The sequence below is a fragment of the Natrialbaceae archaeon AArc-T1-2 genome (genome assembly GCF_030273315.1).
In the GTDB taxonomy this organism is placed as follows: domain Archaea; phylum Halobacteriota; class Halobacteria; order Halobacteriales; family Natrialbaceae; genus Tc-Br11-E2g1.
Map to the genome: position 1 here is coordinate 115,344 of NZ_CP127175.1, position 56,303 is coordinate 171,646.

At 56.5% G+C, this 56,303-nt stretch carries 56 protein-coding genes and 8 pseudogenes (2 of these 64 cut by a window edge); 24 read left to right on the top strand and 40 right to left on the bottom strand.

Features of this window, described 5'->3' with window-relative positions:
• Both QQ977_RS16480 and hisD read left to right on the top strand, forming a co-directional pair.
• Positions 1 to 944 carry the 3' portion of an MFS transporter gene (locus QQ977_RS16480; RefSeq protein WP_285928790.1) on the top strand. 235 nt of this gene lie to the left of the window's left edge, so the window shows 944 of its 1,179 coding nt (coding positions 236-1,179); its start codon lies beyond the left edge, outside the window; the stop codon is at positions 942 to 944.
• Positions 945 to 1,067: 123 nt separating this feature from the next.
• Positions 1,068 to 2,342: a histidinol dehydrogenase gene (gene hisD / locus QQ977_RS16485; RefSeq protein WP_285928791.1), complete on the top strand. Its 1,275-nt coding sequence runs from the start codon at positions 1,068 to 1,070 to the stop codon at positions 2,340 to 2,342.
• 217 nt (positions 2,343 to 2,559) lie between these two features.
• On the opposite strand, the pseudogene QQ977_RS16490 reads toward hisD, so the two are convergent.
• Together QQ977_RS16490 and QQ977_RS16495 are read right to left on the bottom strand one after the other, a co-directional pair.
• Positions 2,560 to 2,898: pseudogene (locus QQ977_RS16490) on the bottom strand (IS4 family transposase); the annotation flags it as partial.
• 967 nt (positions 2,899 to 3,865) lie between these two features.
• Positions 3,866 to 3,982, bottom strand: a pseudogene (locus QQ977_RS16495) (IS6 family transposase); the annotation flags it as partial.
• 335 nt (positions 3,983 to 4,317) lie between these two features.
• On the opposite strand from QQ977_RS16495, the gene QQ977_RS16500 reads away from it, so the two are divergent.
• The 3 genes from QQ977_RS16500 (at position 4,318) to QQ977_RS16510 (ending at position 7,947) form a co-directional block, all read left to right on the top strand.
• The gene (locus QQ977_RS16500; RefSeq protein WP_285928792.1) at positions 4,318 to 6,405 is read left to right on the top strand and encodes an AMP-binding protein; all 2,088 of its coding nucleotides are present in this window, start codon (positions 4,318 to 4,320) and stop codon (positions 6,403 to 6,405) included.
• A 79-nt stretch (positions 6,406 to 6,484) separates the two neighbouring features.
• Positions 6,485 to 7,570, top strand: coding sequence for an amidohydrolase family protein (locus QQ977_RS16505; RefSeq protein WP_285928793.1), 1,086 nt, complete (start codon positions 6,485 to 6,487; stop codon positions 7,568 to 7,570).
• A gap of 14 nt (positions 7,571 to 7,584) precedes the next feature.
• A complete protein-coding gene (locus QQ977_RS16510; RefSeq protein ID WP_285928794.1) occupies positions 7,585 to 7,947 on the top strand; it encodes a Rieske (2Fe-2S) protein in 363 nt (120 codons plus the stop codon).
• Positions 7,948 to 8,014: 67 nt separating this feature from the next.
• Here the strand turns inward: QQ977_RS16510 and QQ977_RS16515 are convergent, their stop codons facing one another.
• The gene (locus tag QQ977_RS16515; RefSeq protein ID WP_285928960.1) at positions 8,015 to 8,152 is read right to left on the bottom strand and encodes a hypothetical protein; all 138 of its coding nucleotides are present in this window, start codon (positions 8,150 to 8,152) and stop codon (positions 8,015 to 8,017) included.
• Between QQ977_RS16515 and QQ977_RS16520 the strand changes: the two are divergent.
• Positions 8,108 to 8,678, top strand: a pseudogene (locus QQ977_RS16520) (ISH3 family transposase); the annotation flags it as partial. The gene QQ977_RS16515 and the pseudogene QQ977_RS16520 overlap by 45 nt on opposite strands.
• A 286-nt stretch (positions 8,679 to 8,964) precedes the next feature.
• Here the strand turns inward: QQ977_RS16520 and QQ977_RS16525 are convergent.
• Entirely contained in the window at positions 8,965 to 9,255 is a 291-nt protein-coding gene (locus QQ977_RS16525; RefSeq protein ID WP_345783367.1) for a transposase, read from the bottom strand.
• 70 nt (positions 9,256 to 9,325) lie between these two features.
• Complete coding sequence (locus QQ977_RS16530; RefSeq protein WP_285926176.1) at positions 9,326 to 10,150, bottom strand: IS5 family transposase; 825 nt, start codon at positions 10,148 to 10,150, stop codon at positions 9,326 to 9,328.
• A gap of 113 nt (positions 10,151 to 10,263) precedes the next feature.
• On the opposite strand from QQ977_RS16530, the gene QQ977_RS16535 reads away from it, so the two are divergent.
• Entirely contained in the window at positions 10,264 to 11,433 is a 1,170-nt protein-coding gene (locus QQ977_RS16535; RefSeq protein ID WP_285928795.1) for an ISH3 family transposase, read from the top strand.
• 146 nt (positions 11,434 to 11,579) lie between these two features.
• Here the strand turns inward: QQ977_RS16535 and QQ977_RS17365 are convergent, their stop codons facing one another.
• A complete protein-coding gene (locus tag QQ977_RS17365; protein ID WP_430540857.1) occupies positions 11,580 to 11,999 on the bottom strand; it encodes a hypothetical protein in 420 nt (139 codons plus the stop codon).
• A gap of 110 nt (positions 12,000 to 12,109) precedes the next feature.
• On the opposite strand from QQ977_RS17365, the gene QQ977_RS16545 reads away from it, so the two are divergent.
• The gene (locus tag QQ977_RS16545) at positions 12,110 to 13,108 is read left to right on the top strand and encodes a TAXI family TRAP transporter solute-binding subunit (RefSeq protein WP_285928954.1); all 999 of its coding nucleotides are present in this window, start codon (positions 12,110 to 12,112) and stop codon (positions 13,106 to 13,108) included.
• Between the two features lies 1 nt (position 13,109).
• Complete coding sequence (locus QQ977_RS16550) at positions 13,110 to 15,107, top strand: TRAP transporter permease (RefSeq protein WP_285928796.1); 1,998 nt, start codon at positions 13,110 to 13,112, stop codon at positions 15,105 to 15,107.
• Between the two features lie 243 nt (positions 15,108 to 15,350).
• On the opposite strand, the gene QQ977_RS16560 is transcribed toward QQ977_RS16550, so the two are convergent.
• Positions 15,351 to 16,124: an IclR family transcriptional regulator gene (locus QQ977_RS16560; RefSeq protein WP_285928797.1), complete on the bottom strand. Its 774-nt coding sequence runs from the start codon at positions 16,122 to 16,124 to the stop codon at positions 15,351 to 15,353.
• A 142-nt stretch (positions 16,125 to 16,266) separates the two neighbouring features.
• Positions 16,267 to 17,091, bottom strand: a complete 825-nt coding sequence (locus QQ977_RS16565) for an IS5 family transposase (protein ID WP_285926176.1) — start codon at positions 17,089 to 17,091, stop codon at positions 16,267 to 16,269.
• Positions 17,092 to 17,190: 99 nt separating this feature from the next.
• Between QQ977_RS16565 and QQ977_RS16570 the strand changes: the two are divergent.
• Positions 17,191 to 17,334: pseudogene (locus tag QQ977_RS16570) on the top strand (IS630 family transposase); the annotation flags it as partial.
• 103 nt (positions 17,335 to 17,437) lie between these two features.
• On the opposite strand, the pseudogene QQ977_RS16575 reads toward QQ977_RS16570, so the two are convergent.
• A pseudogene (locus QQ977_RS16575) lies at positions 17,438 to 17,626 on the bottom strand (ISH6 family transposase); the annotation flags it as partial.
• Between the two features lie 46 nt (positions 17,627 to 17,672).
• Between QQ977_RS16575 and QQ977_RS16580 the strand changes: the two are divergent.
• Positions 17,673 to 18,665, top strand: coding sequence for a transposase (locus QQ977_RS16580; protein ID WP_285928798.1), 993 nt, complete (start codon positions 17,673 to 17,675; stop codon positions 18,663 to 18,665).
• Between the two features lie 20 nt (positions 18,666 to 18,685).
• Here the strand turns inward: QQ977_RS16580 and QQ977_RS16585 are convergent.
• Together QQ977_RS16585 and QQ977_RS16590 are read right to left on the bottom strand one after the other, a co-directional pair.
• Positions 18,686 to 18,940: pseudogene (locus tag QQ977_RS16585) on the bottom strand (ISH6 family transposase); the annotation flags it as partial.
• Between the two features lie 51 nt (positions 18,941 to 18,991).
• Positions 18,992 to 19,594, bottom strand: a complete 603-nt coding sequence (locus QQ977_RS16590) for a hypothetical protein (protein ID WP_285928799.1) — start codon at positions 19,592 to 19,594, stop codon at positions 18,992 to 18,994.
• A 272-nt stretch (positions 19,595 to 19,866) separates the two neighbouring features.
• Here QQ977_RS16590 and QQ977_RS16595 point away from each other — a divergent pair, with 272 nt between their 5' ends.
• From QQ977_RS16595 to QQ977_RS16610, 4 genes are all read left to right on the top strand, one after another.
• The gene (locus tag QQ977_RS16595) at positions 19,867 to 20,811 is read left to right on the top strand and encodes a hypothetical protein (RefSeq protein WP_285928800.1); all 945 of its coding nucleotides are present in this window, start codon (positions 19,867 to 19,869) and stop codon (positions 20,809 to 20,811) included.
• A 2-nt stretch (positions 20,812 to 20,813) separates the two neighbouring features.
• Positions 20,814 to 21,119 carry a hypothetical protein gene (locus tag QQ977_RS16600; RefSeq protein ID WP_008446351.1) on the top strand — a complete coding sequence of 102 codons (306 nt, stop codon included), beginning with the start codon at positions 20,814 to 20,816 and terminating at the stop codon, positions 21,117 to 21,119.
• Positions 21,120 to 21,121: 2 nt separating this feature from the next.
• Positions 21,122 to 23,287: a type B DNA-directed DNA polymerase gene (locus QQ977_RS16605; RefSeq protein WP_285928801.1), complete on the top strand. Its 2,166-nt coding sequence runs from the start codon at positions 21,122 to 21,124 to the stop codon at positions 23,285 to 23,287.
• 1,185 nt (positions 23,288 to 24,472) lie between these two features.
• Positions 24,473 to 25,750 carry a Cdc6/Cdc18 family protein gene (locus tag QQ977_RS16610; RefSeq protein ID WP_049987539.1) on the top strand — a complete coding sequence of 426 codons (1,278 nt, stop codon included), beginning with the start codon at positions 24,473 to 24,475 and terminating at the stop codon, positions 25,748 to 25,750.
• 186 nt (positions 25,751 to 25,936) lie between these two features.
• Here the strand turns inward: QQ977_RS16610 and QQ977_RS16615 are convergent, their stop codons facing one another.
• Positions 25,937 to 26,260, bottom strand: coding sequence for a hypothetical protein (locus tag QQ977_RS16615; RefSeq protein ID WP_285928802.1), 324 nt, complete (start codon positions 26,258 to 26,260; stop codon positions 25,937 to 25,939).
• 138 nt (positions 26,261 to 26,398) lie between these two features.
• On the opposite strand from QQ977_RS16615, the gene QQ977_RS16620 reads away from it, so the two are divergent.
• Entirely contained in the window at positions 26,399 to 27,325 is a 927-nt protein-coding gene (locus QQ977_RS16620; RefSeq protein ID WP_285928803.1) for a helix-turn-helix transcriptional regulator, read from the top strand.
• 12 nt (positions 27,326 to 27,337) lie between these two features.
• Here QQ977_RS16620 and QQ977_RS16625 read toward each other — a convergent pair whose 3' ends face one another.
• The gene (locus QQ977_RS16625; RefSeq protein ID WP_285928804.1) at positions 27,338 to 28,567 is read right to left on the bottom strand and encodes an RNA-guided endonuclease InsQ/TnpB family protein; all 1,230 of its coding nucleotides are present in this window, start codon (positions 28,565 to 28,567) and stop codon (positions 27,338 to 27,340) included.
• Between the two features lie 138 nt (positions 28,568 to 28,705).
• Between QQ977_RS16625 and QQ977_RS16630 the strand changes: the two genes are divergently transcribed.
• On the top strand, positions 28,706 to 29,509 hold the full coding sequence (locus tag QQ977_RS16630) for a DUF6036 family nucleotidyltransferase (RefSeq protein ID WP_285928805.1): 804 nt from the start codon (positions 28,706 to 28,708) through the stop codon (positions 29,507 to 29,509).
• 11 nt (positions 29,510 to 29,520) lie between these two features.
• Here the strand turns inward: QQ977_RS16630 and QQ977_RS16635 are convergent, their stop codons facing one another.
• The 5 genes from QQ977_RS16635 to QQ977_RS16655 form a co-directional block, all read right to left on the bottom strand.
• Positions 29,521 to 30,336, bottom strand: coding sequence for a hypothetical protein (locus tag QQ977_RS16635; RefSeq protein WP_285928806.1), 816 nt, complete (start codon positions 30,334 to 30,336; stop codon positions 29,521 to 29,523).
• 89 nt (positions 30,337 to 30,425) lie between these two features.
• On the bottom strand, positions 30,426 to 31,373 hold the full coding sequence (locus QQ977_RS16640) for an ArdC-like ssDNA-binding domain-containing protein (protein ID WP_285928807.1): 948 nt from the start codon (positions 31,371 to 31,373) through the stop codon (positions 30,426 to 30,428).
• A gap of 88 nt (positions 31,374 to 31,461) precedes the next feature.
• Positions 31,462 to 31,809, bottom strand: a complete 348-nt coding sequence (locus QQ977_RS16645) for a hypothetical protein (protein ID WP_285928808.1) — start codon at positions 31,807 to 31,809, stop codon at positions 31,462 to 31,464.
• A 71-nt stretch (positions 31,810 to 31,880) separates the two neighbouring features.
• Entirely contained in the window at positions 31,881 to 32,882 is a 1,002-nt protein-coding gene (locus QQ977_RS16650) for a DUF6610 family protein (protein WP_285928809.1), read from the bottom strand.
• Between the two features lie 122 nt (positions 32,883 to 33,004).
• Complete coding sequence (locus QQ977_RS16655) at positions 33,005 to 33,226, bottom strand: hypothetical protein (RefSeq protein ID WP_285928810.1); 222 nt, start codon at positions 33,224 to 33,226, stop codon at positions 33,005 to 33,007.
• Positions 33,227 to 33,294: 68 nt separating this feature from the next.
• Between QQ977_RS16655 and QQ977_RS16660 the strand changes: the two genes are divergently transcribed.
• Positions 33,295 to 34,295, top strand: a protein-coding gene (locus QQ977_RS16660) for an IS630 family transposase (protein WP_285926427.1) whose coding sequence is annotated in 2 segments (ribosomal slippage) — positions 33,295 to 33,787 and positions 33,787 to 34,295 — 1,002 coding nt in all. Because the reading frame shifts where the segments join, the coding sequence is not laid out codon by codon here.
• Positions 34,296 to 34,349: 54 nt separating this feature from the next.
• Here QQ977_RS16660 and QQ977_RS16665 read toward each other — a convergent pair.
• The 3 genes from QQ977_RS16665 to QQ977_RS16675 all read right to left on the bottom strand — a co-directional run bounded on the left by QQ977_RS16665 (position 34,350) and on the right by QQ977_RS16675 (position 36,454).
• Positions 34,350 to 35,510 carry a hypothetical protein gene (locus QQ977_RS16665; protein ID WP_285928812.1) on the bottom strand — a complete coding sequence of 387 codons (1,161 nt, stop codon included), beginning with the start codon at positions 35,508 to 35,510 and terminating at the stop codon, positions 34,350 to 34,352.
• A gap of 129 nt (positions 35,511 to 35,639) precedes the next feature.
• The gene (locus QQ977_RS16670; protein WP_255518340.1) at positions 35,640 to 35,768 is read right to left on the bottom strand and encodes a hypothetical protein; all 129 of its coding nucleotides are present in this window, start codon (positions 35,766 to 35,768) and stop codon (positions 35,640 to 35,642) included.
• Complete coding sequence (locus QQ977_RS16675; RefSeq protein WP_285928813.1) at positions 35,768 to 36,454, bottom strand: DUF6166 domain-containing protein; 687 nt, start codon at positions 36,452 to 36,454, stop codon at positions 35,768 to 35,770. The genes QQ977_RS16670 and QQ977_RS16675 overlap by 1 nt, the downstream gene beginning before the upstream one ends.
• 117 nt (positions 36,455 to 36,571) lie before the next feature.
• On the opposite strand from QQ977_RS16675, the gene QQ977_RS16680 reads away from it, so the two are divergent.
• Positions 36,572 to 37,936, top strand: coding sequence for a restriction endonuclease (locus QQ977_RS16680; RefSeq protein WP_285928814.1), 1,365 nt, complete (start codon positions 36,572 to 36,574; stop codon positions 37,934 to 37,936).
• A 13-nt stretch (positions 37,937 to 37,949) separates the two neighbouring features.
• Here QQ977_RS16680 and QQ977_RS16685 read toward each other — a convergent pair whose 3' ends face one another.
• Complete coding sequence (locus QQ977_RS16685; protein WP_285928815.1) at positions 37,950 to 38,522, bottom strand: hypothetical protein; 573 nt, start codon at positions 38,520 to 38,522, stop codon at positions 37,950 to 37,952.
• A 350-nt stretch (positions 38,523 to 38,872) separates the two neighbouring features.
• Between QQ977_RS16685 and QQ977_RS16690 the strand changes: the two genes are divergently transcribed.
• The gene (locus QQ977_RS16690) at positions 38,873 to 40,831 is read left to right on the top strand and encodes a hypothetical protein (protein ID WP_285928816.1); all 1,959 of its coding nucleotides are present in this window, start codon (positions 38,873 to 38,875) and stop codon (positions 40,829 to 40,831) included.
• A 79-nt stretch (positions 40,832 to 40,910) separates the two neighbouring features.
• On the opposite strand, the gene QQ977_RS16695 is transcribed toward QQ977_RS16690, so the two are convergent.
• From QQ977_RS16695 to QQ977_RS16705, 3 genes are all read right to left on the bottom strand, one after another.
• Positions 40,911 to 41,306 (bottom strand): DUF7567 family protein, encoded by a 396-nt coding sequence (locus QQ977_RS16695; protein ID WP_285928817.1) that lies wholly within the window; start codon positions 41,304 to 41,306, stop codon positions 40,911 to 40,913.
• Positions 41,307 to 41,383: 77 nt separating this feature from the next.
• Positions 41,384 to 41,749, bottom strand: coding sequence for a DUF7568 family protein (locus tag QQ977_RS16700; RefSeq protein WP_285928819.1), 366 nt, complete (start codon positions 41,747 to 41,749; stop codon positions 41,384 to 41,386).
• A 3-nt stretch (positions 41,750 to 41,752) separates the two neighbouring features.
• Entirely contained in the window at positions 41,753 to 42,244 is a 492-nt protein-coding gene (locus tag QQ977_RS16705) for a hypothetical protein (protein WP_285928955.1), read from the bottom strand.
• 345 nt (positions 42,245 to 42,589) lie between these two features.
• Between QQ977_RS16705 and QQ977_RS16710 the strand changes: the two genes are divergently transcribed.
• Positions 42,590 to 42,775 carry a hypothetical protein gene (locus QQ977_RS16710; RefSeq protein ID WP_285928821.1) on the top strand — a complete coding sequence of 62 codons (186 nt, stop codon included), beginning with the start codon at positions 42,590 to 42,592 and terminating at the stop codon, positions 42,773 to 42,775.
• Between the two features lie 168 nt (positions 42,776 to 42,943).
• Here QQ977_RS16710 and QQ977_RS16715 read toward each other — a convergent pair whose 3' ends face one another.
• The 4 genes from QQ977_RS16715 to QQ977_RS16730 all read right to left on the bottom strand — a co-directional run bounded on the left by QQ977_RS16715 (position 42,944) and on the right by QQ977_RS16730 (position 45,881).
• Positions 42,944 to 43,360, bottom strand: coding sequence for an SHOCT domain-containing protein (locus tag QQ977_RS16715; RefSeq protein WP_285928823.1), 417 nt, complete (start codon positions 43,358 to 43,360; stop codon positions 42,944 to 42,946).
• 345 nt (positions 43,361 to 43,705) lie between these two features.
• Positions 43,706 to 44,968 (bottom strand): RNA-guided endonuclease InsQ/TnpB family protein, encoded by a 1,263-nt coding sequence (locus QQ977_RS16720; RefSeq protein ID WP_285928824.1) that lies wholly within the window; start codon positions 44,966 to 44,968, stop codon positions 43,706 to 43,708.
• On the bottom strand, positions 44,965 to 45,162 hold the full coding sequence (locus QQ977_RS16725; RefSeq protein ID WP_285928825.1) for a hypothetical protein: 198 nt from the start codon (positions 45,160 to 45,162) through the stop codon (positions 44,965 to 44,967). Before QQ977_RS16725 ends, QQ977_RS16720 begins: the two co-directional genes overlap by 4 nt.
• 302 nt (positions 45,163 to 45,464) lie before the next feature.
• Complete coding sequence (locus tag QQ977_RS16730) at positions 45,465 to 45,881, bottom strand: hypothetical protein (RefSeq protein WP_285928826.1); 417 nt, start codon at positions 45,879 to 45,881, stop codon at positions 45,465 to 45,467.
• A gap of 245 nt (positions 45,882 to 46,126) precedes the next feature.
• Here QQ977_RS16730 and QQ977_RS16735 point away from each other — a divergent pair, with 245 nt between their 5' ends.
• Positions 46,127 to 47,287, top strand: coding sequence for a Fic family protein (locus tag QQ977_RS16735; RefSeq protein WP_285928827.1), 1,161 nt, complete (start codon positions 46,127 to 46,129; stop codon positions 47,285 to 47,287).
• Here QQ977_RS16735 and QQ977_RS16740 read toward each other — a convergent pair.
• The 5 genes from QQ977_RS16740 to QQ977_RS16760 form a co-directional block, all read right to left on the bottom strand.
• The gene (locus QQ977_RS16740) at positions 47,284 to 47,934 is read right to left on the bottom strand and encodes a DUF6735 family protein (RefSeq protein WP_285928828.1); all 651 of its coding nucleotides are present in this window, start codon (positions 47,932 to 47,934) and stop codon (positions 47,284 to 47,286) included. The two genes, QQ977_RS16735 and QQ977_RS16740, sit on opposite strands and share 4 nt — an antisense overlap.
• Positions 47,935 to 48,001: 67 nt before the next feature.
• Positions 48,002 to 48,382: a hypothetical protein gene (locus QQ977_RS16745; RefSeq protein ID WP_285928829.1), complete on the bottom strand. Its 381-nt coding sequence runs from the start codon at positions 48,380 to 48,382 to the stop codon at positions 48,002 to 48,004.
• 49 nt (positions 48,383 to 48,431) lie between these two features.
• Complete coding sequence (locus tag QQ977_RS16750) at positions 48,432 to 48,626, bottom strand: hypothetical protein (protein WP_285928830.1); 195 nt, start codon at positions 48,624 to 48,626, stop codon at positions 48,432 to 48,434.
• 137 nt (positions 48,627 to 48,763) lie between these two features.
• Positions 48,764 to 49,639, bottom strand: coding sequence for a hypothetical protein (locus tag QQ977_RS16755; protein WP_285928832.1), 876 nt, complete (start codon positions 49,637 to 49,639; stop codon positions 48,764 to 48,766).
• Positions 49,640 to 49,732: 93 nt separating this feature from the next.
• Entirely contained in the window at positions 49,733 to 50,665 is a 933-nt protein-coding gene (locus QQ977_RS16760; RefSeq protein ID WP_285928833.1) for a transcription initiation factor IIB, read from the bottom strand.
• Positions 50,666 to 50,912: 247 nt separating this feature from the next.
• Between QQ977_RS16760 and QQ977_RS16765 the strand changes: the two genes are divergently transcribed.
• On the top strand, positions 50,913 to 51,344 hold the full coding sequence (locus QQ977_RS16765; protein ID WP_285928835.1) for a group I intron-associated PD-(D/E)XK endonuclease: 432 nt from the start codon (positions 50,913 to 50,915) through the stop codon (positions 51,342 to 51,344).
• 132 nt (positions 51,345 to 51,476) lie between these two features.
• Here the strand turns inward: QQ977_RS16765 and QQ977_RS16770 are convergent, their stop codons facing one another.
• The 6 genes and pseudogenes from QQ977_RS16770 to QQ977_RS16795 form a co-directional block, all read right to left on the bottom strand.
• Positions 51,477 to 52,373, bottom strand: a complete 897-nt coding sequence (locus QQ977_RS16770) for a DNA-binding protein (protein ID WP_285928836.1) — start codon at positions 52,371 to 52,373, stop codon at positions 51,477 to 51,479.
• A 575-nt stretch (positions 52,374 to 52,948) separates the two neighbouring features.
• Entirely contained in the window at positions 52,949 to 53,458 is a 510-nt protein-coding gene (locus QQ977_RS16775) for a hypothetical protein (protein ID WP_285928837.1), read from the bottom strand.
• Positions 53,455 to 54,054 (bottom strand): DUF7437 domain-containing protein, encoded by a 600-nt coding sequence (locus tag QQ977_RS16780; RefSeq protein WP_285928839.1) that lies wholly within the window; start codon positions 54,052 to 54,054, stop codon positions 53,455 to 53,457. Before QQ977_RS16780 ends, QQ977_RS16775 begins: the two co-directional genes overlap by 4 nt.
• Positions 54,055 to 54,103: 49 nt before the next feature.
• Positions 54,104 to 54,439 carry a DUF7558 family protein gene (locus QQ977_RS16785; protein ID WP_285928840.1) on the bottom strand — a complete coding sequence of 112 codons (336 nt, stop codon included), beginning with the start codon at positions 54,437 to 54,439 and terminating at the stop codon, positions 54,104 to 54,106.
• 16 nt (positions 54,440 to 54,455) lie between these two features.
• A pseudogene (locus QQ977_RS16790) lies at positions 54,456 to 54,711 on the bottom strand (hypothetical protein); the annotation flags it as partial.
• A 159-nt stretch (positions 54,712 to 54,870) separates the two neighbouring features.
• Positions 54,871 to 55,027, bottom strand: a pseudogene (locus tag QQ977_RS16795) (GTP cyclohydrolase MptA); the annotation flags it as partial.
• Positions 55,028 to 55,387: 360 nt separating this feature from the next.
• Between QQ977_RS16795 and QQ977_RS16800 the strand changes: the two are divergent.
• Positions 55,388 to 56,303: the 5' portion of a ComEC/Rec2 family competence protein gene (locus tag QQ977_RS16800; RefSeq protein ID WP_285928841.1), read on the top strand. 215 nt of this gene lie beyond the right edge of the window; the window shows 916 of its 1,131 coding nt (coding positions 1-916); its start codon is at positions 55,388 to 55,390; its stop codon lies beyond the right edge, outside the window.

Consider the following 56,303-nt stretch of genomic DNA (forward strand, 5'->3'; position numbering starts at 1 on the left):
GAATGGGAAACCAACTCTGGATTTTAGGTTTTGGTCTCTTTATGCTGGGATGTGGCTACTCAACAATCCCGCCGGGTACAAATAAAGGTGTTTTCGACTGGTTCCCGGCAGAAGATCTTGGTATCGGGCTTGGGATTAAACAAACTGGAGTCATGATTGGTGGCGCAATCAGCGCCGCGTTACTACCTATTCTTGCTGTACAGTTCGATTGGAATGTTGCTTTTACTGCCATTAGCATCGTTTCTTTTGTCAGCCTCATGTTTCTTATTGTCTACTCCCGTCCAGAAGGGTCCATCACCAACCAATACGACTCGGATACGACAGCTATTAAATCACTCCAGAATCAGTTTCGTGGGATTATTGAGCTATATTCCCAGACAAAGCTTTCACCATTATTATTTACTGGATTTTTATTTGGTGCAAGTCAGTTTACATTAATGGCATATGCGGTTTTATATATGACTGAGCAAATTAACATAGGTCCAGCCATTTCCGGTTTGATATATACAAGTATGCAACTATCTGGCGTATTTTCCCGAGTGGTTTTTGGCTACTTATCTGATAATTTTTTTAATGGTGAAAGATATCAACTATTAATATTTATTGGAATATCAGGGTTTGTTTCTTATCTTGTTCTCATCTCTTTACCACCCACTACACCACTATCTATCATAGCCGTTGTCGCTATCTTTCTTGGAGCGTTTTCGCTAGGGTATAATGGCATATACCTAACAATAGCAAATGAAGTCGTTGGTCCTGAACATACAGGGTTCTCTACAAGCATAGCAGTAACCGCTTTAATGTTTGGTGGACTTGTTATCCCGCCCATCTTTGGATTATTAGCTGACTGGTCCGATGCATACACTATACCGATGGCTATGGTGGCTATACTGACATTATTGGCTGGCATATTCTCATCTTCTATTAAACGTATGGGTGATTGATGTATTCTTATGAGAGTGTGTTAAAATATAGTCATAGGAACTGAAGGATTTGTTCATGTGTTCATGCAGGAAGATAGCCTCCGGATCCCCGAGCTTTATCTAGGTATGCGTCCATGTTAGGACATGGCGATAGACGTCAAATACCTCAAGGAAACTTCAGAGCAGGCTATGAATATCAGCGAGGACGTTACCGACTCGGTTAAGGACATTCTCGGTTCGGTACGAGCCGACGGTGATGACGCCATCCGAGAGTTTACCCGTCGGTTTGATGGTGTCGAGCGAGAAACACTTCAAGTGTCCCCTGAGGAGATTGAGTTAGCTGAGGAGTTTCTCGAGGCGGGCGAACGGGCAGCTATCGATGCCACGATCGAGAACGTTAGAGAGTTCCACGAGGAGCAGTTCAAACATGTGGAAGGGTTCGAGAAAGAGTTCTGCCAAGGCACCCACTTGGGCATGCGAGTCGTGCCGATTGAGCGGGCAGGCGTATATATTCCCGGCGGAGAACATCCGTTAGTTGCGACCCCTGCGATGACGATCGTCCCGGCGACGGTTGTGGGCGTTGATCACATTATCGCCTGCGTGCCGCCCCAAGATAATGGAACGGTCACACCAGCGCAGCTGTACGCAATGGATCAGGCCGGCGTCGACGAAATTTATTGTATCGGCGGAGCCCAAGCGATCGGAGCGATGGCCTATGGAACCGAATCAGTTCCGGCAGTGGATATCGTCACTGGTCCAGGGAATATCTTTACAACTGAGGCCAAGCGGCAGGTCTTCGGGACCGTCGGCATTGATTTCCTCGCCGGTCCAACGGAAGTGCTGATCATCACTGACGAGACGGTAGATCCGACTCTAGTCGCGACCGATATCCTCGCACAAGCCGAACACGACAAGAACTCCCGCCCCACTCTGATCACAACCTCGGGTTCCCACGCCGAAGCAGTTATAGCAGAGATCAACGCCCAGTTACCAGACCTGCAAACCGAAGAGATTGCCCGCGAGTGCTGGGAAACAAATGGCGAAGTTGCAGTCGTTCCCGACCGAGAGACAGCAGTCGAGTTAGCTAACGAGTATGCGATGGAACATCTCCAGCTGATGGTCGAAAATCCCCGTGAACTCGTTGAGGATCTGCACAACTACGGCTCGCTTTTCATCGGCGATCACGCGCCAGTTGTCTTCGGAGACAAAGCTGTCGGGACAAACCACTGTCTACCGACGCTAGGAGTTGCCCGCTACTCTAGCGGTATCTGGGTCGGGACCTACTTGAAAACCCCAACTCACCAAGAGCTAACCGCAGAAGCGGCAGCCAATCTCGCCGACCATACTAGCAAGATCTGTGAAATCGAGGGAACTCACGCTCACCAGCTTTCTGCAAAGGCGCGTCGCAGAGATGACTAATAGATCTGTTCCGTTTCGGGTTGATAAAGTCACCAAGTAAACGACTCAACAAAATTCGTCGACGGCTAACGCATACTTGAGCAGTCCATCCTTCTCAGGAAGATCAGTCGGTGGGAGGGTATCAACCTATAGTCAACTTCCCGACAAGACGAGAATTGGATAAGTCGGGGAGTGCCGCCGCTCACAGCGGCTGCGCTCCAGCCGCCGTGAGACGAATTCATCCGTAGGTTCGTAGCGATGTGTTCCAGCGTGTCCGAACCGTTCGGATTGCTTCCGGCACGCCCCCTGCAGTGGGTGGCGTGCCGGAAGCATTCAATTAACACGTACCCGATCAACGTACAGAAATCTCGAAGAGAACACCATTCAACGACTGAGAGTGAAAGTCATCGACACTCATGTACTGTTTGAATTCTCGGAAAAGGATCTCGATTATCGGGCGAAGCGTGTAGGTACTCAGTACACTGACGACAACGTCGCCAGCGTACACTACTTCCTCGCCATCGACATCTTCGAAGACGATGCCGCGGAATTGTTCGTCAGTCTCGGCAAGCCTGATCATTCATCACGGAGTCAACCTGGAGAAGTTCGAGCCAGCCATGTACGCCATGGTTTGTTTCGCACGCGCATACAGCCCGTAAGACAACTAGCCAGATCATACGATATCTCGTCCCATGATATGATACAGCGTCAATTTCAGTTTATTCCTCAGACAGTAATAGATGGGTTCATTCATTTTATAATATAACCTTCTTTAGTATACTGGCTGTTGATTACAAACCTATGTTTGTAATCCATAGCACTAGAAGATCACAGGCATATGTCTGTTATTCATAAAAGGGAGATGCTACTGACCAAAGGACCATCCAGAGTTATTCACAAAGATACACTCTTGCATCCCACGATATAGGACAAAGAACGTAAAGTCGCTAACCGTGGGGAACTAAAGTTTCTGCGGACTCGATTGGTTCGTCGGTCATTGTCCGTGACGAGGTACTTGGTTAGATTCTCCTCGTCGTCTTCAGTCTGTTTCATGCCAAGGACAACGTCACGTCTTCGTCCAGATATGGTAGAGTTTGTTGTCAATCCACTCCGGTTGTGTCGATGCGCTCAGCAAATGTATCGACGCGCATCGCCTTCCAGTGTAAGTAACCTGCCGGTTGTTCGAAAGCAAGCCACTCCAATTCTTGCTGGAGGGTTCGATATCATTGGGAGATCGGAATTGGGGGCAAACCACGAGTCAAAAGGTAGGCATCTGCAGACCTACCTATCCTTCTTCGATTTCAAAGATGATATCACGAGCAGGTCATACTTTGTGTCGTGTTTTTCATCGTCTTCGCCTCAACGACCAATTCCTTAGTATCTTAATCAATTCACAGTTTATATATTCTATACATCTAGAATAAAATGAGTATGCCTAATTTATTCGTTCCATATTGTAGGACGCTCTTATGAAACACATTATCGGGAACTGTTTAGTTCAGCACCGCCTCGGCGGGAGTTCGGCCATCGAGCGTCTGGTTCAGTCAATCGTGGTTGTAGTGGTGCCTGAACCGTCTCAGCCAGCGGGGAGCGCTGGCTGGACTGCCTCGCCAGAAAGAGTGGAAGCGGTCGATCCGCATTGGAACAATCTGAAACCACTTGGTTCGTTCGACTCTTGTGCATCAGTGATGCGTCTCATACCGTATCAACTGCACGTCACTATGTTCCTTGATACGGCTCGACTCTGTATTTGATGTCTTTCGGGTTGTCAGTGCTTCATATGTGCGAATGGACAGAGTGACTGCCACGATCCTTTCTCTCAGCAGGTGGTCATACCAGTCGAGCATGACCCCTTGTCATTCAAGGCATGGAGCGCTTGTCAATCTCTCTTCAAAGTACTCTCTGTTAATGTTCATTCCGATATTTATAAGTCGAAGGTGACTAGTACTCTGCAGTGAGATAACTCATGAATGAGCATAACCTAGATGCTAACAAGATGGTCCATAAACCGGACCAAGAGTTCATCGAGTCGACGAACGTCTACGCGTTCATGCAGGAGTACGGCATCGACGACTACGACGAACTCATCGAGCGCACCACGACGGAGGTCGACGGCGTCGACGAAAGCGGCGTTGACTGGTTCTGGGACGAGCTAGTCGACTACCTCGGGATCGAGTTCGACGAGGAGTACGACGAGGTCAGAGACGACAGCGAGAGCGAGACACGAAGCGTCTCAGAGGGTGCGAGCGATGAACCCGCGAGCCGCGGGGGGCCACAGTTCACCGACTGGTATCCCGGTGGGAAGATAAACATCGCCCACAACGTCCTGGATCGCCACGCCGACCTCGAGGCGGAGACCCGAAACAGGGTCGCCTGCATCTGGGAGGGCGAAGACGGCGAGGTTCGGGAGGTAACCTACCACGACCTGCATCGCCAGTCGAACAAGGTAGCAAACGCCTTAGAAGAGCGGGGCGTCGAGACGGGCGATACGGTTGCACTCTACATGCCGATGGTGCCCGAGGTCGTCTCGATCCTCTATGGCTGTTTCAAAGTCGGTGCAATCGTGGTACCAATCTTCTCGGGTTTCGGCGTCGAGGCTGCCGCGACGCGGATCGAAGACAGTGAGCCCGCCGTCTTGTTCACCGGCGACGGCTTCTACCGCCGGGGAGACCACGTCCTGTTGAAGGAGTCGGCAGACGAGGCTATCGACGAGGCGGGCCACGTCGAACACACGATCGTCGTCGATCGCCTCGGTGCCAGCGACGACGACGTCGACCTCGAGATTCCCTGGACCGACCGCGACGAGTGGTGGGCCGAGGCCGTCGAGCGCCAGGACGACGCCTACGAAACGGCGTCCCTGCCCTCGGACCAGGAGTCGATGTTGCTGTACTCCTCGGGGACGACCGGCAAGCCGAAGGGGATCGTCCACACCCACGCCGGCGCATTGATGCAGTGTGCCAAGGAGGTGTACTTCGGCTTCGATCTGAAACCCTCGGACCGCTTTTTCTGGGTGTCGGACATCGGCTGGATGATGGGGCCGTGGACGCTCATCGGCACCCACACCTTCGGCGGGACGGCGTTCATGTACGAGGGCGCGCCCGACCATCCCGAACCCGACCGATTCTGGGAGATGATCGACCGCCACGCGATCACCCAGTTCGGCATCTCGCCGACCGCCATTCGGGCGCTTCGCAAACACGGCACGCGTCAGACTACGTCTGACGAGCCATCCGGCTCCGGAGAAGCCGGAGACGACGAGTGGGTCGAGGGCCACGACCTCTCCTCGCTACGCCTGCTCGGCTCGACCGGCGAACCCTGGGATCCCGAGTCCTGGCAGTGGTTCTACGAGAACGTCGGCAACGAGGAGACACCGATCATCAACATCTCTGGCGGCACCGAGATCTGTGGCTGTTTCCTCATGCCGATGCCGATCCAGCCGCTGAAACCCTGCACCCTCGGCGGCCCCGGACTCGGAATGGACGTCGACATCGTCGACTCCTCGGGCGAGTCCATCGCCGACACGAACGAACGGGGCTTTCTCGTCGCGCGTGACTCCTGTCCGTCGATGACCAAGTCGCTGTGGTCCGGCGACGAACGCTACCTGGAAGAGTACTGGTCCTCCTGGGAGAATCTCTGGGACCACGGCGACTGGGCACAGAAAGACGAGGACGGATTCTGGTTCCTCCACGGCCGGGCCGACGACGCCCTCAACGTGGCAGGTCGGAAGGTCGGCCCCGCCGAGATCGAAGGCGTGCTCATCGACCACGACGCGGTCAACCAGGCCGCCGCCGTCGGCGTTCCCGACGAGACGACGGGCACTGCCGTCGTCGCCTACGTCATCTTAGAGGAGAGCGAGGAACCGTCCGAGGAGCTCCGCGAGGAACTGCGCGCCCAGGTCGGCGAGGAACACGGCAAGCCGTTTCGCCCCCGCGAGCTCCTCTTCGTCGACGAGTTTCCGAAAACGCAATCCGGCAAAGTCATTCGCCGGGCGATCGAAGCCGCCTACACCGGCGAAGACCTGGGAGATCTCTCGAGTCTCGAAAACCCCGACGCCCTGGCGGCACTGAATGATACATGTAGCTAGGGTAAAATCCGATGGGTATTAGTAAGATAAAAATAAAAAGATAAAATAAAGACTAGCAAATAGAGTCAACCGACGAAACATGTCGCAAAATACCAGCGGGAAGAGTGTACTAGAAGATACAACTATCGTGGATGCAGACGTTCATCTCACACGTGGAATATCCGCGGAAGAGATGGCAGAGTTCCTTGATGAACCGTATAAGAGTCGGGTCATTAGCGAGTACTGTTACCCGGCTACAAGTGGGTCTGTGTGGGACCCATATATGGGAGAAAAAATAGAGGAAAGGGCATTAGACTCTCCTGAAACAATTCAGCAAGAACTCGTTGAGGACTTTGGTATTGATTACCCGATCCTCAACCCTATGATGGCTATCCGCAAAATTCCAAACACAGAAACTGCAATTGAATTAATGAGGGCAAGGAATGATGTAATGATTGATAAGTTTTTAGATCCTAGTGATTTTCTCGGGCTTTGTACCGTTACTACGCATGATCCCCATGCAGCAGCTGAAGAAATTGATAGAATGGCAAATGAGGATCAAATCATTGGTGTTTTTATCATTAATTCTGCAAATTATCCACCACTAGGTGATCCGAAATATGACGTAGTGTATGAAGCAGCGGAGAACCATGGGATGCATGTTGCGTATCATGGTGCTGCTGCAGGAGGATTCAACATTGATTTCCCTAGACAAAATCAGGAATTTGAGCAGTTCCTCTCGGTTCATTCACTGGCCCATCTTTGGCAATCAACCATGACACTAACTAGCCTAATTGTACAAGGTGTCCCAGAAAAATTCCCCGACTTGAATTTCAATTTCCTTGAGGCAGGACTTTCTTGGGTGCCATACATGATGTGGCGGCTTAATAAGGAGTACGCTATGAGGCGAAGCGAAGCGCCACTACTCCGAAAAAGCCCTGAAGAATATATAAAAGATCAGTTTTATTTCTCAAGCCAGCCGCTTGGGGAACCAAATAACCCAGGAGATATGAAGGAAATGATTGACCTCATCGGATTAGATTCAGTTATGTTCGCTTCTGATTATCCGCATTGGGACTTTGACCATCCAGACGAACTAGATAAGCACCTTCGCATGTTCTCTAAAGAAGAACGTGAGCAAGTATTGTCTGAAACGCCTGCAAAAGCATTTGGAATCGATATTTAACCTAGGGTGATAAAATGGATGAATATGTAGTTGCAAAAGAAAAAGAGCTACAAGACGGTGAACGGATTATCGTACAAGTTGAAGGTCGGGAGATTGGCATCTTCAACATTGACGGTGAATATGTAGCGTACACAAATTGGTGTGTGCACCAAGGTGGGCCATGTACTGAAGGGAGTATCACAGGAACAAAGAGGGCAGATTACGATCCAGATGAACGCGAAGTGTCTCTCAATTGGAGTGATGATGATATCCTCAATTGTCCTTGGCACGGTTGGGAATACGACATAAAAACTGGTGAATGTCTTTCCAGAAAAAAGGTGCGGCTCCCTGAGCATGAGATAAATATTCGAGATGGTGAAATTGTACTGTCATTGTAGATTCAGTACTTCACAAAGCCGCTTACTTAGTTAGGACGTCTGCTTGCTGTGAATGTGCCTAGCAGCATCAAGCAGACAGTAAAATCCAAAGGGCCAACTCCTTGATTTTCTCGTCACCGTTCTCTCCGAGGTCAAGCGTAAACGCGCCGGTGAGAACGGTGAAATCAACCCAGAGAGCATTTTCGAAGTCGTCGTTGAGCTCCACCTGCGGCCCTACTACGGTGACGAAGACGAGACTGATGGCCTCTACTACACGAGGCCAAAGCAGGACCGACTGCGTTCCATGCTTACGTCACACTCTACACCCGCGTGAAAAACAAACACCTTGGCGGTGCGCCGTCTCACCGACGGCGACACCGCCAGCGATATCCTCGCCGAGTTCCTTGAGCTGCCAACAACTTCGACTTCGATGTTAAAACGGTCTGTCTCGACAGCGGATTCTACGGCGGCAAGTATCTCGCGTTGCTTCGGCACACAATTTCGCGTACATCGTTCCGACGATTAAGTGGGGCAGCAAGATCAAGAACGAACTCGGTGCCGGCTGGAGTCGTAAGACCACTCACGGTTTCACGACGTCCTACGGCGAGCACAAGTGGACCATCGACTTTCCAGTTATGATCAACTGTACCTACAAGAACGATCGATACGGTGAGCACAGGGTGGCGCGTCAACGGCGTAGCCGTGACGCACCGTTCATCCATGAACCTCGACAGGCTCGATCCCATTACAGCGGTGGTGCAGAACAGTTCTAATAGCGTGATCGTTGAGCAGCGACATCGTTTCCTCGATGGTGATTGGCGAGCGCAACGGCAACCCTGAGGCAAAAGATGAGGAAGACGTGCGATTTGACTCTGACTCGGCCTCAGACCCGTGAGGCTCCGAGGTCGAGGTCCTTGCAGACGCCGATTGCCGTTTCAACACGTGATCGCTGTGAATACGTTTCGTCGAGCTGACGCTGTCAAAGACGGACTGTATCACTATGCTCTTTGATTCGATCTTCAACCCGGTATTCGATATCTAGCGGATCATCAGTACTCCGTGGATTGTATGGTGCCAGTTCAGCATGTCAAACTCTGAGTCTCCAACCATCCATCGTGGAGTTTCAACGGCGAGCGCGTCACGCGTGACGCGCATCGCCGTCTCCTGATCGACCTTCTTCCCGGGCGTGAACGCTGCTGCAATCGGAATGTTGTTTGCTGCGGTCACTACACAGCACCCATAGCCGTAATAGAAGTCATCGTCAGTGTGATCGTAGTTCCACTGAGCGTCTTCATCACGCTGACTAACCGGAATATCAGTTCCATCGATTCGAAAGAGTTTGCCGAGCGGGACTCAGTACTTCACAAAGCTGCTTTGTTGAATAGCTGCTGAACGATGGTTAGAGTGGCTCACAGAGCTTTTCTATGTTGATGATGGCGAACATGAGGACAATTTCACGGAACTGTCGATACCAGCCCAGCGCTCGCACGGCATCGCCGAGCGAGCGCTTCGTTGTCGAGTACGACGTTTCGGCCATCCAGCGCTGAGCGTAGCCTTTTGTCCGGATAAGCGTGTTGTTCCCTGTCGTGAGTGGTTTCGATCCACGCTGTAAGATCAGTGGTTCGACACCGAGGGCGTAGAACTCGTATTTGGTGTGCCAGTTGTGGAAGGCTTTGTCAGCAGCGACGGAAAGCAGGTCGTCCGCGTTCCGGCGGACGACCTGCGGCCCTGTCTTCGTATCGTGTTTCCACCGGGCTGAGATATGAACGTCAAGAACTGCAAGAGACTCTACATCGGTTAATGTGGTCACTTTCAGCGTCTGCACGCTATTCCCGGATCGCTGACGGTAATACGATGATGCAGCGTGTCGGTCGAAGAACGTACTGTCGAGAGCGACGTGTCCAGACTGCGGGTGTTGCTGCGCTGAAACGCGCAGCAACGCCCGCCACACCCACATTTTCAGCCGATCGAACGACTTGTAGATCGTGCTGTAATCCGGCAACTCGTCCTGATCGAGGCCAAGTACGTCACGAACCTCAGACATGTACTTCAGCCGGTTCGGCGTTTCACGGTAGCTATGGCCCTCTTCGAGCCGAAAACAGTGCAAAACGACATGTACCCAGCGGGCGAACCCGCCGCTGGCGGGCTCGCCCGCGTGCTTCCCCAACGCTTGTTTGGCTAGGTCTCGACACTGCTCAACGAAGTCGAGGATATCGATTTCCATACCAACCTCGATTTCCTCGACTTCATCCTTCTAACCCGTGATATCAGCTGATTAGATCGCTCTTCAACAGAGCACACAAAGCCGCTTAGTTAGAACGTCTGCTTGCTGTGAATGTGCCTAGCAAACAGCAGCAAGCAGACAGTGAAATCCACGAGGACCAGCTCCTTAACTTTCTCGTCAACGTTCTCACCGGCGCATTTACCCTGAACCTCGGAGAGAACGCTGAAATCGACCCAGAGGACATTTTCGAGGTCCTCGTCGGCGCGACCGCCGACGGGACCTCGATCTCTTCACTCTGCGAGAAGAGCGAAGACGCCCCCTCGGCGAACGACGTTCTCTATCACCTACGCACCAAGTTCGACCTCGAAACTGTCGAATCAACTGGGAACACGCTTCTCCAGCAAGATGTCCTCGAAACGCTCCCCCAGCAGGTGGAGGTCGTCGCGGACCTCCACCTGCGGCCCTACTACGGTGATGAAGACGAGACTGACGGCCTCTACTACAGCGAGGCCAAAGCAGGAACGACTGCGTTCCACGCTTACGCCACACTCTACGCCCGCGTGAACAACAAACGCTACACCTTGGCGGTGCGCCGTCTCACCGACGGCGACACCGCCAGCGACATCCTCGCTGAGTTTCTCGGACTAGTCAGCAACTTCGACTTCGACGTCAAAGCGGTCTATCTTGACAGCGGCTTCTACGATGGAAAGTGTCTCACGTTACTCCAAGCCCACAATTTCGCGTACATCGTTCCGGTGATCAAGTGGGGCAGCAAGATCAAGAACGAACTCAGCACCGGTTGGAGTCGTGAGATCACTCACGATCTCACGACGTCCTACGGCGAGAACGAGTGGACCGTCGAGTTTCCAGTGATGATCGACTGTACCTACAAGAACGGTCGATACGGTGAGCACGGGGTGGCGCGTCACGGCTACGCCGTCGACGCGCCGTTCGTCGATGAACCTCGACAGGCCCGATCCCACTACAGCAAACGGTTCGGGATCGAAGCGAGCTACCGGCTCTCCGAGTCAACGATCATCTCGACGACCACGCAAGATCCAACGAGACGGCTGTTGTTCGTCGTTCTCAGCCTCTTGATACAGAACGTCTGGCGGTACTTGCACTGGGAATATGTGGCGACGCCTCGCCGAGGCGGGCGTCGCCTCTGGTGGTGGCCCTTCGAAGAATTCGTCGACATGGTGACTCGGGCAGCGTGGACGGCCCTCGCGGTGCGTCGGGCCGTCCCCTCGAATCGGCCACCGGATGATCGCTTCCACCGGTAACCGGTAACCGAGGACGCCCTATCGACCAGTGGCAACACCGTCGCGTCGGCGGCTGATCGCCGCCGACTGCGACAGTCCCTCGTCTCTTGTCGTCGGGTAGATCTACAGAGAACAGAGCCAGCTCTGATTCGTCGGCAAATCACGCTTCAGCGCCAGTTAGGTGAGGCTGATTTGTGAGGTACTGGGACTTGCTCGGCAAGCTCGTGGACTAACTCAATGAACACCTCTTCTGCAACGAGTGCGAAGTCAGTGATGAACCGATCCAGCGTCCACCGAGACGGCGGTTGCTCGAATCCACACTGTCGCCAGACATCTTCATTCCGTAGCTCTCGCTCCATTGGTCGAAGTCCGTAGATATCGCGGTAGAAGCAATGAAGGACGCCTTTCAGTAATTCTGGGGGCTCGTGTATCCGTGTTCGCCCCCTCGAATCGGGGGCGAACACGGGGTAGTCCGTGAGAAACGAGAGATCAAGCGGCTCAAGAAGTGCTGTTGTCTCTGTCTCCAGAGCTTTGAAAACCTGTGCGACCGTATCGTTATCCGGTAGGGCGGTTTTGCTGCTGGACACATCAAACTCGTCCTACCACTTCCTTGTGGAGACTTCTGCACCACCGCCTCAGTCAAAGAATTCCAAAAGATTTATCTTATGAGGAGTATGATCAGTGCAATGTGGTAATAATGGACACAAGAAGTAACCGTAGAGCCTTTATAGCTGCAACTGGAGCAATAGGAACTAAAGCCCTTGCTGGCTGCCTAGGCAGTGATGGAGATGGTGTTATCGGGATCGGCACTTCAGAAGGGGGGGCAAACCAAGAAACAACGAACGCACTTCAGCGAGGACTTAATGAATATGGTGAAGTAGCCCAAATTTCTGCACTAGAAACCCCTGGGAGCGCAGCGAATTTGCGTTTGTTTGACGAGGGTGAATCAGATGGTGGCGTGTCTAGTGTAATGGATTATAGGGCAGCACAGAATGAAGAAGGAGAATTTGCAGAAGATACTCTTGATAATCTTCCTCAACAAGTATTCAACCAAATTGAAATTGTTATGAACTTTTGGACGAGGGAAGAGACAGATATTGATTCAGTCAGTGACATTGCAGAGCAGGATGCTGTTGTTTGGGCTGGAAACCCCGGTACTGGAATTCGGAACACAACCTCTGCAGCTTGGGAGAGTCTAGGCTTTTGGAATGACTGGGAGGTGTCAGACCTTGATATTGGAGATGCCCCAGGAGCATTAGAAGAAGGACGTATTGATGTTACTTTAGGATATGCAGCTAATGGCTCTCCACCCCCCTTCTTTGATGAAATGATGTCGCGTGTGGAGTTACGTCATGTTGAAATGGATGTTGAGGTGGATGAATATCAAGATGCTGACGGGGTTGCATATATTGAACAGACAGAAATTCCAGATGAGGATGGAGATCTTGGTGATAATGAAAACCAAATAGAAGATGCATGGGTACAGGCAAACCATCTCTTTTTAGGAGAGCATGTTGATGAGCAAGCAGTTTATGAAATTTGTGAAATTAGCCATGAGAATAATGACTTTATTCGAGAAGCCTCAGACTCGTACCCAGATCACACCGATATAGGTCGTATGACTAACAACTTTATGGATGATGTCCCTATTCATCCGGGCGCCGAAGAGTTTTACCAAGAGAACGGACTAATGTAATATGTTTCTAAGTATCATGTCTTCATTAGAATACCATAATATTGATGTAAATAAATTACTGGAGAAAGCCACTATAGCATTTTCAGTAGTGTTTTGGCTGTATATTCTATATGCTGCATTTAGTGGCGCATCCCGGGAAATTCTAACGATTGTATTTTTAGGTGGTTGTATGTCTATTTATGTCCTGAATGAATTGGCAGACCCCTTAGATAAAGAAGGATATCTGAACCAAATGGTTCTAATATTTATATTATTAATTTCTATAGCCTCAACCATATATATGTATATTAACTTTTCCGATTTGAACTCAACAAGGATTGGGTATGCATATACTCATGAATATATGATGGCACTATTGTTTGTAACTTCCATTGTTTATGTTACGTGGCGAGAGTTTGGTTCTGTATTTCTATTTCTTATACTATTCTCAATAATATTCGGATATTTTGGACAATATATGCCAGGAGTGTTCTCTCATGGAGGGCTATCTACGACAAGAATATTAAATATATCAATGCTCGATATTAGTGGCATTTATGGGTCTATATCTATGATAATAGCAGCATGGGTAGCGCTATTTTTACTTTATGCAGGGTTACTAAAAGGATATGGTGCTTTCGAAATAATAACGATTATGGCATTACGATCCGGGAAATACGTAAAAACCGGGGTCTTCCAAACAGCCGTGATCGCTAGTGCAATAATCGGGTCTATAAATGGCAGTCGAACTGCAAATGCGGCCATGACCGGATCGATAACAATTCCAATTATGGTAGACTCTGGTCTGAAACCAAAGTCAGCTGCAGCTATCGAGGCTGATGCCTCGACATTAGGTCAGATTCTGCCACCTGTCATGGGTGCTGGCGGATTCTTAATGGCCTCATTTCTTGGGATATCATACGCTGATGTTATGATTGTAGCTGCCCTTCCTGCAATTATAGTTATAGTATGCTTATTTGTTGGAGTCCATTTGACAGCTACCTCAGAAGTTGATACAGCAAAAATTGATATTAACCAGAAAATTAGCGGTATAATGGATGAAAATGATGTTGTTACTAACAATTGGATAAATGCCCTTGTCTTTCTCCCTCCGTTTATTCTACTAATCTACTTATTGGGTGTTTTGAGATATACTATCCCGACATCTGGATTAGCCACTGTTTTATTGATGATGTTAACTGGATCGATATACACTATTCATAGAGATTATAATATGGATTCAAGTATAGGTGATTTAGTTATTTCTGCTATTAAAGATACTGTTGATGGGTTTTATCAGGGGGCAGTTATTCTTGCTCCAATTGCCCTAATTGTAGCTACTATAAATATAGCTGTTGATATATTCTTAGCCACTGGTGTTCCAAATGCAATAACTTTGGCAATGATGGATATGACTGACGGAATTATGCTATTTACTGTTTTGCTTGCATTAGCCGTATGTATAATACTTGGTCTTGGTATGCCAACGGTTGCCGCTTATACGATCGTAGCTATCTTAATAGCACCAACCCTGATAAACCAGTTTGGTGTCGAACCGCTAGCAGCGCATTTCTTTGTATTTTACGGTGCCTGTCTATCAGGTATCACTCCACCAATAGCACCAACCTGTGCTGTTACTTCAGGAATAGCAAAATCAAAATTCCTGGAAACAGCTTCGAAATCGGTCAAGTTATTTGCGCCAATGTTTATACTACCAATTTCATTCATTTACCGAGAGGAGTTAATTGTGGGTGATCCATCGCTATGGACTGTCGCTATATTTATCTCAACTATTGTTGGATCAATAATGCTAATTTATTCCTTGAATAGCAGTATAGAAGCTAAAAAGACTAATAAATTATTCATAAGTGTGGTTCTATTTCTATCTGGTATCATCATGATGACTCATCCAAATATTACTTTTAGTTATATAATCGGTGCTGCATCAATACTAATCGCCATGCTAACACTGAAAATAGATTCATCCAAGGCCAAACAGGATACTGCTTCTGTGCAGTAGACCTGTGATCAACTAATCATCAAACATTCATTGTAATTGTTCTTGACAGAAACAGTTGCCACAGCGATCTTTCGGCTGCGGCGAATGATTCGCTCGCTGTAGAAGCCGCGATCAGCAAGCAATAACTCGACACCAAAGGAATAGATGGCGACACGGCTGAGAACGCGCTCTACCACACTAATTTCTGTCTCGTCATCCCTGACGTAGTTATTGCCAGTGTCACTTATTTATCGTCGGTTATATCTATATCTGGAGCATATTCAACTCAATTTCATTAGATATTCCGAGAAGTAGATCTGGGATTTCACTTTCATATTTTTCATTCTTCATTCGATGGGTTGGTCCGGATACACTGAGTGCCCCATAAAACTCACCATTTGGATGTTGAATTGGAACGCCTACTGCTCGAAAACCAGATATAGATTCCTCATCATTAAAAGAATATCCACGTTGGCGTGTTTTCTTGATCTCCTTCTTGAGTTTAGATTTGTCAACTATAGTATTATCTGTGATATTTTTCAAATCTACAGTTGAGAAGAATTCTTCAACTCTGTCTTCAGAGATATTTGACAAAATCACCTTACCTGCAGCAGTTGCATGAAGGTCTTGTCGACGCGTTCCTACATCAGCGCCAGTATCAATACCGTTTTTCCCGATCTTCGTGTATATATGAATTGCATGTAATTGCTCCTCAACAAGAAATTGCGCTCTTTCTCCCGTTCTCTCAGCAAGTTCCTTAACCTTTGATTCAATTAATATGTACCCTTCCTTCTTTTTCCTAGCTGTCTCACCTAGAAATAATAGCTTAAGACCCAGCTCATAATCACCATTATTATTAATTAAGTATCCTTGTTTTTCTAGTGTTTTCAGCTGATTATGTATTGTACTTTTAGGGAGATCCAGTTCTTGAGCAAGTTCAGTCACTCCTGCATTCTCCAACTCCCCCACTTTCTCTAAAATATCAAATGCCCTATCTATTGATTGAACAGGTCCGGAAGGTTGGTCTCTATGGGCCATAGATGGCTATACCAAGCTAGTGGACTTATAGTTCAGTATTATGGGACAGACAATAATATATAATAATATAGAAGGGTAGGAATGTTAAATTGGCGGTAAGATATATAATATTCTGCTTTGTTGAATAGCTGCTGAACGATGGTTAGAGTGGCTCACAGAGCTTTTCTATGTTGATGATGGCGAACATGAGGACAATTTCACGGAACTGTCGATACCAGCCCAGCGCTCGCACGGCATCGCCGAGCGAGCGCTTCGTTGTCGAGTACGACGTTTCGGCCATCCAGCGCTGAGCGTAGCCTTTTGTCCGGATAAGCGTGTTGTTCCCTGTCGTGAGTGGTTTCGATCCACGCTGTAAGATCAGTGGTTCGACACCGAGGGCGTAGAACTCGTATTTGGTGTGCCAGTTGTGGAAGGCTTTGTCAGCAGCGACGGAAAGCAGGTCGTCCGCGTTCCGGCGGACGACCTGCGGCCCTGTCTTCGTATCGTGTTTCCACCGGGCTGAGATATGAACGTCAAGAACTGCAAGAGACTCTACATCGGTTAATGTGGTCACTTTCAGCGTCTGCACGCTATTCCCGGATCGCTGACGGTAATACGATGATGCAGCGTGTCGGTCGAAGAACGTACTGTCGAGAGCGACGTGTCCAGACTGCGGGTGTTGCTGCGCTGAAACGCGCAGCAACGCCCGCCACACCCACATTTTCAGCCGATCGAACGACTTGTAGATCGTGCTGTAATCCGGCAACTCGTCCTGATCGAGGCCAAGTACGTCACGAACCTCAGACATGTACTTCAGCCGGTTCGGCGTTTCACGGTAGCTATGGCCCTCTTCGAGCCGAAAACAGTGCAAAACGACATGTACCCAGCGGGCGAACCCGCCGCTGGCGGGCTCGCCCGCGTGCTTCCCCAACGCTTGTTTGGCTAGGTCTCGACACTGCTCAACGAAGTCGAGGATATCGATTTCCATACCAACCTCGATTTCCTCGACTTCATCCTTCTAACCCGTGATATCAGCTGATTAGATCGCTCTTCAACAGAGCATAATATTCTATATTCAGATCCGGTGAACCTCGTAGAAGAGTGCTGGTGACGACTCAATCAGGTACTGGGCAACCGTCTGTTCAGCACACTGGATGAACTTCAAGAGGCTGCACTGACTGCGCTTGACGCCATTGAACCACCGAACGTCTTTACGTACTTATGTCCTTGAGTATCAACCTCCTGCTTCTCCTCAGAGGAACTCGTCCCGAGTAGTTCTTCAATTACCTGCTCTCCATCCTCACAGAGAGTAATTGGTCCCGTCCCAAAGTCGTCTAGAGTTCGCCTCTGGTAGCTTCAGTTAACACCTCCATTGTGATGGCTGTTTTGGCTGAGCGCTCGAGCAGTTCGTCGGCGAACGCCGCGAACTGCTCGGGATCGGCGTACTGCACCAGATTTAACCAGAGAAGCGACTCTAGCCCCGCTTCTGACCACCGCATCCATTGATTCTTACACCGTTTGAGCGTGTCATAGAAAGCGTCACGTACGAAGCAGCAGGGTGCGCGAAGTGTGTCCAACACAAGCGCAACCCTGCAAGACGTAGCTTCGGTAGACGACTTCTTGAATGTCGCGGCTACCGAGACAGTACCGCTGTTCGAGCACCTTGAGTTCGAGTTTCTGCTGGAGTACGACGTGTTCGCCCCCTCGAAGCGGGGGCGAACACGAGTCCACCAGCCTCCAGATCTCTTTCGTGGCTTTCTGCACTGCTATTACAAGGACATCTACGGCACACGTCCGGTTGTACGAGAACTCCAGCACGGCCTCGTTTGGTACTACTGCGGACTCGACAAACCACCTTCCAGAGACACGATTGATCGGTTTCTTACCGACCTCGAACACGTCATTGACGATCTCTTCGACAGGCTCGTCGAGCAGGCCGCTGCCCGCGGCCTGCTCGACTCGACATACTCCATCGATTCGACGCACATCAACGCGATCCAGTACAACGACGCCGCCTCATGGAACTACGATCCAACAGGCGAAGAGTACTACTACGGCTTCGGCTGTACGATCGTCTCAACCGGTGCAAAGATCCCGATAGCAGCGGAGTTCACACAGGCCAAACAAGCAGACCAAGAGACGGCGATGCGCGTCACGCGTGACGCGCTCGCCGTCGATACACCGGTCTGGATGCTTGGAGACAGCGCCTACGATATCCTCGATTGGCACGATCACCTGCTGGCCGCAGGGGTCGTGCCAATCGCTCCATACAATCCGCGAAACACCGACGACCCGAAAGACATCGAGTACAGGGTCGAAGACCGAATCGAGGAACACAGCGAGGACGTTCAGTTAAAACAATCCATCTTGGACGAGACGTACAACAACCGGACAGGAGTCGAACGAACCAACGACGCAGTCAAGGACTGCGGCCTCGGGCACGTCCGCGCCCGAGGCCGCGTTCATGCACGAACAGAAGTGTTCCTTGCACTGTGTCTCCGACTCGTCATTGCAATCACCAACTACGAGCGAGGAAACGAACCGGGCTGTGAGATGCTATGAGATGGATTCTATGACACGCTCTCGTGTTCTCCAGCAGTTGTAACGGCTGTTCGTGTCGTGGTGCCAGCGCGCTGGAAACGGCGGTCGCCGTTTCCGCGCGCGTGTTTCTCCCCACAATACGCCTCGACGAGGCGCTCGTCGAGGCTTCTGACGATCTCCTCGAGGATAGTGGCCTCGAGTTGAATCTCGGTAAGAGATTCAGCGAGCGTGGCAAGCGGTAGCGTTTTGTCTGGGTCGAGACTAACTGTGAACTGCGCGTCGATTGTGGCGTGCATGGGTCACTTCGGGGTAGGTACCAGAGGTGACCCTGTTTCCACAGGAGTCAGTTACGACTCTAGACCAGTTTGGGACACGACCAGTAGCTCACAGAGAACAGCTGCTTGGTCAAGAAGTGCGTCGAAGAGCCGTTCAGTCGGTCGATACAGCGCATGGTGTTCATCAACAGAATATGACGCTTTCTCATCATCTGTGTATGAGAGAAATCCGCTTTTGAGAAGCGGAGCAAGGGTAGTATCCAGCGCAGTTCCGGAACGGCCAGATTCGACTTCGAGGGTGTGTCGAGGGAACTCAGAAAGGAACCGCGTACAGCAACTCAGGACGTGAGCACGTCGATCAGCGAATAGTTCGTTGAGCGCAGTACGATGGGTGCGTGTCCAATACTCATCGAGTTTGACGTAGGTGCGAACGATAGGGGAAAGCTCGTTCAAGGAACCATTCGCATGGACGATGCCAAGGTCGTTGAGCGCATGTTGGTCTTTGGTGTCCAGAGACTCGCCGAGGGGATGGAGAACGGTTTGAAGCGCCTCGTGGTACCGCGAAGTGAGAAATTCCCCGGCAACAACGTGGGCGTTCACGATATTTCGAGTTGGGTGCATTGACTCGTGGTGATCGGGGTTTCGGTGGTCGACGTGGGTTCGTGGGTAGCTCATAGAGCACCTCTTCCAACGTGGCGTTGAGCATTAACATACCGAGCAGTTAGGCTCGAGACTGTTGTTGTGAAGGATTAACCAACATTCCGCCGTCGATACGCACCAGTGTTGGTTAACACGAAGACCGCTCGATTCAGGAACTATTCTCGGAAACGGGTTCAAAACAGAGCCTACTGGGAACTGTACCGGGATTGGAGGGGACCAAGTCGAGTTCCCTGAAACGCGGAAGTGCCACGCCGCGGCTTATCGGGAACGTAGACAACTAGTCGAGTATGGGAGAACACTCAACGTCGAACCGATTGGCGGTGGACCAGCCAACACGGGGCGCTGACCGCAATCGGTCCCTTGCTGACCAGGCCGATCCAGCTACGGACGAGATGTTGTTGCCGGCACTCGAGGACGGCATCACGCTGCTCGACGTGGAAGGAGGCCGCGGCGTCCCGATCCTGCAGTCGCTCGTGCTCGACCATCTCCTCCTGCACGACGGGCCCGCCTTCTGGGTCGACGCAAATGGTCACGCGACGACGACGACACTCGCTCAGATCGCGCCCAGTCAACGGTTGCTCAACCGAATTCACGTCGCCCGCGGATTCACCGCCTACCAGCACTACGGCGCCGTCTGTGATCTCCCGTCAGCGGTGAATAAGGTAATCCAGTCGTCCACCGCCGGTTCTGGGGCGGCCGGTCAACGGGCACCAGGTCGCGACGAGGACGCATCGCCCCACACGCCCGCCCTCATCGTCGCGCCGGCCGTCGACGCCCAGTACCGCGCCGACGATACCCTCGGCGAAACCCACGCGGGAACCCTTCAGGCTCGAACTCTCGCTCGGTTGGCAACCTACGCCGAGGGGTACGACATCCCGGTGCTCGTTACGCGAAACGAACGAAACGAATTCACCGAATCAGTCGCGACGGTCGCCGACCACCATCTGGAGTGCGAGCAAACTCGGATGGGGCCACGGGTCATCGGCGAGGACTTCGAGACGCTCGTCTATCCCGTCGACGACGGCGCGTACTACCAGACGACATTCGCGTACTGGCGGCAGCTGCTCGCGGCACGCGCTACGCAGGTCGGCGTGGAACCGACGACGCTGGCGCCGTCGACGCCGACCTCGGAGGGTGTCGGGACGGGCGTCACAGCTGACGGTGAGACGGTGGCGGCAACCGCGGACCCCCTGCTCGATGCGTGGACGGCGACCGGGACAGGAGGCCGATAGCGATGGGGCGGACGAACCCAACCTACCGAGATGCGCTGCGGGCTATCGAAGAGCGCTGGGCGGAGTTCCGGCGGGCACTGCGGCGTCGCGACCAGCCGCGATTCGACCGGCTGTTCGAGTACGCCCGCGAGCACGCCGACGCGAGCGGGCTATTGAACCACCAGAATCCGCTGCTGCCGGCGCTACTCAGCATCGATCTCGAACAGGAGGGCCGACTCGACGACCATGAGGAGCGCCTCGAGGAACTCGAGGCCGCGGTCGCAGCACGCGATGACCAGGAGAGCGCCCCGCCGGACGCGAACCCGTGACGATGCCGTTCAGTATCGACTTCCTCGACGACGGCCGCGTCCTGGAGTGGGAGGCAACCGCCGATGGCGCCGTCGCGACCGAGTGCGATGACTACACCCCACGCTTCTACGTCGCCGCTCGCGACCCTGATGACAACCTTGACCTCACGACACTCCAGTCGGTGTACGACCAGCACCCGGATGTCGTCGCGACCGAGATGGTTGCGCGACGGCCGGGCTTTCGACGAGACGAGGAGACCGTTCTCGCCGTCGACGTCGCCCACATCGACCGCGTCACCCCACTCGTCCGGCAGGCACGCCAGTTGTCGGACTATCCAGTCGGGGATCTCGCCTGTTTCAACGTCGACTTCTCGCGAGAGTTCCGGTACTGTCTGGAGACCGGTGCCGATCCGACACCCGCGAGCGAGCTGTCGACGCTCCGGCTCAGTATTCCGGTGACCGAAACGAGCAACGACGTCTACGAGAAACTGTCCGCCGCCGGCGACACCGTCACCGGCTCGCCGACGGATATCCTGACCGCCGTCCAAGGGGCACTCGAAGCGCACGATCCGGATGTCCTGGTCTGCTCAACCAGCGAGATCGTCCCGACCCTGTACGAGATGGCGACGGACGCCGGCGTCGACGACTTCTCGCTGAGCAGGTGGCCGGACGTCGACTATCAGCAGCTCGCGAGCCGGTCGACGTACTCGAGTTACGGCCGCGTCGGTCACTCGCCGGCGCGGTACAACGTGCCTGGCCGGGCGATCATCGACGAGTCGAACACGTTCTTCTACGGGGAGACGAACCTCGACGGCGTCCTCGACCTCGTGTCGCGCTCGAAAAAGCCCGTCCAGGAGCTCGCGTGGGCGTCGATCGGGAACGTGCTCACGGCGATCCAGATCTGCGAGGCCCACGACCGCGGCGTCCTCGTGCCGTGGAACTCCTGGCGCCATGAGTTCTACAAACCGATGGGGACGCTCCACGACGCCGACCGCGGCGGCTTCATCTTCGCACCCGAGGTCGGCCTCCACGAGAACGTCCACGAACTCGACTTCTCCTCGTTGTACCCGAACATCATCTGTACCCGGAACGTCTCGCCGGACGTCATCCGGTGTAGCTGCCACAGCGACCGCGACGACGTCCCCGGCCTCGGGTACTCAATCTGCGACGACCGGGGCTACCTCGTCGACGTGCTACAGCCGATCATCGACGCTCGCGACGAGATCAAGGCGGCCATCCGTCGCGAGAAGGAACGAGACGACCCCGATGAGGATCGACTGGCAGAACTCGAGGGGCGTTCGGGAGCGCTGAAGTGGATCCTCGTCGCCTGCTTCGGCTATCAAGGGTTCAGCAACGCGAAATTCGGCCGCATCGAGTGCCACGAAGCGATCAACGCGTTTGCTCGCGAGATCCTACTAACGGCGAAACAACGGCTGGAAGCTGGCGGCTGGCGCGTCGTCCACGGCATCGTCGACTCCATCTGGGTGACGCCGGACCCCGACCTCGACGACGAGGACCGCGAGGACCTCGAGACGCTCACGACGGAGATCACGGAACGTGTTGAGATTCGGCTCGAACACGAAGCCCACTACGACTGGGTGGCGTTTGTGCCGCAGCGCGAGAGCGACGCTGGTGCGTTGACGAAATACTTCGGGAAGGTCGCCGGCGACGACGAGTTCAAGATACGTGGTATCGAAGCTCGGCAGCGCTCGACTCCATCGTTCATCGAGGACGTCCAGCGGGATTGTCTCGAACGGCTCGACGCGACTCGATCCCCGGATGCCGTACTTGACTGTCTTCAGGACGCGATCAGTCGCCTCCACGCTGGGACGGTGCCGGTCAAGCAGCTCGTCGAACGGAATCGTGTCTCCAAGCCGCTGGAAGGGTACACGCAGAACACACAGAACGTGGCGGCGCTAAAGCGGGCTCGCGACCAGGACCTCGCCATCCACCCGGGACAAGACATCCAGTACGTGGTCGTCGACGACGAGAAGAGTTCGCGAGAGCGGGTCGCGTTGGCTCACGAAGAGACGGAGTCGTACGATGCGTCGTACTACGAGACGCAACTCGTCAGAGCTGTCGAGAGTGTGCTGGCACCGCTTGGCTGGGATCGGACGGAGATTCAACGCGAGATCGCGGAAACTCGGGAAACGGACCTGGCCGCCTTCACCGAGATTGAGAGATGTTAACCAACACTATCGAGGTGTCGAGTGATTTGTTGGTTAATTCTGAGTGGAGACACGGAAGGGAGCTGGAGAGAATACCTCGCCCACACACCCCTCGTCCAGAGTGAAAACCGACCAGAGGTGTGGGGTGAGGTCCACGGGAAACGGGGGTTCTTGTGAGAGGATATCAGCAAGAATCACGGAAAGACTGTCTGAAACGGGAGAAAACGGAAGAAATGGAACAGCAAACACGAGCAGCGGTTCGAAACCACCCGGACGAATGCCGCCTTCGTCCTCTTCTTTGTGCTGAATGCACTTGGAGAGTGGTAGGAAGTGGGTAGTAATAAAACCTCTAGGTAATGCTATGAAGATTGGTATGTTTAGAGGATCTTCGACTGTGTGACGACCGCTGTTAGAGGGATACACGCCTCACGTCTTGTGATTTCAGTACTTCCCAGCCGACTCGTCGTGTGGTTTCCACCCGGTGAGCTGTGGGACTCTCGTAGCGTTTCACTCTGGACGAGGGGTGTGGGGGTTCGATTCCGTCGTCCGTGTATTATGAGACGTTGAAGGAACAATCGTCATTCTGACTATTCGTCAACCAGCGAAGCGGCACCAAAGCCGAAATCGGGATTAGTATCTCCCGACCTTCCTCGTCAACCGGAATCAGGAGGCCCAATCCCAACAGTTCCGATTGTACCCTGATTTGCTTCGGCTGGAGATCTGACCTGCGTCTTCACTCTTGATTGGGGGTGCCGACGAACGCTCGACACCATCACTCGAGGTTCACACTCCACTCCAGCTCGTCACACCGGCGCTTTCACTCTGGACGAGGGGTGTCTGCCGTGCGTCAGACGCCCAGGGCCGATGTGTCCTCTCATAGATATGATTGATTACCCGGTTCGGGAGATACACTCTGGACAGGGGGTGTCGTCTCAACCAAGTACGCTGCTCCCGGATGGAGGACTATTCACTCTTGACCAGGGGTGTGTCAAACCCGCTCCAGTCCGGCGTTTTCACTCTGGATTAGGGGTGCCGGTCTGCGTCAGTAACTCTCGCTCCGAATCCGATTTCACTCGGGACCGGCTCGACTCTTTGTGAGGATGATACGCCAGCGACAAAACATCAGAAGACGACCATAGCCCGATTTACACTCTGGTCGAGGTAGCCAAATCATTAAGTAGGTCCCATCCGCGATGTCTGATATTGATGGCTGAGGAACCGTCCCAACTCTCTGACTTCGACGGCCGCTACGAGGATCCCGCTGACGATCCCCTCTTTGACTTTGATGAAGACGACCCCGACCGCGCCAACATTTTCGCTCGCAAAGAGCTGCTTAAGGTGGGCCACGTCCCTGAAAGTGGCCGTATCGTCGGCCGGGATGGCGAGATCAAGGCCGTTGCTGCTGAACTCAGACCGATCGTTCGTGGCGATCCGCCCAACAACGTGATTATTTACGGCAAAACGGGAACCGGGAAGTCACTCGTTGCCCGTCACGTCACCGAGCGAGCCCGGCGAGCCGCGGAGTCGAACGGTGTGTCCGTCGGCACGGTCTACGTCGACTGCGCGCAGCACAACACACAGACACGCGTCGCGAGGACAGTGACTCGTTCACTCAACGAGACGGACGAGACTGACTTCGATATTCCACGCGCAGGGATTGGCAGCGGTGAATACTACGACTATCTCTGGGAGATTCTGGATACTGCCTACGAGTCAGTCATCATCATCCTCGACGAGGTGGACCGACTCGATGACGATGATATTCTTATGCAGCTCTCGCGGGCTCGCGAATCGGGGAAAGCGGATTGCCACCTGGGCGTCATCGCAGTCAGCAACAAGATCGAGTATCGCGACCAGCTGAACGAACGCGTCAAGTCCAGTCTTCGCGAGGAGGAGTTCGTCTTCCAACCCTACGACGCGAATCAACTGCGCGAGATTATGAAGCACCGACGGGACGCGTTCCACGATGGCGTTCTCTCGGATGATGTGATCCCGCTGACGGCGGCACTAGCCGCTCAAGAACACGGTGACGCCAGAAAGGCCATCGAAATTCTTCGTCACGCCGGCGAACTGGCCGAACGAGAAAACGTCGATACAGTCGTCGAGGAACACGTTCGCGATGCCCAGGAGTGGGCTGAAATCGATCGCTTCGAGGAGCTTCTCCGTGGATCGACGACCCAAGTCAAATTCATCCTCTATTCGCTCGCGCTGCTCACCGAAGAGAATCCGAACGAGGACGGGTTTTCGACCAACCGTATTTTCGAACGGTATCAGGCGACGACAGAGAAGGCTGATGCGAAGACTCTCAGCGAGCACCGCGTCTACGAGCTGTTGAAAGAGCAGGCGTTCCTCGGTGTCGTTGAATCAACTCGGACCGGGGGTGGCCGGGGTGAGGGCAGTTATCTCGAGCACCGGCTGGTTCAGGACACCGGTATCGTGTTGAAATCTGTCCTCCGGGACAGTCGGCTGGAAGACTTGGCCTAGCTGCCGTTTCGGTCGCTGACCACACCCCTGATCACGAGTGTATCTCTCGACACGTCGGAAACGCGGGGTATCTTCTCTCCGAGTTTTACTTGTCTTAGTTGACCGGACCCATTCACACTCTGGGGGGTGTCCTCTGCTACGATACTAATTGCGCGCGACAAACATCCGGCTTCGGTTCACAACCGTTTACTCGTCGGGGCTGACGGGACCTTTATACTGGGAACGTACCTTATCTCCCTCCCGCCACTGCCAGTAGTAGTAGCGATTGTCGTTGATCTCCTTGATCGTGATCGTCGCTTTGGCAGGGACGTCGTCTGGGAGATCGTCTGGTCGCTCTTCGACCTCTTCTTGATTTGCCGATTCCTCGAGACGGGCCTCGCGTTCCTTGTGCTCGGCGAGCGCTTCAGCGTACGTCGCAACGTCTCGGAGCTGTTCCGGGTCCGACTCGTTGAGCGTGTTGACGATCTCCGTCGGGAGGTTCGCTGGTGGGGTCGGGGGTTCGTAGGACATCGGCTATACTCGTGTTAACCAACACGGCCCACAAATCCATAGTTTTGTTGGTTAAGACGATGGAGACGGTTCTCGCGATTGCTGGCTGTAACACTATACGAAACTTCTTTATATACTAGTTTCGTACTATGTTACACCGTGCTCCGGCGCATCGAACTCGAGGTCCTCGCCACGGTCGACCGCGGCGACACGATCTCCGAACTCGCGACGAAGCTCGACCACAGCGAGAGTTACCTCTCTCGTGCCGTCGCCGACCTCGTCGAGAAGGGACTCGTCTACACGGAACGCGACGGCCGCCGAAAACGAGTCATCCCGTCAGATGCTCGCGCCGTCGAACTCTACCGGGACCTCGTCCGTCAGCACTCCCACATCGACTTCCCCGAACTGCTGACCAGCAAGGCACTCGAGGTGCTGTACTACCTCGACCAGCCGCGAACCGTCTCCGAGATCGCCGGCCGGAGCGACAACTACCGCAACACGGTCAACCGCGTCCTCAAGCGTTTTCGCGACCGTGGGCTCGTCGGGACGGCCGACGGCCACTACGAGTTCAACGCCGACTTCGACCGCCTCCACGAGTTCGCCCGTGAACTCGTACACCATCTGCATCGCCACCGCCTCGAAGCCGTTGCCCCGAAGGGCACGATTCTTTGGGAGGACTACGACGAATTCCTCGCCCAGGCCGAGACGGAGATCGACGCGGAGGCGTTCCACGAAACCGGCCTCGCTCGGTTCGCGGCCTTCGACCTCCAGTTCCTGCTCACCGGCCATCGCTACTACGTCTACTCCGAGGATCTCGACGCAGTCTCGCCGGCGGAACTTTGCTGTCACACACTACTGATCGACGACGGCAGCCGCCACCGCTCGTACTGTCTCCTCCTGCTCAGCCACGTCGACGTCGACGAGGCGGACCTCCGAGAGCAGGCGGCTAAGTATGGCCTTGAAGCCGAAATCGACGCCTTGCTGCGCTACCTCGAGACGCACGGCGAGGTTGATGACGAGCAGCTCCCGGAGTGGGACGAGTTCCAGGAGCTGGCGGCTGAGTACGAGGTGCCACTACCACAGTAAGCTCACTACGGTCTAGGTGCCGTGGTGTTCACCGTGGACTCCCGCTCTGGCCGAATCCGGCAGGGGCTTGACCCCGTTCGCGTTCAGCATCCCGGTGTTCAAGCGCACGCCTACGGGTGCGCCTCCCTCGCCCCCAGTTTGGTTGCGAAGGAGTCGATAGCCGATGTTCTTCGCTGCGTTGTAGTCCGCGTGGTTCTCGTACCCACAGGACTGACAGCAGAACGTGTCCTGCGACGGGCGGTTTTCCGTATGGGTGAAGCCACAAGATGAACACCGTCGGGATGTGTTCTTCGGGTTCACTTGTTCAACCTGGATCCCGCGTACCTCAGCCCTGTACGAGACGTAGTCGTACAGACGACGGAACGCCCACTCGTGGAACTTACGGGCGTCGGGCATCCGATCGCGGATATCCGTCAAGTTCTCGAAGGCGATCACCGTGCAGCCATTTTCAGCTGCCTCGTCTACGAGTTCGTTCGCGACACCGTGAAGATACTGCTCGAAGCGTCCCGTTTCCTTGCGCCCGACTGCTTGGACGTTCTCGTGGGCCCACCGCGACCCACACTCTTGGAGCGATTTGCGGCGCTGAACGTACTCCTGTCGCCAGTGGTTGAGTTCGTCGGCAGACCAGAACACGCCAGTCGAAGTAACGGCGATGTTCTCGACCCCGAGGTCCACACCAAGAACCGTTCCGTTCTCGGCTGGAACGGGGTCGTCCACATCCGCCTTTGTTCGGACGTGGAGGTAGAAATCGCCACGGCGATAATGGAGTGTCGCACCAGTAGTCTCCCACTTGTTGCTCTGCAGATATTCGGAGAAGGGCGTTTCACGGGTTACCTCGGGAATGACGTACTCGACAGTGACGCGTCCCTCGACGGTAGATAATGAGGCGTGGTCGTCGTGGAATGTGGCGTTCCGCTGGTTATATTCCACGAACGGCGAGGTGAACGTGGGCAACGAAGCGTACTCACCCTTCGACCACTTCGCGACCACACTTTCGAGTGCGTCAACGGCACGGTCGCGAGCCGACTGAACGTGATTGCTGTGAAGCCGTGTCTGCTCGCGTAGTTCGTCGTAAGTCAGGTCGTGCAGGACTGACTTGCGAGTCTCGGCCCATTCGCCGTCCCACGCAGCATCTACGACATAGTTGGCGGCCCACCGAAACTCGTCGATGGTCTCGTGAAGCAGGTCCGCCTGCTCTTCGGTCACATCGAGTTTGACCGGAACAGTGCGGTGGACCTCCATATACATCACAAAACAACCTGTGATTAAAAGTATTAATAAGGAATAGTAGAGAGTCAACCCTGCTATGGACTGTGAGACGGCTCACGAGTGTCGGTTTTATCCCACACCCGTAGTCTCGGGTACTCCTATTGATCTACTATGAGACCCACATTCGGACGTGAGTACATCGAGAACGAATTCCAGCGAATCGGAGACGGGCTATCTGAACCGCTCACGGTCTACCTGATCGGTGGTGGCGCGATGTCGCTGCGCGACCTCAAGGGGGCGACGAAAGACATCGACCTGGTCGTCCCGGATGGCGACGCATACGGGCAGTTGTGGGCGGTCCTGATGGACCTCGGGTATGCGGAGGTCCAGTCGCTGGATCCAGATTACCGGGCGCTTGGCGCGACGAGCTGCGTCGAGAACGACGACGGGTGTCGCCTCGACATCTTCAACCAGCAGGTCGCGAACAAGCTCGTGCTCACCGACGGGATGCAACAGCGCAGCGAGCAGTTCCTCGACACGGATCGACTGACGGTCCGGCTGGTCAGCAACGAGGATATTTTCCTGTTCAAGGCAATCGCAGGCCGCGATGACGACATCGAGGACATGAATATGCTCGTGCAGGCCGGCCTCGATTACGACGTCGTCCGGGATGAACTCGAAGCCCAGATCGAACGCCTGGGTGACGATCAGTTCGCCACGTTCGCGAACGAGGCCCTGGTCGAACTCGAGGAGCGGTACGGGGTGACCACACCGATCGAGGCCCGTGTTCAGGAGCTCACGAATAGGTACTACCGGGGGCTCGAAGTCCTCCAGGCACTCGATGAACCGATGACCGTCGACGAACTGGCCGCGGAACTGGAGCTGGATGACGAGGAGGTTTGGGACCGGATCGCGTATCTCTCAACGTTCGACCGGGTCCGTCGGGATGGCGACACAGTCCGTCCCGTGGAGTAGTCTGGCCACGACTACGGGGAGGGAAGGCGGCCGTCTGGACGGGGAACGCGGCCCCGTTTGATCTCGTGATCGACGCGACGCAGATGCTTGCAGCCGCCTTCGGGTGAGCGCTGCTGCCAGTCGGGACAGGTACACGATTCGTCGACGACGTCGACTTCGTACCTGTTGCCGGACGCGGACTGCACCTCGTAGCGGCCACCTTTCGAGAGGAGTGAGACGTCCATCGCTTCGGCAACGGCACGCTTCGTGCGGGGCTCAAGATCGTCCTCCGACTGTGCGTTCTCGTCGACGACCAGTCGGTCGCGAACGTCGCCCGTTCGGCCACCGTCGGGAGCGACGGCTTCCGCAGGCCCCCTGAGCCGCTCGTGGAGCAGTTCCTCCACCGGATGGCCTTCCGGCCACAGGTAGTGGACCTCGCGGCGCTCGCGATGGTCGTAGGAGCCGCACGCCGCTGCGCACCCAGTCCAGACGCGCCAGGCACCGAGCGCGCCCATCACGTCGACGATGGCGCGGGGAACCGTCTGGTGGTCGTCCGGGAAGAACACCCGGAAGCGGGTACACGCCTCCTGCGGCGGGACGGTCTCCCACCAGTCTTCGCTGGAGCTCCAGCTGTCGTACATCGCCTTGTCGTTCCCGTAGCCGACGGTCACGCCGTTGATCGGCGTCCAGTCTGCTGGGAGGTGGTCCGCTTCGCCTTCAAGCACCCGAAGAACGGCGTATCGGAGGTACTCGTGGGCTTGGTTGTCTGTCGTTCGGGCGACCTGATCGTGCTGCTCGGCGACGTGCTCGGCTTCCTCGAGGACCGTCGTGAGATAGGGTTCAGTCATTATTCGACGGAGGTCAGAACGCGCCTCCGCCCCTCCGCGGGCGCAGAAAAACTTAACCAACAGAGCGGAAGGGGCCATCACTCTGTTGGTTAACCAGGTTGGGACGAGGATTCGCTCTCGAGAACGTCGATGAGTTCTTCTGCCGTTCGACTAATCCGGCCGAGGCGCTCGCGGACGACCTCGGGATCGTCCGACTCCCACGCAGCGAGGTAGAACGCCGACCCGCTGGTGTCCAACCCACAGTAGCGCCCGACGACGTACGCGACGGCTTCGGCCTCGACTTCGCGTTTCGCCCGTTCGGTGCCGTCGTCGACGTCGAAGTGGAGCAGAGCGTGGGCGTACTCGTGAATCAGCGTCCGCGCAAGGTCGGCCTCGTTCTCCCGATCGCGCACCTCGACGAGCGGCTGGACGTCGACGAGACTCAGCTGCTCGCAGATGCCCTTCGCCTCGCCGTGGGTCCACTCCTCGGCTGGAACGATCCGCACCGTCACGCCGAGGTCGTCAGCGGCGACAGTCAACTGTTCGACGAGGTCGCCGGCGTCCCCGGTCGCTTCCGTGTCCAGGTCGGGAAGCGGCTCGCCTTCGGTCTGGGAGATGTCGAACACCGGAGCGGGCTTGAACCCCACCAGGCCCTCGGACCACTCCTCCGGCGGCGTCTCGTCGTACTCACAGTCACTGTCCTCGTGGTAGCTCGGCGAATTCTCGCACTCCGGGCACTGCTTGGAGATGATCGGCGCCCAGATCCAGATGGCCGACTCACCCTCCGTGACGTGGCGGTCGAACTCCTCCTGCCACGTCCGGTAGCCCGCCACCCGGCTCGCCTCGGGACACTGCCGCTTGATGAGGAGCGTGTTCCGGTAGGAGTAATCGTGGAAACGACTCTGGACATCGAGCCACTCTTGGAACTCTTCGCTGGCCTGCGCGTCGTCGACGCCGGCGACGAGTTCGTCGATCCACTGTTCGATGGTACTGTTCATCTCGTCGGATCGCGTGTCGGTCTGGTCGAAGGAGACCGACGAGTCTCTGGTCGTAGCCATTGTGTTCACCGAATCGAATTTACGGCGACTGCGTCTGTTCAGACCGCGCCGCACCCCTCAGGGGGCGTTCAAAAAACCGCTCTGTCGGTCAGCGGAGCTCGTGGCGTTCGTTCGCAAAGCCAATCGAGACGAGGTACTTGAGGAACTCGTCGAACCGCTCAACGTCGCTAGGCGTGTCGGTCGCAAGGTGACGCGCCCACTCGATGGCCCATTGGAAGGCGGGATCCGTGCCGCCCTTGCCGTGAATGTACCACCACCGGGCCGCCTTGAGAACCACTATGGGATTCGTCGGCGGCTGCTCACCGGCGAGCCCACGGGTGATGGATTCGATTTCATCGGGGACGTCGGCGGGATCGACCTCCGCTGATTGCGTGTTGTCGATATCGACCGGGATCTCGTCGATCGAGACGTTGTCGGGACGCTGTTGTTGACTCACTGGAAGTCACCTCTGAGGGCTCTCGAAGGATCCCTCGCCCTCTCTGGGGGCACGAAAAACAGGTCGCGAAGTCACGCCGGCGGTAGGTAGACGCTCTGCTCGCCGGCGATTTCCTCCAGGTTGTTCCGGTGACGGTGGCTGAAGTAGCACTCGTAGCTGCAGTATCCACAGACTGCGCCAGTATCGTATTCGGCGACGTACGGGCCGCGGCGAGTTCGCCAAACGTTCGTCCCGCACTTGGTACAGGCGGCGTGCTCGAGATCGGCAGGACTCGGTCCCTCGTACTCGATGTCGAGCCCCTCGTCTTGCGGTGTCGTTTCAGGCCAGATTCCGTGCGCCATCCAGAACTCACGGACGCGAGCGAGGCTGTGGCGCACCGTCTTTCGCACGGTGACGTGGTCGGCGTCGCGACCGCTGTCGTCCCAGCCGTCGGCCGTCCAGAATTCACCGAACTGCGCGCCGCGATGCAGCCCGTTCCAGTCGACGCCGACGATGTCGGCTGGTGGCTCGTCCGTGAGTGTCGGTCTGGTCAGCTGTCGAATGGCATCGAGCTGCTTGGGCGGACTCCCACCGAGGATGTGGACGCGCCGACCTCTCCAATCGGCAGGGTCAGAGAACTCGTGGGCCAGGCGGTCGGCGTATCCCCGTGAATACCCGAGGACGAGGGTCTCGGGAATTGCGTCGATCACCGCCCGCGACTTCGGAACGACGATGAGCTCGGCCTCGGGATAGCTCGCTTGGATCTCACGAGCGGCAGCGACGTGGGCGTCGATGTCGTCGGTATCGTCGACGTCCCCGATGACCCCGACCTCTGGTTCGTGCTCGAAAAAGCGGTCGACGAACCGCTCCAGATCGGGATTCCGGAAATCGTTGTCGAGCATCCCAACAGGAAGGCTGAGGTTCTGATACTGCGTCCCCTGGTACCCACAGTCCTCGCGAAAGCCGGGAAGGAAGCCGAGGTCGACAGCGTCGACGACAAACGGCGCTCGATGCAGAAACGCCACATAGTCTGCTTGTCTGGCGACGGCGATTTCGCGGGCGGTGCTGGCGCTGGAGCTCAGCTCGAGGGACATGATTAGGCTCGCGAGGCCGCTGCTGGCTGCCCCGCACCCTTTCAGGGGTCCGAAAAACCGAGGCACAGCGGATTAACCAACAATAGGGAAATCACGCGGAGGGTGTAGGTTAAGAATTGAGCTTACTCGTCGTTCTCACGCAGCTCTTCAGCCTTCCACTTGAGCCGGCGCAGAATCTGCGTCCGATTCTGGTGGGCGTTCTCGTAGGCAACACACTCTTGGAGGGTTTCCATATCCGGAATCGTCGCGATCCCTGCCTTGACCAATCGGTAATTCGGTGCTTCAAGACGCTTCTCAGGTGGGAATTCGTCGTCGCTCCCGTCGTTAATCGTGGACTGTTCCATCTCGGTAGACCTCCACCTCTCTATAGTAACCGTTAGAATTTTCCGCCCATAGATTGTTGCTACTTCTAATGGATCATCTCGACGATATCTCCGTCGAAGAACTTCACGACGCACTCGACAACGTCGAGGGAAGGAAGCCGACACAACGGCTGTTAGCGGCAATTGCGTACAAAAACGGCGTTACGCAGACCGAACTAGCCGAGTGGCATAACACCGGCCGGCGAACAATCTATAGTTGGCTCAAGCGACTCGACACTGACGAGTCGCTTGAGCAGGCCGTTACTGATGCTCATCGGTCTGGAAGAAAGCGAAAACTCTCAGAAAAAGAGCAACAAGAGTTCGAAGAAACAGTCCACAGGTCTCCTGAAGAAGTTGGCTTTGACGCGCCGGCGTGGACGCCGGCGCTTGTCCAGCAGCATCTCGCCGAGACCTACGATGTCGAGTACTCAATCCCAAGCTGCCGGCGGTTGCTCAAAGAAGCGGGATTGAGCTTCCAAAAACCACGCCGTACAGCCGCCGAATCAGATGCTGAGGACCAAGAAACGTTCCGCGAGGAACTCAAAAAAAGCGGCGGGAAATGGACGCCACAGTAGTCTGTATCGATCAAACCAAGAAATCCGTCCAAGTTGAGCCGCGTGCCGCGTGGTTTCCTCGCGGCACGCGACCGTCTGTTGAATTGTCCGGACAACGCGACTGGACGTGTCTCTTAGGCGCGATCACCGAGGACGGTGATCGCTTTTTCTCTCGATTTGAAGAGTACGTTACCGCCGATCACGCAAAACATTTCATTCTTGCGTTATGCCAAGAGTTCGAAGATGACTTGATTATTGTGTTGGATGGAGCGCCATATTTTCGGGCGTCGGCCGTCACGGACCTGGCGGCCCGTGACGACCTCGCCTTCGTGACGTTGCCAGCGTATTCACCTGAGCTAAATCCGGTCGAAGAGTGCTGGAGACAACTCCAAGCAGCACTCAGCAATCGCTTCTTTGACTCACTCAACGAGCTCACAACAGCGATTGATACCGCTATTGATCAACTCTCGCTTCCAGAAGTGAGCAATTACTTCTAACGCCTACTATAGGGCGAGAAAAACAGAACAGACGACTACATCATCGACGCGGCGTCAGGCCATCGCCTCTTGGAACCGCTCCCGGAGCGCGTCCTCGCGTTCCTCGAACTGCTCGACTTTCTCCTGCAGGTCGTCGCTGACGCGTTCGATGCTCGCCAGTGCTCGTTCGCCGGCCAGCGAGGCTTGTGACCCGTCGTCCCCGTCCGCCTCTAGCTGCTGCTCGTAGGCCTGCTCGACGCGCTCGATCGTTCCTTCCGGGTTAAACAGGATGTCGTTGGCGATGCGGACGTACTGATCGAGAGAAGCCCCTTCTTTCCCCTGGAAAAAGTGTGTAAGTGCGTACGTCGCACCGGAATGCAGCGTCCACATGTCGATCTCGAAGGGGGACGCCGCATTGGCTTCCGCATCGCCGGCGGCACGCTCGGCCAGGTAGTCCGGGAACCCCAGCAGGGTGTAGAACTCCGTGACGGTGAACGGGAGCTCCGAGAAATCGAGTTCGATGTCCTGGGCGTCCTGGATGAACTCGAAGAGGTCGTCGGCGACGAGTTCGATCTGTGCGAGGAGTTCCTCCCACCAGGTCCGGAAGTTCCGGACGTCGCCGACGTGTTTGATGACCTCCTTGTCGGTGAGCGATCGCATCGTGTTCGAGCAGTAGCCGTCCTGGGCGAATCCCTCCACGTAGACGGCGTGCTCGCCGAAGAAGTCGTAGCCCGACGTGACGCCCATCGTAATCGGGTCTGCCCGGCCGGGCAGGCGCACCTCGAGGCCGTCGAACATGATGTCCATGTGGACCTCGCCGCCGCCCCGGTAGCGCCGAACCTCGCCGAATATCACCTCGCCCAGCGGCGTCCCGTCGATGGTTTCCTCGCGGAGGACCTCCTCTAGCGGCCCGTAGACGTCGACTGGGTTGATGATCGAGTAGCTGTCTGTGGGAACGTGGAACAACGGGTCCGTCTCCGCGTCCTCATCTCGGGCCTGCTCCCGAGCCCGACTCGGCTCGACGAGCGCGTTGAACCGCTCTGTCTCGACCCACTCGTCGGTGAATGGATTCTGGTACGCCACGGTCGTCTCGACGGCCTGCGGAAGATCGCGGACCGCCTCGGCGAAGGTCACAGGGTCTGCATCGCTATGCCGCTCTCGGTACCACTCGGGTAGTTCGGTGTCGGTACGTCCATCGACGCCAGCGAAGATGGTTCTGGACTCTGGATCTTTCATCTCAGTCACCTCATTTCAGGAATCCTCGTCGACGTGCGACTGCATCGTCTCGCGCCCAGCGCCCCTCTCCCGGGCGCAAAAACAACGTCTCACGAACTACCATTCGACCTGGTGCGTGTCCTCACATCCTCAGCTGTCTCCGTCGGTGCGCTCCTGTCGGTCGTTGTATCGCTCCAGTTCGCGTCCGATTTTCTCGAGCGCTTCGACACCACGTTCGAGGAGCTGGTGGGTGGCTCGCGCTAGTCGAAGCGTCTCCATCAGTGCTCCCCCTCCGGGGGTTCGATGAGGTCGTTGCTCTCTTCGGCGAGTTCCTGGATTACCCGTTCCACGTCAGCATCCTCGGCAACCGTCCGATGTGCGAGCGGGTCTGGGTACGCTCGGTCGCCCTGGCTGCAGAGAATGACCAGCCACTCGTCGCTTCTCTCCCCGAGCACGATGTAGTGGTCGCGATCAGCGCGCTGGAAGACCCGCCGGTCCGGGCGGGAGACGGTCCGCCAGTTCTCGGGGAGTGTCGGCGACGGCCGTCCACCGTCGGGGAGCGCGACGACGTCGTCGGTAAGGGTCGCCATCGCGGCGTCGATCTCCTCGCCGGTGAGGTGCCAGCACGCCGCTTCACCGTCGCACTCCAGCTGTGAGACCACCTGATTCCGGAACGCGATGTAGTGCTCACGGGCGACCTGCTCATCGTCGTAGTAGTCGAGCAGGAGTGCGCACGCGAGCTGGGCGGGCCCGCTACCACTGTACCCCCACTCGAACCCGCTCGGACTGTGGTTGACGAGGTCCAGACTGCGCTCAAGGGTGAGCCGCCAATGCTCCGAGAGGTTCAGGACGACGGCTTGTCCGTCGACGCGGAAGCCGACGTACTCGACTGTGTCTCGGTGGGACTGTGCGGGCGATGCGACTGGAATCGATTCCGAACTGGCTGCAGGTACATTCCCGTTCATCGTTGCTCGCGGGCGGTTCGGTGACCCCCGCACCCCTCTCAGGGGTTCAACAAACAGGACGGCGCAGCGTTCGGCAACGTATTTGGCAGTTGCAACGTACTGTCCACATAATTGAGGATGGCTGTACTGGACGATCTCTCGGGGTTCGAGTTCGAGGACGTGATGGAGGACGTGTTCCGCAACCTCGGCTACGAGAACGTCCGCCAGGCCGACCGCATAGCTGACGAGGGACGCGACGTCACTATGGAGGAGGTCGTCGACGGCACTCGGCGCGCGATCATCGTCGAGTGCAAGCACACGGGAACGGTCGGCCGGCCGGTCGTCCAGAAGCTCCACTCGGCGATCGCGACGTTCGACTTCGACGGCCCCAAACGGGGGATGGTCGTCACGACCGGCCGGTTCACCAACCCTGCTCAGGAGTACGCCGACCGCCTCCAGCAGAACGACGACCCACATCCAATCGAGCTGCTCGACGGCGAGGACCTTCGGGAGATCGCCGACGAGATCGCCCTCGACCTCTACAACGGTCGCATCGAGATTCTCTGCGACGAGACGCTCCGCCCGTACGACCCGGCCGACGACGTCGACGCGCCAGTCACGGAGACGTTCCGCGATATTGAGAACATTGAGGCCGCCGACCTCCCAGAACCGCACTCATCGGTGACGTTCCGCCCGGTGGTGGCGGTCACCGCGGACACGAACGCTGTCTTCGAGACGTCGGTAGGCGTCATTCACCGGATCAACGACCGGACGCGATTCGTGGCCCATGCCGAACGCGGGCAGCCACAGGTCGTCGACGAAGACGTCGCAACGCTGGTCACCGAGAACCTCCACGCGACGGTCGAACTCGACCCCGAGCAGTTCGGAGAGGTGTTCGACGACGTCGAGGAGCGCCGGTTCGGACAGACCCAAACGGAGTACAAGGAGTGGGCCGTCGAGCGGCTCCAGCAGCACCACACGACGACGGTGACCTACACGGGCGACAACAACGTCACGTACAACAAGACCTGCGAGCCGAACCGCTCGGACATCTCCGTACAGTCGATCGAGCCCGTATACCTCCCCGAGGTTCGGCACACGACCGACCTCCAGGAGTACACCTACCCCTACGAGTACTACACGGCAGGCCCGTCACGAGTAACCGCCGAGGACGGCATCCACCGCTGCGTCCACTGTGACACGAGCGGCGTCGACGAGACGTACACCTACTGTCCGAACTGCGGGGCCATCGCCTGCACCAGCCACATCAAAACGGAGCGGCTGGAAGGCGAGCCGATCTGTACGGGCTGTGCCGTGACGGAACGGTTCGCGCTGAAGACGAAGTACTTCTACGACGAGGAGAACCTCGAAGCGTTCCGCGAGGAGTACGCCGCGATGCCGCTTCACGAGAAGGCGATGGAAAACAAGTGGCTGGCCGGGGGAAGCGTTGTCGCGACGCTGCTGGTCGTCGTCGGACTACTCATCATCGGCGGCATCATCTGAGCGGGCTACGCGTTCACGCCGGCTCAGCGACCAGCTCTTCGAGCGCGTGCTCAAGCGGGCCGTGGAACTGCCAGCTGGCCCGCTCGAAGGCGTCCTCGGTCGGACCATCCCACCGGGGGAACGCGGAATGACCACTCACCTTGACCGTCCACTCGGATGGCTCCTCGAACGGGTTCCGGGTCGGGAGTTCAACGACGTAGAGGTACTCTTCGTCGCCGTGGATGCCGTCAGCCGGGTTCTCGACACCGTGTCCGAGCAGGAACATCGGCTGGTCGAGGTGCTCCATATTGTCCGGCTCGAGGAGATCCGAGGGTTGGTCAGCGTGGATGCTCCGATCACGCCCTTCGTCCACGTAGAGGGTCATCGTCGAGAGCGTGTCGAGGAACATGAACTGGGCAGCGGCGTACGCAGCGCCGCGCTCTGTTCGTGTCTCGTCTAGCAACTCCTTCAGCTGGACAAGGTCACGGAGGACGCTGTCGGGATAGCCGTCCGAGTGGCGGTAGATCTGCGCCATGCGGTCGGTATCGGGCTGTTCGCCTGCGGTCTCGCTCCGTTGGATGAATCGGAGTTGACTTCGTGTCGACATCGATCACCGCCGGCGCGTGTGCGCCGGCACCCATCGCCGGTGCACCAACAAAATCACGCCGTCGTAGATATCGTGCGGATCACTACTCCCAATTCGGTGAAACCCCTCTGTTCCTGATAGAATGGCCTAGGAATACAGAGGGTATCTTCATTATTGACTCGGACACAGGGACCAAGACCGCTAATTGGACGAAGGGGGTCAGATCAACAGCCTAAGAGATGTGAATAGAAACAGAACCTCGAATGGTAAGGAAGCCATCGAACTTGGGTCGACACCGATTACGTGTGCTTAGTGGTGGACAGCTGGACACCTACGGAACTATTTAATCGTTCTGCTGTGACAAGACTATTATGCCAGATGATTTCCTCGGAAGTATCGAATTCTCTGAGGAATCGGGAGACCGTACACCGGAAGAATTTATCGACCTAACGCACGACCCTGACATCCTCTACTACTACATACTGGACTCAAAGGAGAAACTGATCTCGGGGATTGAGATAGACGCTGACGGGAAGGAAGATGAGGTGCTGGTCCACGCCAAGGTAGAGATTTTCCAGTCGGTGATCCAGTATGTGGAGGCGTTCAGTATCTACTATTTGGCGTACATCAAGGGTCGGGAGGATCTGATAGAATATCTAATTTCCACACAGCCGAAGGAGGTCAAAACCTTCTATGAGAAGTTGCGGCATGATAGGGAAGAGGAGTATCTCGACGAGTATGATATTGACTCCGGTTATCGAGACCTAATGGAAACGCTGTTCGGCTACCGCTTCATGAGTGAAGAGGCCGATGAAGAGGATCTGGAACAGATAGACCTCGAAGAGTCTTCGTTTGATTCGATTGAGGAGCTTATCGAATTCTCGGCAAAGATACTCGACGACCGTATTCGGACCGTCGGTGAATTCTATCTGGATTTCGGCAATGCCTACAACGCAGTCAAACACGGGAACCGGGCAATCCCACAGACAGATGGCGAATTCCAAATCTCCTCTGATGACGGCGAAGTCGTGGAAATGGGTGTTGATATGGAGTTCGTGCAGTTCCTCTGTAGGCATGAGGGTGATGCCTACATCACCGCTATTCCGATTGACCACCTCCTCGAACACTCCCTGAACATCGCTGATACCGTACACAATCTATTCACACACCTCCGAAAGATCGCCCAAGCAGCAATAGACGACGAGCGCGAGTTCAGTGTCCCTCTCTTTGAACCTATAGAGAGCTCTAGTGAGTCGGAACGGCAGTGGACGAAAGTGTGGAACCAGCACAGCGTCATCATACTGCCCGTAACGGATGAGATTGCAGGAATTATGGGCGAGTCCGAGGTGAATCGGACTCTTGCCTGTCGTCTACATGCAGAAGGAAATGAGATGGTAATTGAGACGGAGAACGACGAGGATATTACTGACGACTATCCCATTCTTGCGACCATCTCTCAGCAAGGGATTGTAGGACTCACTCCCCGTCCTCGTGTGAATCTGGAGGTGAATCTCAATCTCACTGACCTCGATGTCCAACACTACCTCGACCTATTGGAACTGAAAGATGCGACTGCTGACGGAACCATCACACAAACCAAACTGAGAGATGAAGCGGTGGGTGAGGAATTCGCTCTCGGAGAATTGGAGACGATGATGGATCTCTCCTCAATAGAGGACCCCTACGATCGGGAGTTGATAGAGCAGCTGGCGATTCTCCAAACTATCACGGAAACTCAAATTCCCGCGCCGATGGAGCTGATCCCACCACAGATAGAGGTGATTGAAGACTGGGCGGAATCCGACCGTGAAATTGAGGATGCTGAGCAAGCAGTAGAAGAGCTTCAGGAAATCGGTGACGACTTGGATTCTACGATTGTTTTCATCGACCGAATCACACCTGACCAAGAGGTTGTTCAGGAGCAATTCGTAGGGATGATTCCCGGTAGAATTGATTTTGACTTCGAATTTGAAACCGAAGGTGGACAAGAACAATTTGAGGAAATGATGGGGCCCTCCCAACAGTTCTCATTCCCCGCTTACGGATATTCAGGTACCCACGAGGAACTAGTCTCGTATTTGGAGGAGGATATCGAGAGAATCCATGAAGTTCTGGCAGCCTTGGGTGTTGGAACTGGTGGTGTCCCTGATTTGCGCCTCCAATATACGATCGGTGAATCTGGATTCTGGCGTACAGAACACACGCTTCGCCTCCAAATAGTCGATACAAGTCAGAGCCACGGACCTATTGAGTGTCAACTGTGTGGTGAGATCACGACGGATATCCAGACTCATCTTACTGTGGAATGTGACGTTGAACCGCTCTCTTGACATCTAAACCTAAAGATCACACACTTCATACAGCAAAGGTATTGACAAGTACCACCTGCTGAGGGGATCAACTTGAGTACTATGCCAGATGCGACACCTCGTCTGACTCCTCAACGTCGTCGAACTCGCCGCGCTCGACAGGCTCCCAGTCCTCATCCGGTTTTGGACTCCACCAGTCGACCTCGTAGGCGCCCGGTGCGCCGAGGATCTTCACGCGCGCCGACCCATCAGGCAGGTCGCGGCGCAGTTTCTCGTCGACGTGGAGGTTCCAGGTCGTGGTAGAATCGAAGCAGGCGAGCACGGCCTCCTCGTAGCCGCGCGTCTCTCGGGATTCTTGGATTACGACTTGGGTGTTGCAGTTCTTGCAGAACACCCTCTCGAAGGGGATGTGAGTGAAGACCTCCTGCCCGCAGACGGGGCACCAGAGGAACTCGAACAGTGCCTCACTGTGTCGGTCAAGTACTTCGAGGCTCATTGGCTGACTAACCCGGTCGTCCCGGGCCACCTTCTCGTGCCCGGCCGAAAAACAGCGCCCAGCGCTCACTCACTCACTCACCGTTCGGCGCCGTAGACGATGCGTGAGGGGGCTTCGTACCCACAATCGGGGCAGTCATACCACCGCTGGACTTTCGCCCCGTCTGCCGCCTTCTCGCCGACGCGAACGTCGTCGTTCGGACACTCCGGGCAGCTGAGGTCCGGAGACGGCCGCTCCCGGAGTTCGTCACGGAACGACGTCGCCTCCTTCATCTCGTATCCCCGCGACCAGTCCGGGTAGCCGTCGACGAGGATTGTCCCACGCCATTTGTACCGGTAGGAGTCCGGGGCTCGATGCAGGACGGCTCGCGCACCTGTCTCGGTGTTCCGATACGCGAGCGTTGGCGATCGGCCCTCGCGTCGCCAATTAGTGATGGGAGGCATTATTCAGAAGTGGACGTCAGCGGGTACGATCCAGAGTTCTTCACTCTCCTCGAGGAGTCGATCCAGCTGTCCACGGTGGCGAATGCCGGTTCCGTGTTCGGTGTACAGGAAGATCGTCGGGCCGTCGTACGCACCGACCTTGTGGAAGGCGTGCCGGGCGAGGTCCTCGTCGCGCATGATCTCCTCGTCGGAGAGCTCGTCGATGGCCTCTTTCACCCGGTCGAGATTACGCTCGAACTCCTCCTTCGTTGCCTCCCAGCCACGCTCGAGCAGGTCTTGGCCGTCATCGGAGTCGACGGGAGCTGCAGTTGGGAGCTCACCCCATCGCGCCTTCCCCGCAACGGACGTGTCCTCCTCGTCGAAGGTTACAAAATAGTCGAATACTGCGCAGGAATGCGGCTCAGATCCGACTAACCGATTGAACACCGTTTTTCCTGTAGCCAATGCTTCGTTTTCTGTCGATGCCTCGACGAGCGCGTAGATAACCATATGCACCTGAACCACTCCGACGCCCGTCGGCACGGTCACCGACGCGCGCCACTCTCTCGCTGGCGCGAATAGACAACTACCGGCGAAGACATTGATTCAGAGTGTCTGACAAAATAGATTTCACATTCTGTATCAGTGGGGCCGATTCGTTCAGTATGGGAGTCTCCCAAACCGGCGCAGATCTTCATCTATCAGAACTATGGGACAAGCTGCGTGCAAGATATAGAGGGTGGATGCAGCACAACGACCTCGTTTGTTTCACGACGAAAGCGGTGAAGCGTCTGCTCACTGCAGGTGCGAACTGACCGATTCCCGCAAGACATTTACATCAACCCTCGTATCATTCGATCTATGACCTCTGACAAAATTCTTGTCGGTATTCTTGGTCTACAAATAGCCGTTATTGCCGGAACAGTGGCAATCATTCAGGAATTAGCCCCTGCAGCAGAGGGTGAGATGGTTATGTTGATGTGGGGAAGTATTCTAATTACGCTTTCAGGGTTTTTGATAGGACGAGTTGATAACTTCTTTGAATAGGAAGGTAGTTTGCCTTTACTTACCGATCACTAGCCCTCGTATATCCCATCTCAGTTCGTAACACATTCGCGCTGTGAGTTCAGCAGACGCTGAACGAATTGTCCTGTCCCTGTCAGAAACAGAGTGACCGACTTAGAGAAGGGTCTCAGCAGAAAATAGCTGCGCGATTTAGCGATCTTCACGCTCCATCTCGACGGACTCTGGGGGATCATTCGTTTGTGAACCGTCAGCAGTCCGTTGAACCGACTCTATATCATCGACTTCGAGGAGTTGTTGGACTTTGTATTCAAACTCGGCCTCAGACAGCTCACCTTCCGCATACCGCCGTTTGAGCGTTTCAAGCGGATCTTCCTCGGAGTTATCTCCGTACTGCTCAGCCTTCTCTTCTCCCCACCACTCCTCTATAGCCTCCTGATCTCCGATGAGTAACGCGATGAGAGGAGTGATGAATAGCAGACCGATCAGACCCGCGATGAGTAGCCAGAACTCAGTGAACAGGCCGATAATCATGAGTGAGACGAAGAGTAGGCCGAGAATCTCCGTTGCATTGTCCCTGAGACGACTCAAAGAGGACTCCTGAGGCATATACAGCACATGGACTGCTCGGTAGAAAAAGTCACCTCTCCATCAGCTTCTCACGTTGACCTCAGCTTCCGTACTGTCTGATTCAGTTGGAATTTGGACACTGCCCCTTGACACAGACGCGCGTTGTATCTTGCACCGTGCTCTGAACATCATCCTAAACTGGTAGGATTTTCAGCGGTCAGTTCGCAAGTAGACTGAGTAGATATCTTAGTAAATAACTCTCCTAGCCCAATAGTGCCGATATTCCTGAATATGGTGATTGTCTCGTCCTCATCAAACGAAACGTATTGACATCCACCTCGAAGAGGGGATCCTCCACGCTGGACACTGGTCCACGAGAGTGACTTACGGGTTTGTGCGCTGTTCGTTGGGATTTGTCCCGATTTCGGGGGCGTCTGTGGCCGAACGCCATTCGTGATTGTCCCACTGGAACCGCACGGGCCGTGCCATCGGCCTGACTTGCTTATTTGTGTTTCGCCTGAGGAACGTCTCTGAGGCGGTGAGATCTGAGTGTCCTTCGAAGCCACACGGACAGGTTAGTGTCTCTCGATGCCGAACCGTATCGGTTTGCTCTCCACACTCAGGACACGTCTGGCTCGTCCAAGCTTCACTTTCCTCTTTTACCGCAATCCCATGTTCCTCACAGACCGACTGAAGCTGGTCGATGAACTGCTTGAACGCCCAAAAGTTCTCCAGCTTCTCGTTGATTTCAGGGGATGGTTGGATTTCGATGACGCCGGTGAGTTCGCCGATGTACACCGTTGCGATCCCCTCGTCGTGCAACCGTTCGACGAGGTCACGGATGAGGGCCTTCTGGGCATGGGTTCGTCGGCGGGAGCGTTTGCGGTAGAGCCGGCGGATCCGTCGGCTTGTGTCCTGTTCCGGCGGCAACTTGGATGACAAGCGACCGATTTCCTCGGTTGTCGATCGGAACTGTTCGAACAGTTTCTCACCGTCGTAGAGATACTGTTCCCCTGTCGTAGTCGTACAGGCAACGAGATTGTTGATACCGATATCGAGGGCGGCTTCTTCCGAAGCCAGTGCTGAATCCAGTTCCGAGTCGTCGACTGAGACTGGTTGATATGCCCGATAGGTGTCTTCGACCTCGTCGTATTGAATTTCCAGTCGCCCCTGTTCGCCGGACCACTTCGGATCGCCACGCACCTCCAAACGGAGCCGTTCGTAGTACCCCAGCCCATACTCCTCTTTGAGATCCTGGCCGACCGGAATTTCGACTCGGGAGTAGTCGCCCCACTCGATCTCGTACGAATCGTTCCGAACGAACACCCGGAGATCTCGCCCGTCCTCTTGATTCCCCCAGTAGCCCGGTGGGGACGCGTCTTCACCGCTTTCCAACAGCGCGAAAAACGACTTCCAGGCGGCGTTGTTCTTCCGTGTCACCGTCTGGACGCCGGCAGCGCCGAGTTGGCCTTTGTACTGTCCGCGAAACTCATTAGTCTCCCAGATGTTCTCGTCATCGAAGAACCGCTGGCGGCGGGCATAGGTCAGCTCGTTCCAGAAGCTTGCCGTCGCGTCCATGACGTCTTGTAGGAGCGCCTCATCCGACTCGGAGAGGGGACGTACCTCGAAAGTATTGGTCCGTTTCATCGCTTGCTTACTTCCTGCTGGTCGGGTTGCTCCCACCGGCGCGGGATGTAGCCGAACCGTTCGATCTCGGCGGCCTGTTCACGGAGAAGCCCGACGAGGACTTGCTCTGGAACGCCTGCCTGTGCTTGTTCGACCAACAGACTCTGAAGTCCCTCACGAGCATCCTCGATGGCTACGGGGTCGTTATCGCCCATCGGTGCGCTCCCGGGTATCCCCGATTTCGTATTTGAATGTTGGCGACGCCATCCGGCTCTGAGAGTTACGGTGACTTCGATCGAAGACGGCGCCGGCGTGTGGGTCCGCGCCGACTAGGCGGTCGAACACCGACTTTCCGGTGGCCAGCGCGTCGTCGTGCGTCGATGCCTCTACTAGTGCGTAAATCACCATGTGCATCTCGAACACCTCGAAACGCCGACGCACCGGGTGTCGTTGCTCGCTCCAGCTGCGCCGGCACCCATCGCCGGCGCTCGAAAACGCTTCTCGTGACGGCGGATTCTCAGGACTCGTCCGCTCGTTCGACAGTGATGGTTAGATCGCCCGACGCGTAGTCGGCCTCGAAGTCGACGGTGAACGCATCCGAGTCGTACGCGGCGTGGTAGGCACGGTGTCGTTCGAGCGACCCCGTCGCCTTGAAGTGGAAGAATGCGGCCGCCGTGTAGGGCTTACTCTGTGTTTCGACCTGCGACTCGACGGATGCGGGGAGCGCGATTTGTGGTGTGTCCGTGTCGATACTCGCAGCGAACGCCTTCGCTTCCTCGACGGTCGCCTGCGAATGTGCGGGCGTCTCGCCGGTGAGCACGTTTACCGGCGTCTCGGTATCGTCGGTGAACAGGACGTCTTCGAAGGTGTGTGTCCCGAGGATCGCCTCGGGATCCAACTCGCAGTCGTGAAACGGGTCGTCCTCTGAGGTCATCGAATCACGAGCCTACGGCGGGGCTCAGTCCTTTCTGCCCCAGAAAAACCACCATCTGCTTCGACACAGATCGGTCTACGAATGTATAGAGGCAAGCCACGCCACGCAAATCTACTGGCGAAGCTCTGGCTGATTTGGATAGGCTATTCGAGACAGAGCTATCTTAGAGTATACTTCCACATATTTGGATAGGGGATTGGCCATATCGTTATCTATATCTGTGTCAGGGCGTGAATTGGATAATAATGCGGCCTGAAGACTTTGCTGAAAACCCGCCTGGCGAGGTTGAGATGGTCGATGGGATTTTTGCCTTCAGCCCGGATCCGCTCCCACCGGATCTTGGCGCGACCCATGACCTCCTTACCGAGAACGGGGATGCGATGTACGCCGTGGGCCAGCTCTCGGATTTGGACACGTGGCTCGATTCACCGGAGGTCATTCTGAGTCCGCTCATCCACCGCGAGGCTGTGGATTCCTCGAATATTGAGACGACGACGCGGCTCACACTCTCGGATATTTATCGGCGAGAAGCTGGCGAGGAGCCTGGGACGACTGCAACAGAGCGTGCTGACATCACGGAGGCCCAGAATTATGTTGAGGCGATCACAACAGGGATCGAATCGCTTCGGGAGGGTGCTGCGTTGGATCGGGAGTTACTGTGTCGGCTACACGAAATTTTGCTACAGGGGGCCCGTGGTGAGCAGAAGAACCCAGGCGAATTTCGTGAGGATCTTGTGGGTATCGATGAACCAGGGACACCACTTAGTGAGGCACGATTTGTCCCGGCACCGCCGGCGAGTATTCCGTACGCTCTCCGGAGCCTGCTCCAGTACATCCGATCAGGGCCGACATACGCGCCGTTAGTCGATTTGGCGCTTATACATTATCAATTTGAGACGATCCATCCATTTCAGGACGGTAACGGACGGCTCGGTCGCCTCCTTGTGATGCTGGCGCTCTACAAGTGGGATCTACTACCTGGCCCGTATCTCTATCCCTCGTCGTATTTCAACGCGAATCGTGATGCCTATCTCAACAGACTCCTAGCCGTAAGTCGCGATGGGGCCTGGACGGAGTGGGTATCGTTCTTTGTGCAGGCGATTGCCGAACAGGGTCGTGAGGCGTATACTGTTGCTCGAGAACTGCTTGCTCTCCGTGATCGCTACCGGGAGCAGTACCAGGGCCAAGGTGTCGTCATTCGGGAACTCATCGATTTTATCATCGAACATCCCTATCTCACCGAACCACAGGCAGTCTCGGCGCTCGACCGGTCACAACCGGCGGTCAATCAGGCTATCCGCCGCCTCTGGGATGACGATGTGTTGCAAGAGACAACTGGTCAACAGCGCAACCGTCGATATGAAGCCCCCGCAGTATTGGAGGTCGTCGAACCGTACAATCCTTAATCGGGACGAACCGGGTTGTGAGAGGAGTTGGGGATGAGCAACTCCTGTCGCTTCCCGACCCACTCGGCCAGCTTCCGTTTCAGGTACTGTCTCGCCGTCGACGGCGTGAAGACGCCCCTGTCGAGCATATCGCCGACGATGTCTTTGAGGGCCGCGAACTGTCCCTGCAGGTGGCCATCGCCGACCGGCTCGCCGTCGTACCAGCGCACCGTCGCGAGCGCGCCGTTCCCGACCGTTGCTCCCTGTTCGACTGTCTCCGAGTCGTACTGCAGGCCGAACCACAGCGTCCGGTAGGCGGTCACCTCGAACGTCGTCGACACCACGAAGAACGCCTCGTGGTGGAGGTAGTCGAGGTGGTCAGCGACGATCTCGCCGAGGGTGAGCCCGGTGGCGCGGGGCTTCGGCTCGACGATCGTCGACGGGCGGTCTTCGCCGGCGAGGTAGCCGTCGACGGCATCTGCCTCGAGGCCATCGGCAAGCTCTGCGAGGAGCTGTTTCGCCCACTTGGAGTCGGTGTCGTCGCCACCGAACGGCGACTCAGCCGAGATTCGGTGCTTGAGCTTCAGGTTCGCTGCGCCCCAATGGCTGTAGTGGAGCGTGTACTGTCCGTCTGTGCGTTCGTACGCAACGAGTGCGCGGTGTCCCATCGAGCAATCACCTCACGGAGCGACCGCGACTGGATCGCCCCGCACCCCTCCTGGGGTACGAACAACCCTACTCGTCGATCGGATCGGGAGAATTGAGGTCTGCGTGGAGGACTTCGCCGTCGCGAACGACGTACCGCTGCGCCAGCACAGGGAAGCGGCACTTGGTGAACCCCGCCGTCTGGATATCGAACTCTTCGTCGGCTTCGAGGTGGTTGGCGAGTTCTCGCAGGAATTCGTGGGTCACGATGCCGCCCTCGTAGTCTGGGAGGCCGTTCTCCCGCACCTCGTACACTTCAAAATCGTCGTATCCCCAGATAGAGAATTCTCTGTCCTCAGTGACTTCCCAGCTGAGGGTGCCGAAACAGTGGTTCTCACAGAGCTCACGAACTGTCTGTGGATCGGTGACGACTGCGCTGCTCGATGTCGTCGCTGCTTGGAGCGTGGCCATAGGTTACCTGCAGGGCGTATATCGCCCCGCGCCCCCGTCGGGGCGATAATCACTCACCACCCCTGCTCTGCGAGGTTTCCGCAGCTGTTCGGTCTGCTCCCGTGAGGGGACTGGCGTCCTCAAGGATGGCTCTGGCACGCTCAATTTGCTCGCGATCGTCGCCCTCCAGTTGTTCGATATCGATGCTGTTGAGATTGCTGAGCGCTCGATGCAGCCGATACCCGGGTGTGTCCCGTGGATCCATTGGAAGCGCCTCCAGGGCCTGTTGGCGCAGAAAAACTCGAGGGAGTCGGCGGTGTGTCCGCGGTCAATTGCGGCTGATTAACCAACACTGGATTTGATATGATGTGATATGTTGGTTAATCTGATAGACAGCGGGAGTCACTCTGGAGCCGGTCCGAAACGAGCTGTTCCGCAGGCCTGACACTGCCAAATCGGGTTGCCGTCCCCGGCCTCTTCGGGAAGCTGTTCGCGGTCGCTGAAGCGGTGGGGCGTCGTCTCGTCACAGCGTCTACAATGAATGTGCTCTGTATTCGATCTCTGGCTCTTCCGGGGTTTCGTTCGATTTTCAGCCGGGTGCTTCTCGGCCCCAAGTATCGGGATCAGCCACCGTTCACCATCCGCGGTATCGGTCCAAGACTCGATCTGCTCTCTGTTCAGAACGCTGCGGCCGCTCTCATCATACAACCGCGACAGCGTTCGTTCACCGTCGCTGTGGCCACTCTCATCAGCGCGGTCAATATGCTTCACCGCAACCGACAGGAGCTTCCGACCCTGCTCCGTTTCGATGCGGACTGCTGCGGGAAGCTCGTCCCACGTCTCGTGGCGAGTAGTCACCGGTGTTTCGGCTACGTCGTCGATGAGCTGGCAGTCCTCGAGTGGATTCACCCTACGCCGCTGGAGGAGCGTACACGCCGCTGCTCCTTTCGCGAGTGCTGTGTAGTCGCACGTTGCTTCAACAACGGCGAAGATGATCCGGGGAACGGGAGTCGGAGCTGTATGCTCGTCACCGGTTGTATCGGCGGACTCAATATGGTGTTCGAGGCAGGTGGCACACTTGCGTTGGTCCGCTGGGATCGGCTGTCCACACCCGCGACACGCTTTCGACGTTAACTCCTCGGCGTTCGGATAGCCCGTCGCATCAAGCCGATCGTATGATTCGTCTCTCGACTCGAGAGACTGATCCGGGACGTGGGTGGCTTCTCCACGGGGCTGAAACGCCTCTCGGTCGAGTTGTCGATTCGATTTCTCCGTCACGCTGACGGGTTCATTTGTTTTCGTATTTAAATCTCCGCGAGAATAGTCAGAAGACATCGGTTAGACCTCGATGTGTTCCGCTCGGCGACCCACTCAGCAATACTGGTTTAGGAGCGTATTGTGATGCGTTCGGATCGTCACCGGCGTGGTATCAGCGACCTCCGCGAGATCCGTCTGCGTCACGTAACATCCCGTCTCTTGGGCTGCCGTGTACAGGCAAGCCGCTGCAAACCCTGTCGGCTGGACACCGGTCACGGCGCCGTCGCGTTCAGATGTTTCGGCGAACTGTTCGGCCTGTCGTCGAACGCGATCCGGCAGCTCCAGCGCTGACGCGAACCGTCCGACGAATGCCGCTGGCCGCATCGGTGGCGTCGGAAGGTTGAGTTCCCTGTTCAGGACTTTGTAGGCGTTTCGGAGGCTCGAGAACTCACACCGTGCGTACTCCTCGATGTCGTCGACGGTCCAGGTCAGGCCGTTACAGCGAATCGTCCCGTACACACTCGCGGCAGCCATACTGTCGATCGACCGCCCACGGAGGAGATCCTCCTCCTGTGCGCTCCGGAAGAGCTGACACGCCTGATTACGGACGCCATCCCCGAGTTCGAGACAGCTCGCGATCCGCCGGACCTCGCCGAGCCCGTGCGCCAGGTTCTGCTCCCACTTCGAGCGCCACCGACCTCGCCGTTGCTCGCGGCGGAGCCGGTGCAGCTGTCGGCGCTTGTCGCCTGACAGGGTGTTTCCGTTCGCGTCTGTGTTCCGACCGACCGTCGTCGAGAGGCCACGGTCGTGGCGGGCGGGGGTGAGGGGAGCCCCGGTTCGTTCCGGGTTCGACTCCGCGTCTCCGTAGTCGCGCCACTCCGGGCCACGGTCGATCGGTTGTTCATCGATGACCAGCCCACAGTCGTCACACACTGTTTCCACCGTGTTTGTCCTCACGTGACCGTCGCACTCGGGACACTGACCCGCCTGTTCGTCGTCCTGTACGTCCTCGTCGAACGTCGTCTCGTAGATATCACTGATCGCCATACGCGAATCACCAGTTGAAGCGCTCGCGACTGCGACGAGCCCCTCACCCATCGAGGGGCTCAAAAACCACCGCAATGCGTCTCTACAATCGGATTCTTATCGGAGTCGGAGGAAGCGGAGGATCCTGTCGACTCCGTTCTTGAGCTTCCGTTTGCAGGCGGCGTTGAGATCTTCGTTCAGCACGGCAACCTCGGAGTTGGGATTAATCAGACGTACTTTTCTGTAGTAGCAGTAACAGTAGATTAGTATGGAGTTGGAACGAGGTTGGCGGGGTGATGCGTCTGAAGCCTTAGTCGCAGCAAATATCCTTCGAAATGGGTATGGTGTAGCTTATCCACACGGCCACGAGCAGAAATATGACCTGATAATCGACGTTGGGTGGGACCTGTTGCGAATTCAGGTAAAAACCGCGAGCGACTATGATGAATACCGTTACGAGCTTGAAATCTCTCCAGAAAGGTATCCCGATGGAACAGTCGATATATTTGCTGGTGCCATTCACGAAGAGGGCACGGCGATATATGTGCCTGCTCACGAATTGGAAAAGACGCAACGCGTAAATTTCAATCCTCCTGAGGAAATGCCCAGCGATTGGCATCGTGAACAGGCAAACCTCCCCGGAGAGTTCTCGATAGATGAGGCACTCCGCAAAATTCGAGAGGGCCCCGATTCTCAGTAACGCGGTTCGCTGGCTATCCTGTTCTTGAGGTTGTGGCTGCGCGCGCAGCGCAGCGAGCACGGAGCGGAGGGTGGGGCGGTGGGGCTTGGGTCGGTCCGGCACACATCAAAAAAAGACGGCCGCCTCGACCCGTCAGTCCTTCCACCACCGGCGATCGCGCTCGGGGAAGACGATCCGACTGTTGTAGGTCAACGCGAGACTGCAGCGGCCCTGGTACCAATTTTTCTTCGCGCTCCACATCTGGACCTGATCGCCTTCTTTGACCCACTTTTGATCACTCTTCTCCCAGCTAGTGAACTTGATTTTCCCACTATCGTCCGCGATGAGACCCACCTGAGCGATCGCCGGGCTGGATGGATTCCAGAGTTCGACGATCTCACCGCTGACGTTCACGCTCTCTCCCGGCACCTCAGGCACATCGGCAACCTCCAAGAGGGTACTGGGCATCAGCTTGACCTGCTCGAGCGTGTCGAAGACCGCCTTCGTCGTCGACTGGCCACCCGCGATCCGGTCACCGAGCAGCCGTCCGATTGCGGCCCGACTCGGGCCACCGTCCACTTTTGCAGCGATCTGCTGGGCGTGTTGATTCACCGTCGCGAGTTCGTCCTGGGAGAGGCGCTCTCGGGGATCCGGCGTCGGCGCCACGTCCCGTCCGCCCGTCTTCTCGACCGTCTCCCGGCTCGTCCGGCGAACCTGCTCGGTGACGACCGTCCGCGTGCGCTTCGCCCGGCCATCCTGCGTTCCGAATTCGGCCTGGGCACTGATGTGTTCGAGTTCGGCTTCCCGGGCCCGGATGCGCTCTTCCTGGGCGAGGGTCACACCGTAGATGCGATCGTCGGCTTCCTGTGCGATTCCGTCCGGGTGATTGGCGTCCACCTTCGCCTGGATTTCCATATCGACCGTCGGCTGGAACTCAGCGGTCTCGTCGACGACCTCGAATCCGTCCTCGTCGAGCTCCGTCTCGTCGGGCTGCTTGTAGGCCTGTTCATCGACCGAAATTTCATTACCGATTGCGTTCTTACTGGACATTGGAACTACACCAAGTTCCGAAGGCGCTCACGCGCCAGCACCCGCGTCTCCACCGCGGGTTTTCCACGACCGTCATCGACTAGAGGCATCTGCGCTCTCGCTCGCGCCTTCGCGAGCGCCCTGCCGGGCGCGAGCGAGAGCGCCTGCACGATGGGGCACATCCAGCACCGCGCGCCGACCCGCCCGGAGCGAGCGGCCAGCGGAGTAAGCGTGGGGGGTGAGCAGCCACGCCGCGCAACCCCTCGCGCTTACCCGCTGGCGTCGAGGGCACATTCATTTTAGCCCGGCAGCCCGCCCGCTACTGCAGGCAGGCAGCCCGGAATGGTCGGTCGCGAGCGACGCGGAGGGCGGAACGCGGCGAGCGGGGCGTGCCGGTACGAACAAACCTGTCCAGCCGGTCACGTCGCTCGGTGAGCCATCCACCACCCTGGCGGACTTAGAAAGGGCGAGGTCGCCTCGGCCGTCCCCCGACCCCGTAAGCACCGCAGGAACGAGGCGCGCAGCGGCGGTCGCGGGACGTCGAGCGGCCGAGGGCTTTCGTGTGTCCTCTCCCGCCGAATCAGACTAGCAAGGAGTCAGCTGTTACCGGCGAGCAGGTCCTCGATGAATCGGAACCCGTTCACGAACGTCACTGAGTCACCGTAGCCCTCACTTGCGAGTACGGTTTCGGCGCCTTCGCCGGCCGCGATGTCGGTCGTGTAGATGTAGACCTCAGTCGCCGTTCCAGCGCTGAGATGCTGGGCAGCCAGGGCGGCGAGAGCGGCGTCGGCCCGCCCAACCTCGTCGGCAGGCCGGTCGTCGGCGTTCGCGATGTACCGCTGGACACCATCCATCACCCGCGAGACGACCGGCTCGGAGAACTCCAGCGGCGCCGCAACCGTCGCCCAGCCCTCGTTGATCGCGGTGTCAATCGGCACTTCCTCGACGTCGGGGTCGTCGACGGTCAGCTCCTCGTACACCCGTTCGGGGAGGACAAAGGCGATGTCGTTTCGGCGAGCGAACCGCCGAACGGCCTGGTACCGACTGTTCGATGGCTGTCCCATCGCGACGAACAGGCCGGTGTCGGCGATGTGGAGCCGGCTCACGCGTCGTCAGCCGCGTCGCCGTCGTCGATATCCAACTCCTCGAGTCCCGCTCCAGCTTCCTCGATGTCGTAGTGCTCGTGGACGACGGGCCGGAGTGCCTGGAGGATCATCTCCGCAGCCAACGGCGAGATGTTGAGGTCCTCCGCCATCAGCCGGTGGGTCATCTCGCCACGCTCCCGAGCGACCGCGTAGGTGAGCGCGGTCGCGAGGCCGGCGACGCCGTGGCGGCCGATGTAGGTGTCGATGTCGGCGTCCGTCTCCCGGCGGCCGACGGCGTCGATCAGCGCCGGCGTGATCGTGTACTCGCGGTCACCAGCAGTCGTCGTCACGGTCAGGTCGATCTCCCGGGCGGCGTACTGGCGTGGCTGCTCGTCGTCGGTGACGTCGACGACGCCGGCGTCGACGAGCCGGTTGACGTAGCTGTAGGCCGTCCCCTGGGCGAGTTCGAGGTCGTCCATCACGTCCTGAACGGTCGCTTCGTCCGTCCGGGCGAGGTACGCGTACAGCTGGGCGAGCTGTGGCTCTTCGAGGAGGTCAGCGACCGAGAGGAAATCCTGAACGATGTCGCCGTCGGCGCGGTTTGAGGTGCGTGACACGATTCGTTCTTGATTACAGTTTACAGCGAATCAGTAAAGAGTGTTGGGGTCACTCTGCCGGCGTCGCGACGAGATGCTCCTCGAGGTCGCGCGTCCAGTACGTCGCGAGCCCACCCGGACTACAGTGAGCGCAGAGCTGCAACGGGCCTTCCAGATGCCCGAGTTCCACCCGGAACCGCGTCAGTGCTGCGAGCGTGTCGACGACCAGCCCACAGCCGTCACAGGCGACGTGATCGCGCTCGTCGGGATCCGGCTCCGTCTGGATCGCGCAGTCGACGCAGATCGGGTGGGTGACCCGCTCGTCCTGTCCCCAGGTATGTGCCTCGCCAGTCTCGGTACCGGGCGGCGCGTCGCAGAACGCACAGCCGATGAGCGTTTGCTGCATCACTCACCCTCGTGGCGGCGTCGCGACCGGCCGTCCAGCCACGATGGAAGACGGCCAACTGAGTGGTGGAGTCGAAGGCAGTGCCACTCGGCTCGTGGACGAGGACACGGTCCTCGGGTACGGGTATAGCGGCGTCCGCGTCGATGAGGCTGTTGACCAGGCTACGGGCCGTCGCGTCGTCGACGTCCGCCGTCGCGATCCTGCGCGAGCAGGTCGGTCTCGAACTGTTCGTGGTCGGCACTCGTGTTATCGTGAGAATCGGAATCAGCCATGGTGAATCACGCCGCGCACGCTGTCGCGCGCTGCACGCCTCCCGGCGTGCACGAGAAACAGCGTTCTCGTGCGCACACCAGAACGCGCGTTCTGGGGACGCCGACAAACAGTCAAGTCGTACCGCGTCAGTATGGTCGGGGATCTCGATAGATCACGCCGCGGGCGACGTCGATAACGTCGTTCTGGTCGACCTCGAGATCGCCGTCGGACTCGACGGTCAGGATGGCGTGGCCACGTTGGGAGTGACCCCCAGCTGGGGGGGGGGACCTCGTCTAAGAACTCGGTGATATTCTCCTCGGGGACGTCGAGAGCCTCGGGTTTCCCGTTCCCCGTGTGATGGACATCCTGTCGAATGGGGTACTTCCAACCGACGACGCCCGAGTCTTCTTTAAGTTCCTCTGGTGACAAGGTGAAGCTACGAAGGGATTTTCGCTGACGTTTCGTACGTCGCCAACCCACCACCGTCCCGAGTGATTGGATCGTTGTGGCGCGTACTCAATCTTGCACGGCGCTTAGCACATCTATCAGGATTGGAAGGACCGCTGGCGGTCAATACGCAGATCTACTGACCGCGCTATTCGTCTGAGAGCGGTCGAAATTAACCCCATGAGAACCGTTCTATGACATCCTCAGAATACCGAACGATCATGTGGGGGCAACCGAATCACACAAACGATGAAACGACTTCTCTTGGTCATCCTTGTCGCAGCAATGCTCGTTCTTGCGGGCTGTGCTGATGGAACTGGGACGGATAACGGTGAGTCGACAGTAGAAACCGATGATAGTCTCGAAGATGTCGATTCGAACGGTGCTGAAGACGATACCGCAGCCGATGAGGACGACCCCGATCCAGAGAAGACCGACGAAACCGAAACCGATGAACCCGACTCAGGTGATAGTCCCGATGTCGACGGCGAGCTCGAGATTCACCACATCGACGTCGGCCAGGCTGACGCCACGTTACTAATCGAACCCTCCGGTGAGACGATGCTCATCGACTCCGGCGACTGGCGTCAAGGAGGTACCGGCGTGATCGAGTACCTCGAGGACCAGGACGTCGATCGAATCGATCATCTCGTTGCAACACACGGCCACGCTGACCACATCGGCGGTCACGATGCAATCATCGAACACTACGAAACCGAACGGGATGGCATTGGCGTAGCCTATGACTCTGGCGTTGCCCACACGAGCCAGACGTACGAGCGATACCTCGACGCCATTGAAGACCACGACGTTGAACTCCTGGTCGTCGAAGACGGCGATCACATCGAGTTCGGCGACGCAACCGTCGACGTGCTCAACCCGCCTGCAGGAGACTCGGGGTCCGACCTTCACTACAACAGTGTAGCACTCTCCATCGAGTTCGGTGAGTTCTCCTATCTCACGACTGGCGATGCGGAAGCCGACGCTGAAGAGCGGATGGTCGACGAACACGGAGACCAACTCGAGGCAGATGCCTACCAGGCAGGCCATCACGGTTCGACGACGTCCTCGACAACGCCGTTCATGGACCAAGTCACACCGGACGTGGCGATTATCTCGAGTGCGTACGACTCCCAGTACGGGCATCCACACGACGAGGTCCTCG

Coding starts and splice junctions, on each gene's coding strand:
- hisD (WP_285928791.1), top strand. CDS start 1,068: ATGGCGATAGACGTCAAATACCTCAAGGAAACTTCAGAGCAGGCTATG.
- QQ977_RS16500 (WP_285928792.1), top strand. CDS start 4,318: ATGGTCCATAAACCGGACCAAGAGTTCATCGAGTCGACGAACGTCTAC.
- QQ977_RS16505 (WP_285928793.1), top strand. CDS start 6,485: ATGTCGCAAAATACCAGCGGGAAGAGTGTACTAGAAGATACAACTATC.
- QQ977_RS16510 (WP_285928794.1), top strand. CDS start 7,585: ATGGATGAATATGTAGTTGCAAAAGAAAAAGAGCTACAAGACGGTGAA.
- QQ977_RS16530 (WP_285926176.1), bottom strand. CDS start 10,150: ATGGAAATCGATATCCTCGACTTCGTTGAGCAGTGTCGAGACCTAGCC.
- QQ977_RS16545 (WP_285928954.1), top strand. CDS start 12,110: ATGGACACAAGAAGTAACCGTAGAGCCTTTATAGCTGCAACTGGAGCA.
- QQ977_RS16550 (WP_285928796.1), top strand. CDS start 13,110: ATGTTTCTAAGTATCATGTCTTCATTAGAATACCATAATATTGATGTA.
- QQ977_RS16560 (WP_285928797.1), bottom strand. CDS start 16,124: ATGGCCCATAGAGACCAACCTTCCGGACCTGTTCAATCAATAGATAGG.
- QQ977_RS16565 (WP_285926176.1), bottom strand. CDS start 17,091: ATGGAAATCGATATCCTCGACTTCGTTGAGCAGTGTCGAGACCTAGCC.
- QQ977_RS16590 (WP_285928799.1), bottom strand. CDS start 19,594: ATGAGCTACCCACGAACCCACGTCGACCACCGAAACCCCGATCACCAC.
- QQ977_RS16595 (WP_285928800.1), top strand. CDS start 19,867: ATGGGAGAACACTCAACGTCGAACCGATTGGCGGTGGACCAGCCAACA.
- QQ977_RS16600 (WP_008446351.1), top strand. CDS start 20,814: ATGGGGCGGACGAACCCAACCTACCGAGATGCGCTGCGGGCTATCGAA.
- QQ977_RS16605 (WP_285928801.1), top strand. CDS start 21,122: ATGCCGTTCAGTATCGACTTCCTCGACGACGGCCGCGTCCTGGAGTGG.
- QQ977_RS16610 (WP_049987539.1), top strand. CDS start 24,473: ATGGCTGAGGAACCGTCCCAACTCTCTGACTTCGACGGCCGCTACGAG.
- QQ977_RS16615 (WP_285928802.1), bottom strand. CDS start 26,260: ATGTCCTACGAACCCCCGACCCCACCAGCGAACCTCCCGACGGAGATC.
- QQ977_RS16625 (WP_285928804.1), bottom strand. CDS start 28,567: ATGGAGGTCCACCGCACTGTTCCGGTCAAACTCGATGTGACCGAAGAG.
- QQ977_RS16630 (WP_285928805.1), top strand. CDS start 28,706: ATGAGACCCACATTCGGACGTGAGTACATCGAGAACGAATTCCAGCGA.
- QQ977_RS16635 (WP_285928806.1), bottom strand. CDS start 30,336: ATGACTGAACCCTATCTCACGACGGTCCTCGAGGAAGCCGAGCACGTC.
- QQ977_RS16640 (WP_285928807.1), bottom strand. CDS start 31,373: ATGGCTACGACCAGAGACTCGTCGGTCTCCTTCGACCAGACCGACACG.
- QQ977_RS16650 (WP_285928809.1), bottom strand. CDS start 32,882: ATGTCCCTCGAGCTGAGCTCCAGCGCCAGCACCGCCCGCGAAATCGCC.
- QQ977_RS16655 (WP_285928810.1), bottom strand. CDS start 33,226: ATGGAACAGTCCACGATTAACGACGGGAGCGACGACGAATTCCCACCT.
- QQ977_RS16665 (WP_285928812.1), bottom strand. CDS start 35,510: ATGAAAGATCCAGAGTCCAGAACCATCTTCGCTGGCGTCGATGGACGT.
- QQ977_RS16670 (WP_255518340.1), bottom strand. CDS start 35,768: ATGGAGACGCTTCGACTAGCGCGAGCCACCCACCAGCTCCTCGAACGT.
- QQ977_RS16675 (WP_285928813.1), bottom strand. CDS start 36,454: ATGAACGGGAATGTACCTGCAGCCAGTTCGGAATCGATTCCAGTCGCA.
- QQ977_RS16680 (WP_285928814.1), top strand. CDS start 36,572: ATGGCTGTACTGGACGATCTCTCGGGGTTCGAGTTCGAGGACGTGATG.
- QQ977_RS16685 (WP_285928815.1), bottom strand. CDS start 38,522: ATGTCGACACGAAGTCAACTCCGATTCATCCAACGGAGCGAGACCGCA.
- QQ977_RS16690 (WP_285928816.1), top strand. CDS start 38,873: ATGCCAGATGATTTCCTCGGAAGTATCGAATTCTCTGAGGAATCGGGA.
- QQ977_RS16695 (WP_285928817.1), bottom strand. CDS start 41,306: ATGAGCCTCGAAGTACTTGACCGACACAGTGAGGCACTGTTCGAGTTC.
- QQ977_RS16700 (WP_285928819.1), bottom strand. CDS start 41,749: ATGCCTCCCATCACTAATTGGCGACGCGAGGGCCGATCGCCAACGCTC.
- QQ977_RS16710 (WP_285928821.1), top strand. CDS start 42,590: ATGACCTCTGACAAAATTCTTGTCGGTATTCTTGGTCTACAAATAGCC.
- QQ977_RS16715 (WP_285928823.1), bottom strand. CDS start 43,360: ATGCCTCAGGAGTCCTCTTTGAGTCGTCTCAGGGACAATGCAACGGAG.
- QQ977_RS16720 (WP_285928824.1), bottom strand. CDS start 44,968: ATGAAACGGACCAATACTTTCGAGGTACGTCCCCTCTCCGAGTCGGAT.
- QQ977_RS16725 (WP_285928825.1), bottom strand. CDS start 45,162: ATGGGCGATAACGACCCCGTAGCCATCGAGGATGCTCGTGAGGGACTT.
- QQ977_RS16730 (WP_285928826.1), bottom strand. CDS start 45,881: ATGACCTCAGAGGACGACCCGTTTCACGACTGCGAGTTGGATCCCGAG.
- QQ977_RS16735 (WP_285928827.1), top strand. CDS start 46,127: ATGCGGCCTGAAGACTTTGCTGAAAACCCGCCTGGCGAGGTTGAGATG.
- QQ977_RS16740 (WP_285928828.1), bottom strand. CDS start 47,934: ATGGGACACCGCGCACTCGTTGCGTACGAACGCACAGACGGACAGTAC.
- QQ977_RS16745 (WP_285928829.1), bottom strand. CDS start 48,382: ATGGCCACGCTCCAAGCAGCGACGACATCGAGCAGCGCAGTCGTCACC.
- QQ977_RS16750 (WP_285928830.1), bottom strand. CDS start 48,626: ATGGATCCACGGGACACACCCGGGTATCGGCTGCATCGAGCGCTCAGC.
- QQ977_RS16760 (WP_285928833.1), bottom strand. CDS start 50,665: ATGGCGATCAGTGATATCTACGAGACGACGTTCGACGAGGACGTACAG.
- QQ977_RS16765 (WP_285928835.1), top strand. CDS start 50,913: ATGGAGTTGGAACGAGGTTGGCGGGGTGATGCGTCTGAAGCCTTAGTC.
- QQ977_RS16770 (WP_285928836.1), bottom strand. CDS start 52,373: ATGTCCAGTAAGAACGCAATCGGTAATGAAATTTCGGTCGATGAACAG.
- QQ977_RS16785 (WP_285928840.1), bottom strand. CDS start 54,439: ATGCAGCAAACGCTCATCGGCTGTGCGTTCTGCGACGCGCCGCCCGGT.